At 69.2% G+C, this 56533-nt stretch carries 51 protein-coding genes, 6 tRNA genes and 1 pseudogene (2 of these 58 running past the window's edge); 30 read left to right on the forward strand and 28 right to left on the reverse strand.

What is annotated here, in order from left to right; translation table 11 throughout:
• From ACRSBM_RS08895 to ACRSBM_RS08955, 13 genes are all read right to left on the reverse strand, one after another.
• Positions 1 to 1269: the 5' portion of an ABC transporter ATP-binding protein gene (locus tag ACRSBM_RS08895; protein ID WP_434441732.1), read on the reverse strand. It extends 564 nt beyond the left edge of the window; 1269 of the gene's 1833 nt are visible here — the first part of the coding sequence; it begins with the start codon at positions 1267 to 1269; its stop codon lies off the left edge, out of view.
• A gap of 155 nt (positions 1270 to 1424) precedes the next feature.
• Entirely contained in the window at positions 1425 to 3830 is a 2406-nt protein-coding gene (locus ACRSBM_RS08900) for an AMP-binding protein (protein ID WP_434441735.1), read from the reverse strand.
• Positions 3827 to 4351, reverse strand: a complete 525-nt coding sequence (locus ACRSBM_RS08905) for a hypothetical protein (RefSeq protein ID WP_434441737.1) — start codon at positions 4349 to 4351, stop codon at positions 3827 to 3829. Before ACRSBM_RS08905 ends, ACRSBM_RS08900 begins: the two co-directional genes overlap by 4 nt.
• Entirely contained in the window at positions 4348 to 5445 is a 1098-nt protein-coding gene (locus tag ACRSBM_RS08910; RefSeq protein WP_434441739.1) for a beta-ketoacyl-[acyl-carrier-protein] synthase family protein, read from the reverse strand. The genes ACRSBM_RS08905 and ACRSBM_RS08910 overlap by 4 nt, the downstream gene beginning before the upstream one ends.
• Positions 5442 to 5732 carry a hypothetical protein gene (locus tag ACRSBM_RS08915; RefSeq protein WP_434441741.1) on the reverse strand — a complete coding sequence of 97 codons (291 nt, stop codon included), beginning with the start codon at positions 5730 to 5732 and terminating at the stop codon, positions 5442 to 5444. Before ACRSBM_RS08915 ends, ACRSBM_RS08910 begins: the two co-directional genes overlap by 4 nt.
• On the reverse strand, positions 5692 to 7059 hold the full coding sequence (locus ACRSBM_RS08920) for a class I adenylate-forming enzyme family protein (protein ID WP_434441743.1): 1368 nt from the start codon (positions 7057 to 7059) through the stop codon (positions 5692 to 5694). Before ACRSBM_RS08920 ends, ACRSBM_RS08915 begins: the two co-directional genes overlap by 41 nt.
• Positions 7043 to 8593 carry an amino acid adenylation domain-containing protein gene (locus tag ACRSBM_RS08925; protein ID WP_434441746.1) on the reverse strand — a complete coding sequence of 517 codons (1551 nt, stop codon included), beginning with the start codon at positions 8591 to 8593 and terminating at the stop codon, positions 7043 to 7045. Before ACRSBM_RS08925 ends, ACRSBM_RS08920 begins: the two co-directional genes overlap by 17 nt.
• Positions 8586 to 10685, reverse strand: a complete 2100-nt coding sequence (gene pabB, locus ACRSBM_RS08930) for an aminodeoxychorismate synthase component I (RefSeq protein ID WP_434441748.1) — start codon at positions 10683 to 10685, stop codon at positions 8586 to 8588. Before pabB ends, ACRSBM_RS08925 begins: the two co-directional genes overlap by 8 nt.
• Positions 10682 to 11689: an LLM class flavin-dependent oxidoreductase gene (locus ACRSBM_RS08935; RefSeq protein ID WP_434441751.1), complete on the reverse strand. Its 1008-nt coding sequence runs from the start codon at positions 11687 to 11689 to the stop codon at positions 10682 to 10684. The genes pabB and ACRSBM_RS08935 overlap by 4 nt, the downstream gene beginning before the upstream one ends.
• Complete coding sequence (locus tag ACRSBM_RS08940) at positions 11686 to 12624, reverse strand: hypothetical protein (RefSeq protein WP_434441753.1); 939 nt, start codon at positions 12622 to 12624, stop codon at positions 11686 to 11688. The genes ACRSBM_RS08935 and ACRSBM_RS08940 overlap by 4 nt, the downstream gene beginning before the upstream one ends.
• A complete protein-coding gene (locus ACRSBM_RS08945) occupies positions 12614 to 12895 on the reverse strand; it encodes a phosphopantetheine-binding protein (protein ID WP_434441756.1) in 282 nt (93 codons plus the stop codon). Before ACRSBM_RS08945 ends, ACRSBM_RS08940 begins: the two co-directional genes overlap by 11 nt.
• 122 nt (positions 12896 to 13017) lie before the next feature.
• Positions 13018 to 13275, reverse strand: coding sequence for a hypothetical protein (locus tag ACRSBM_RS08950; protein ID WP_434441758.1), 258 nt, complete (start codon positions 13273 to 13275; stop codon positions 13018 to 13020).
• A 20-nt stretch (positions 13276 to 13295) separates the two neighbouring features.
• Positions 13296 to 14399 carry a glycosyltransferase family 2 protein gene (locus tag ACRSBM_RS08955; RefSeq protein WP_434441760.1) on the reverse strand — a complete coding sequence of 368 codons (1104 nt, stop codon included), beginning with the start codon at positions 14397 to 14399 and terminating at the stop codon, positions 13296 to 13298.
• Positions 14400 to 15138: 739 nt separating this feature from the next.
• Between ACRSBM_RS08955 and ACRSBM_RS08960 the strand changes: the two genes are divergently transcribed.
• Positions 15139 to 15915, forward strand: coding sequence for an aminotransferase class IV (locus tag ACRSBM_RS08960; protein WP_434441762.1), 777 nt, complete (start codon positions 15139 to 15141; stop codon positions 15913 to 15915).
• Between the two features lie 132 nt (positions 15916 to 16047).
• Entirely contained in the window at positions 16048 to 18615 is a 2568-nt protein-coding gene (locus ACRSBM_RS08965) for a glycoside hydrolase family 3 protein (RefSeq protein ID WP_434453023.1), read from the forward strand.
• Between the two features lie 305 nt (positions 18616 to 18920).
• Here the strand turns inward: ACRSBM_RS08965 and ACRSBM_RS08970 are convergent, their stop codons facing one another.
• Positions 18921 to 19511, reverse strand: a complete 591-nt coding sequence (locus ACRSBM_RS08970) for a hypothetical protein (RefSeq protein WP_434441764.1) — start codon at positions 19509 to 19511, stop codon at positions 18921 to 18923.
• A 443-nt stretch (positions 19512 to 19954) separates the two neighbouring features.
• On the opposite strand from ACRSBM_RS08970, the gene ACRSBM_RS08975 reads away from it, so the two are divergent.
• Positions 19955 to 20212 carry a hypothetical protein gene (locus ACRSBM_RS08975; RefSeq protein WP_434441767.1) on the forward strand — a complete coding sequence of 86 codons (258 nt, stop codon included), beginning with the start codon at positions 19955 to 19957 and terminating at the stop codon, positions 20210 to 20212.
• Positions 20213 to 20428: 216 nt separating this feature from the next.
• Here ACRSBM_RS08975 and ACRSBM_RS08980 read toward each other — a convergent pair whose 3' ends face one another.
• A complete protein-coding gene (locus ACRSBM_RS08980) occupies positions 20429 to 21472 on the reverse strand; it encodes a DUF2330 domain-containing protein (RefSeq protein ID WP_434441770.1) in 1044 nt (347 codons plus the stop codon).
• Between the two features lie 180 nt (positions 21473 to 21652).
• Complete coding sequence (locus ACRSBM_RS08985) at positions 21653 to 22432, reverse strand: NAD(P)H-dependent oxidoreductase (protein WP_434441773.1); 780 nt, start codon at positions 22430 to 22432, stop codon at positions 21653 to 21655.
• A gap of 138 nt (positions 22433 to 22570) precedes the next feature.
• Between ACRSBM_RS08985 and ACRSBM_RS08990 the strand changes: the two genes are divergently transcribed.
• The gene (locus ACRSBM_RS08990) at positions 22571 to 23479 is read left to right on the forward strand and encodes a helix-turn-helix transcriptional regulator (protein ID WP_434441775.1); all 909 of its coding nucleotides are present in this window, start codon (positions 22571 to 22573) and stop codon (positions 23477 to 23479) included.
• Between the two features lie 1044 nt (positions 23480 to 24523).
• On the opposite strand, the gene ACRSBM_RS08995 is transcribed toward ACRSBM_RS08990, so the two are convergent.
• The 5 genes from ACRSBM_RS08995 to ACRSBM_RS09015 form a co-directional block, all read right to left on the reverse strand.
• Positions 24524 to 24718, reverse strand: a complete 195-nt coding sequence (locus ACRSBM_RS08995) for a hypothetical protein (RefSeq protein WP_434441777.1) — start codon at positions 24716 to 24718, stop codon at positions 24524 to 24526.
• Positions 24719 to 24875: 157 nt separating this feature from the next.
• Entirely contained in the window at positions 24876 to 26045 is a 1170-nt protein-coding gene (locus ACRSBM_RS09000; protein ID WP_434441779.1) for a serine hydrolase domain-containing protein, read from the reverse strand.
• A gap of 10 nt (positions 26046 to 26055) precedes the next feature.
• Complete coding sequence (dacB, locus tag ACRSBM_RS09005; RefSeq protein WP_434441784.1) at positions 26056 to 27609, reverse strand: D-alanyl-D-alanine carboxypeptidase/D-alanyl-D-alanine endopeptidase; 1554 nt, start codon at positions 27607 to 27609, stop codon at positions 26056 to 26058.
• A gap of 378 nt (positions 27610 to 27987) precedes the next feature.
• Positions 27988 to 29193, reverse strand: coding sequence for a sensor histidine kinase (locus tag ACRSBM_RS09010; RefSeq protein WP_434441786.1), 1206 nt, complete (start codon positions 29191 to 29193; stop codon positions 27988 to 27990).
• The gene (locus tag ACRSBM_RS09015; protein WP_434441789.1) at positions 29190 to 29846 is read right to left on the reverse strand and encodes a response regulator transcription factor; all 657 of its coding nucleotides are present in this window, start codon (positions 29844 to 29846) and stop codon (positions 29190 to 29192) included. The genes ACRSBM_RS09010 and ACRSBM_RS09015 overlap by 4 nt, the downstream gene beginning before the upstream one ends.
• A gap of 120 nt (positions 29847 to 29966) precedes the next feature.
• Between ACRSBM_RS09015 and ACRSBM_RS09020 the strand changes: the two genes are divergently transcribed.
• The 7 genes and pseudogenes from ACRSBM_RS09020 (at position 29967) to ACRSBM_RS09050 (ending at position 35143) form a co-directional block, all read left to right on the forward strand.
• Positions 29967 to 30497: a hypothetical protein gene (locus ACRSBM_RS09020; RefSeq protein ID WP_434441790.1), complete on the forward strand. Its 531-nt coding sequence runs from the start codon at positions 29967 to 29969 to the stop codon at positions 30495 to 30497.
• Positions 30497 to 31687, forward strand: coding sequence for a peptidoglycan-binding protein (locus tag ACRSBM_RS09025; protein WP_434441792.1), 1191 nt, complete (start codon positions 30497 to 30499; stop codon positions 31685 to 31687). The genes ACRSBM_RS09020 and ACRSBM_RS09025 overlap by 1 nt, the downstream gene beginning before the upstream one ends.
• Positions 31684 to 32364, forward strand: a complete 681-nt coding sequence (locus ACRSBM_RS09030) for an ABC transporter ATP-binding protein (RefSeq protein WP_434441795.1) — start codon at positions 31684 to 31686, stop codon at positions 32362 to 32364. Before ACRSBM_RS09025 ends, ACRSBM_RS09030 begins: the two co-directional genes overlap by 4 nt.
• A 35-nt stretch (positions 32365 to 32399) precedes the next feature.
• A complete protein-coding gene (locus ACRSBM_RS09035; RefSeq protein ID WP_434453024.1) occupies positions 32400 to 33575 on the forward strand; it encodes an ABC transporter permease in 1176 nt (391 codons plus the stop codon).
• Between the two features lie 107 nt (positions 33576 to 33682).
• Entirely contained in the window at positions 33683 to 34072 is a 390-nt protein-coding gene (locus ACRSBM_RS09040; RefSeq protein ID WP_434441798.1) for a 3'-5' exonuclease, read from the forward strand.
• Between the two features lie 240 nt (positions 34073 to 34312).
• Positions 34313 to 34699, forward strand: a pseudogene (locus ACRSBM_RS09045) (transposase); the annotation flags it as partial.
• A 120-nt stretch (positions 34700 to 34819) separates the two neighbouring features.
• Positions 34820 to 35143, forward strand: coding sequence for a hypothetical protein (locus tag ACRSBM_RS09050; protein WP_434441799.1), 324 nt, complete (start codon positions 34820 to 34822; stop codon positions 35141 to 35143).
• Positions 35144 to 35941: 798 nt separating this feature from the next.
• Here ACRSBM_RS09050 and ACRSBM_RS09055 read toward each other — a convergent pair.
• From ACRSBM_RS09055 to ACRSBM_RS09070, 4 genes are all read right to left on the reverse strand, one after another.
• Positions 35942 to 36013, reverse strand: a tRNA-Val gene (locus ACRSBM_RS09055).
• Between the two features lie 56 nt (positions 36014 to 36069).
• Positions 36070 to 36492, reverse strand: a complete 423-nt coding sequence (locus tag ACRSBM_RS09060; protein WP_434441801.1) for a TIGR02611 family protein — start codon at positions 36490 to 36492, stop codon at positions 36070 to 36072.
• 22 nt (positions 36493 to 36514) lie between these two features.
• A complete protein-coding gene (locus ACRSBM_RS09065) occupies positions 36515 to 37297 on the reverse strand; it encodes an anti-sigma factor domain-containing protein (RefSeq protein WP_434441803.1) in 783 nt (260 codons plus the stop codon).
• Positions 37294 to 37914 (reverse strand): RNA polymerase sigma factor, encoded by a 621-nt coding sequence (locus tag ACRSBM_RS09070; RefSeq protein WP_434441804.1) that lies wholly within the window; start codon positions 37912 to 37914, stop codon positions 37294 to 37296. Before ACRSBM_RS09070 ends, ACRSBM_RS09065 begins: the two co-directional genes overlap by 4 nt.
• Before the next feature lie 256 nt (positions 37915 to 38170).
• Here ACRSBM_RS09070 and ACRSBM_RS09075 point away from each other — a divergent pair, with 256 nt between their 5' ends.
• The 10 genes from ACRSBM_RS09075 to ACRSBM_RS09120 all read left to right on the forward strand — a co-directional run bounded on the left by ACRSBM_RS09075 (position 38171) and on the right by ACRSBM_RS09120 (position 45532).
• On the forward strand, positions 38171 to 38596 hold the full coding sequence (locus tag ACRSBM_RS09075) for an SsgA family sporulation/cell division regulator (protein ID WP_030477975.1): 426 nt from the start codon (positions 38171 to 38173) through the stop codon (positions 38594 to 38596).
• 106 nt (positions 38597 to 38702) lie between these two features.
• A tRNA-Gly gene (locus ACRSBM_RS09080) sits at positions 38703 to 38775 on the forward strand.
• Between the two features lie 40 nt (positions 38776 to 38815).
• Positions 38816 to 38887 (forward strand) — tRNA-Cys (locus tag ACRSBM_RS09085).
• 1 nt (position 38888) lies between these two features.
• A tRNA-Val gene (locus tag ACRSBM_RS09090) sits at positions 38889 to 38960 on the forward strand.
• Between the two features lie 340 nt (positions 38961 to 39300).
• Positions 39301 to 39373 (forward strand) — tRNA-Gly (locus ACRSBM_RS09095).
• Position 39374: 1 nt separating this feature from the next.
• A tRNA-Val gene (locus ACRSBM_RS09100) sits at positions 39375 to 39446 on the forward strand.
• Between the two features lie 165 nt (positions 39447 to 39611).
• Positions 39612 to 40202, forward strand: a complete 591-nt coding sequence (locus tag ACRSBM_RS09105) for a TIR domain-containing protein (protein ID WP_434441808.1) — start codon at positions 39612 to 39614, stop codon at positions 40200 to 40202.
• Between the two features lie 2 nt (positions 40203 to 40204).
• Positions 40205 to 41821, forward strand: coding sequence for a tyrosine-protein kinase family protein (locus ACRSBM_RS09110; protein WP_434441810.1), 1617 nt, complete (start codon positions 40205 to 40207; stop codon positions 41819 to 41821).
• Positions 41822 to 41834: 13 nt separating this feature from the next.
• On the forward strand, positions 41835 to 42434 hold the full coding sequence (locus tag ACRSBM_RS09115) for a hypothetical protein (protein ID WP_434441813.1): 600 nt from the start codon (positions 41835 to 41837) through the stop codon (positions 42432 to 42434).
• Positions 42431 to 45532 (forward strand): ATP-binding protein, encoded by a 3102-nt coding sequence (locus ACRSBM_RS09120; protein ID WP_434441815.1) that lies wholly within the window; start codon positions 42431 to 42433, stop codon positions 45530 to 45532. The genes ACRSBM_RS09115 and ACRSBM_RS09120 overlap by 4 nt, the downstream gene beginning before the upstream one ends.
• 42 nt (positions 45533 to 45574) lie before the next feature.
• Here ACRSBM_RS09120 and ACRSBM_RS09125 read toward each other — a convergent pair whose 3' ends face one another.
• On the reverse strand, positions 45575 to 46195 hold the full coding sequence (locus tag ACRSBM_RS09125) for a hypothetical protein (RefSeq protein WP_434441818.1): 621 nt from the start codon (positions 46193 to 46195) through the stop codon (positions 45575 to 45577).
• 217 nt (positions 46196 to 46412) lie between these two features.
• Here ACRSBM_RS09125 and ACRSBM_RS09130 point away from each other — a divergent pair, with 217 nt between their 5' ends.
• Both ACRSBM_RS09130 and ACRSBM_RS09135 read left to right on the forward strand, forming a co-directional pair.
• Positions 46413 to 46589, forward strand: a complete 177-nt coding sequence (locus ACRSBM_RS09130; protein ID WP_434441819.1) for a hypothetical protein — start codon at positions 46413 to 46415, stop codon at positions 46587 to 46589.
• Positions 46590 to 46691: 102 nt separating this feature from the next.
• Positions 46692 to 47894, forward strand: coding sequence for a helix-turn-helix domain-containing protein (locus tag ACRSBM_RS09135; RefSeq protein ID WP_434441820.1), 1203 nt, complete (start codon positions 46692 to 46694; stop codon positions 47892 to 47894).
• On the opposite strand, the gene ACRSBM_RS09140 is transcribed toward ACRSBM_RS09135, so the two are convergent.
• Positions 47885 to 50761, reverse strand: coding sequence for a tetratricopeptide repeat protein (locus ACRSBM_RS09140; RefSeq protein WP_434441822.1), 2877 nt, complete (start codon positions 50759 to 50761; stop codon positions 47885 to 47887). The two genes, ACRSBM_RS09135 and ACRSBM_RS09140, sit on opposite strands and share 10 nt — an antisense overlap.
• 162 nt (positions 50762 to 50923) lie before the next feature.
• Between ACRSBM_RS09140 and ACRSBM_RS09145 the strand changes: the two genes are divergently transcribed.
• Together ACRSBM_RS09145 and ACRSBM_RS09150 are read left to right on the forward strand one after the other, a co-directional pair.
• A complete protein-coding gene (locus tag ACRSBM_RS09145; RefSeq protein WP_434441823.1) occupies positions 50924 to 51496 on the forward strand; it encodes a vWA domain-containing protein in 573 nt (190 codons plus the stop codon).
• Positions 51497 to 51585: 89 nt separating this feature from the next.
• A complete protein-coding gene (locus tag ACRSBM_RS09150) occupies positions 51586 to 52515 on the forward strand; it encodes a hypothetical protein (protein WP_434441825.1) in 930 nt (309 codons plus the stop codon).
• Here the strand turns inward: ACRSBM_RS09150 and ACRSBM_RS09155 are convergent.
• The gene (locus tag ACRSBM_RS09155; RefSeq protein ID WP_434441828.1) at positions 52510 to 52911 is read right to left on the reverse strand and encodes a PPOX class F420-dependent oxidoreductase; all 402 of its coding nucleotides are present in this window, start codon (positions 52909 to 52911) and stop codon (positions 52510 to 52512) included. The genes ACRSBM_RS09150 and ACRSBM_RS09155 overlap by 6 nt on opposite strands.
• A 47-nt stretch (positions 52912 to 52958) precedes the next feature.
• Between ACRSBM_RS09155 and ACRSBM_RS09160 the strand changes: the two genes are divergently transcribed.
• The 5 genes from ACRSBM_RS09160 to ACRSBM_RS09180 all read left to right on the forward strand — a co-directional run.
• A complete protein-coding gene (locus ACRSBM_RS09160) occupies positions 52959 to 53447 on the forward strand; it encodes an HAD domain-containing protein (RefSeq protein ID WP_434441830.1) in 489 nt (162 codons plus the stop codon).
• 89 nt (positions 53448 to 53536) lie between these two features.
• Positions 53537 to 54658 carry an ABC transporter substrate-binding protein gene (locus ACRSBM_RS09165; protein WP_434441832.1) on the forward strand — a complete coding sequence of 374 codons (1122 nt, stop codon included), beginning with the start codon at positions 53537 to 53539 and terminating at the stop codon, positions 54656 to 54658.
• Positions 54655 to 55569: an ABC transporter permease gene (locus ACRSBM_RS09170; protein WP_434441834.1), complete on the forward strand. Its 915-nt coding sequence runs from the start codon at positions 54655 to 54657 to the stop codon at positions 55567 to 55569. The genes ACRSBM_RS09165 and ACRSBM_RS09170 overlap by 4 nt, the downstream gene beginning before the upstream one ends.
• Positions 55557 to 56339 carry an ABC transporter permease gene (locus ACRSBM_RS09175; RefSeq protein WP_434441837.1) on the forward strand — a complete coding sequence of 261 codons (783 nt, stop codon included), beginning with the start codon at positions 55557 to 55559 and terminating at the stop codon, positions 56337 to 56339. Before ACRSBM_RS09170 ends, ACRSBM_RS09175 begins: the two co-directional genes overlap by 13 nt.
• A 3-nt stretch (positions 56340 to 56342) precedes the next feature.
• Positions 56343 to 56533: the 5' portion of an ABC transporter ATP-binding protein gene (locus ACRSBM_RS09180; protein ID WP_434441840.1), read on the forward strand. The gene runs 841 nt beyond the window's last position; 191 of the gene's 1032 nt are visible here — the first part of the coding sequence; it begins with the start codon at positions 56343 to 56345; its stop codon lies beyond the right edge, outside the window.

The raw sequence follows: 56533 nt of genomic DNA on the forward strand, positions 1-56533 counted from the left end.
GTCGACCTCGGTGTCCCCGGCCCGCACCACGCCCGAGCCGGGCGCGTCCAGTCCGGCGAGCAACCGGGCGAGCGTCGTCTTGCCCGCGCCGTTGAGACCGACGATCGCGAGCGACTGCCCCGCCGGGATCTTGAGGTCGATGCCGTGCAGGACCTCGTCGGACGCGCCTGGGTAGCGGTAACGCAGGTCCTCGCAGGAGAACGTGTGCACGGGACTGGGCCACGGCGGCGCCGAGCCGTCGGCGCGGGGCGTGACGTCCGGGAAGGTGAACGACTCGGCCGCCGCCTTCGCGCCGAAACCCATCCGCAGGTCGTCGTCGTCCGCGCGCAGGATCTGCAGCAACGACCGGATGGCGAGACCGCCGATCGCGAGGTCACCGACGGTCGTGCCGCCGGTCGCGGCCCGGTGCGCCAGGTAGTAGAACACCGAGGCGACGGTGATGCCGGTGACGACGACGACCACCACGACGAACAGGTCGTGGTCACGCCGCCGCAGCCAGACCTCCTTCATGTTCGTGAGCCACTGCGCGTGGTAGGCGTCGCGGAAGTACGACGTCAGACCGAAAAGGCGCACCTCGCGGGCCGCACCCGGGGTCGTCGGCACGTCCCTGAGGTAGGACGTGCGGCGCAGCTTCTTCGTCTGGTTGATGCTCTCGATCACGGCGATCCGGTAGTTGCGGGCCAGCCGCACGTGGATCAGCACGAACACCGCGAACACGACCAGGCCCACGCCCCAGGTGACCTGGGTGAGCAGCGCCGCCGAGCCGATGGCGCCCACCCACAGCGAAGACCTGGTGGAGAAGCCGAACAGCGCCTCCCCCGCAGGCATGTCGATGGTGCCCGAACCCCGTGCCCGCCGGAGTCTGTCCCGGTAGGCGGAGTCCTCCAGGTGCGAGATGGTCGCCGGCTCGGACACCGCCGTCATCACGCGCTCACCGAGCCTGCCGGTGACCTGCCTGCCGAGCGCCCGGCCCAGAGCCGTGCGCGCCGACTCGGCGAGGTGGGTGAGCAGGAAGAGGCCCACGATGACCGCGACCCAGCGGTAGCAGTCCCGTGCTGCCGGGGTGTCGATGCCGTGCCCGACAGCGGTCGTGAGGCCGTCGACGAGCTCACCGATCGCGATCGTGATGCCCACGGGGGCCGCGCCCGCCAGGACGGCCGTGACCGTCGTCAGCGTGGCCACGACCGGTGCGTGGGCGAAGGCGTACCCGACGAGCGATGGGATGACCAGCCGCCTCGGGGCCGCGGGAGGGCTCACCGCCTGGTTCACGACACCCTCTCGTCGTCGCGGTTCCGGGCTGTCGAGCCTCGGACCTGAGCGTGCGACATCACTTCCTCCTGGTCGGCTTCGGGGGGCGTCGTCGTGGCCGTTCTCGGGCAATTTCCTCGTCCAGATCAACAGTGCGACTAGGGCCAGGATGGTTCTCACGTGCCGGGAACCGGGGATCCGTGTTCCTGGCGGAGTCTGCGTTTGAGCACCTTGCCGGTGACTCCGACGGGGACCGACTCCTGGTCCTGCGCCGTGATCTCGGTGAGCGGCGGCAGGCCCTGCCCGGCCAGCGCGTCGTTGGCCCGCGCCAGCATGCCGCTCGTGTCGTGGCCGCCGCGCAGGTGCACCAGCGCGACGGCGTGGACCTCGCCGTCCCGGCCCGCCGCCGTCACCACGCAGTCGGTGATCTCCGGAAGGTGGGACAGCAGGACCTCTTCCGCGAGCACCGAGTACACGGTGCCGCTCGTGGTGTGGATCGCGTCGACCGCGCGGTCCACGTGGTAGAACCGGTCTGCCTCGTCACGGAAGACCAGGTCCCCCGAGAGCCAGTAGCCCGCGAGCAGGCTGCGGTAGGTGCGGTCCGAGTCGTTCCAGTAGCCCGGTGTCACGGTCAGGCCCTTCACACCGAGCATCCCGACCTCGCCCGGTTCCGCGGGCGTGCCGTCCGGTCGCAGCACGGCGACCTCCGCGTGCGGCTGCGCGACGCCGAGGCACCGCGGCCGCGACACGACTCCGGGGATCGTGATCGACCCCAGCACCCCGCCCCAGCCCAGCTCCGACGAACCGAAACCGTCCACGAACATCGACCCCGGCAGCGGCCGCGTGCCTGCCCAGTGCCTGCCCCGGCCGACGAGCTTCGCGACGTGCGCCTGGTGCGAGGCGTCGCCCACACCGACCCAGCGTTCGACCAGGTCGAGATCGGGTACGTCCCCTTCCAGCAACGCGAGCTCGGCGAGCGTGACCGCGAAGCCGACGACGATCGTCGCCCGGTACCGGCCCGCCGCGGCGGCGACCGCCGCACCCCCGCGATCGGCCATGAGCGCCAGCGGCACCCCGGACAGCATGGCGAGCAGGGCGTAACCGATCGCTGAGCCGTGCGACTGGGGCAGTGCGGACAGGATCAACGACCGGGAGTGGTCGCGGAACCGCGTCAGGTGCGCCCTGATCCCCTCCATCATCTGCGCGTGCGCCCAGATGACCGGTTTCGGAGTGCCGGTGGTGCCCGAGGTGTGGCAGATCAGGACCGGGTCGCCGGGCGCGTGCCGGACCGCGTCCGGCACCCGCGCGCCGGCGGACGGCACGGTGTCGTCGATCGACGACACCCACGTGGTGCCGTCCGGTTCCCACTCGGCGGCGAGCCGGGCCAGCCGCACGTCGTCGGTCTGGAGACCGACGGGTGCGGTGCGGCGGAGGTAGGCCACCACGACCTCCGGTGCCATCTCGCCGTTGATCAGCACCGCGATCGCCCCGAGCCGGCACAGGGCCAGGTAGTGGATCAGGTCGTGCGCGCTGTCCCGGACATGGATCGCGACCCGGTCGCTGCGTCCCACTCCTTTCCCGGCGTACCAGGCACTCCACGCGCCCACGAGGTCGGCGACCTCGGCGAGGCTCAGGCTCGTTCGCGCCACGCCCCGCGCGTCCCGCACCGGCACCTCGCTGTGCAGGTAGGAGGCGTGCACGTCAGGGCTGATCCGCAACGCGACGTCGAACGCGTTGCCCCCGCCTGCTTCCGGGTCGGCGGCGACGGATCGGCGCACGGCGGACGGGACGAAGGTGGTCCCCACGGCGATGTCCTCCCCAATGACGTTCTCGGTGACGTTCTCGGTGGTGTCGTCCGCGTGGACCGGCACGAGCTCGAGCAGCTGGTACTCCATTCCGGGAACCAGGTCGCCCGAGGTGCGCAGGACGACCACCCGGTACCCGGCGTCCGCCGCCATCGCGCGCAACGCCTCGTGGTCACCGAGGCTGCTGAACCCGAGCAACAGCCGCCCGGACTCGGTCAGCAGGGCACCCGCACCCGAGAGATAACGTTGGTGTGCCTGGTAACCGGGGTCGAACACGGCCCGGTCCAGCAGCCCGCGCCGGTCGTCGGGCGCGGGCCGCGCGGTGTCGGCACCGGGATCGACGAACGGGGAGTTCCAGAAGATCAGGTCGAACCGCTGTCCTGCGGCGAGGCCGTCGAACACGTCACCCCGCCGCGCGTCGACCCGGCCCGCCTGTCCGTGACGGGCGGCGTTGAGCGCGGTGTTGGCCACCGCCACTTCGGTCACGTCGATCGCGGTCACGCTCTCACAGCCGTGCAGCGCGGCCATCACGGCGGTCACACCGGTACCGGAGCCGACTTCGAGGAAGGCGCCACCGGCCGGGAACGGCAGCGACTCGGTGAAGAACCGGGTCGACGCGCAGAACGTCGGCGCGAACACTCCCGGCAGCAGGTCCCAGTCCCGCTCGTGCTGGCGGAAGGTGGTCGGCTCGGTGACCCCGTCGGCGGTGCTCCGCACCAGCCAGGAGCCCCGCACGACAGCGCCTTTCACCGCGCCGCGCCGCTCGGGGGCCGTCACGTCTCGGTCCTTCCGCCGGGCGCGGACCGCACCAGGTCGGCGCGGGCGAACGCCTTCGCCGGGTCGGGGTCCAGTTCGACCGTGATGCCGAGCACGAGGTCCGCGCAGTCGTCCGCCAGCAGCACGCGGGCCGTGTCCAGCACCTCGGTGCGGGCGTCACCGGTCGCGGCGACGCAGCTGACCGGGCCGGTGATGCCGTAGGCACGCGCGAGGTGGCCCAGGATCGCCGTGGGCAGCACCTGGTAGAAGAGGATCGGACTCACCCGCCCACCGGCCACCTGGTCGACCGACAGTTCCAGGCTGGTGGTGTCGAAGCGGCACGAGCCGAGCACGATCGCCACCCGGTCACCCGCGCCGGTGAGCAGGTGCGCCGACCTGGGGTCGCCCAGGCATTCGTGCACGGCCGCCTGCACCAGCGGCGCGAAGTCCGACCCGAAGAAGCCGGCGGGTGACGGCGGCGCGGTGTCCGCGTGCACCAGTGCGGTGGCGACGACGCCGAGGTCGTCCTGTGCCGCCGTCATGACCTGGCCAGCAGGATCGCGGAGTTCACGCCGCCCACCGACGAGTTGAGGGTCATCGCGTGGGGGACGTCCACCTGTTCGGGCGCGGTGACGTGCCGCAACGGGTTGGTGGTGTCGGGACGCTCCAGCCCGGCGGTCGGAGGCAGCACCGAGGACCGCATCGCCTGCAACGTGATCACCAGTTCCAGTGCGCCACCGGCTTCCAGTGCGTGGCCCGTGGTGCTCTTCGTGCCGCTGACGAACACCTTCTCCGCCTGCGGGCCGAGCGCCAGGTGCAGGCCGGCGGCCTCGGCGGTGTCGTTGAGCGGCGTGCCGGTGCCGTGGGCGTTGACGTAGGTGAGGTCGCCGGGGGCGAGGCCGCCCCGGTGCAGTGCCTGTGTGACGGCGGCGGCCACCCCGGACCCGCGGGGATCGGGTTTGGCGACGTGGAACGCGTCGTCGGTCATCGCCCAGCCCGCCAGCCGGGCCAGCGGCCGTGCGCCGCGGGTGCGCACGCTCGTCCCCGACTCCAGCAGCAGCACCGCGCCGCCGTCGCCGAGCAGCACGCCCCGGCGGTCCTGGTCGAACGGGCGCAGCCGTCCGTCGGCGGCCAGCGCCTGGGCGGAGTCGAAGAGGCTGAACGCGTGCAGGTCCACCAGGAACGCGCCACCGACGAGCACGGCCGGTGTGACACCGGCGCGCACCATCTGGGCACCGTGGATGATCGCGTTCGCGGCGGCGCAGCACCCGTTGACGAACGTGCGCCGAGGCGTGCCGAGGCCGAGCCGGGAGGCCACCCGTTCGGTGAGTCCGCCCGGCGGCTCCGGCTCCACCGAAGGAGCACGCAGCTTCGTCGCGAGCACGAGCGGCAGCTGCTCCGGGCGGCCCCACCCGGCCATCTCGACGGCCTGCGCGGCGCAGGTGACCACGACGTCGGTGGTGTCGGCGGCCTGGCCGGAGGTGGCCGCCTGACCGGTGCCGCACCGGGAGACGTCGAAGCGCGTCACCGGGCCGAACGCGGGCGTGCCGGTGAAGACGCCCGCGGCCAGCGCGTCCGGCCCGAAGCCGAACGCGCTGAACACGCCGAAGCCGCTGACGTGGACGTCCTCGGTCATCCCCGTCCCACTCCCGGTTCGCGGTTGACGAAGGCGTGCAGCGCCCGCACGGAGTCGATGTCCGCCGTCTTGCCGCTGAGTTCGACCACGACGCCGTGTTTCTCCTCCAGCACGTGCTGGATCCAGATCGCGGTGTAGGAGTCGAGTAGCAGCAACGCGTCGTCGTCGGCGGGTTCGGGCAGTTCGACGCCTTCGCACCCGGCGAGCACGTCGCGGAGTTCGTCCAGGCTGAGTGACTGCGGCTGGTCAGAGCTGGTCGGCAGCGGAGAGGAGCTGTGCTCGGTCACGGACAACCTTTCCGGTCGGGGTCTCGGGGAGCCTGTCGTGCAGGTAGTAGCGCTTCGGGGTCTTCGTGGGGTTGAGCCGTTCCCGGCTCCACGCCGCGAGCGCCCGGTCGGTGGTGCCGTCCCTGACCGCGACGTGGGCTTCGATCACGCCGCCGAAGGTCACGACCGCGTGCGTGACACCGGGGTGTTCCAGCAGCACGTGCTCGACCTCCATCAGGTCGACCTTGATGCCGCCGATCGCGACCACCGAGTCCGCCCGGCCCAGCACGCTGACACCACCGGTCACCTCGTCGACCGACGCCCGGTCGAACGTGCGCAGCCAGCCGCCGGCGAACCGGGCCACGCCGTCGTCGACGAGGTAGGGGGTGCCGGAGAGCCGGATGTGCAGCTCGCCGTCCACCACCTTGACGGCGACGCCGGGGGCGGGCCGCCCGACCGACGGCGCGGGCAGCGCGCCCGTGAGGTCGGCGGTCACCACGCCCACCTCGGTCAGGCCGTACACCTGACCGAGGCGGCACCCGGTCGCCTGTTCGAACCGCGCCGCGACGGCCGGGGCGGTGACCATGCCCGCGCTGACCGCGACGCGCAGGCCGGGCAGCCGGGGAAGGCCCGCCGTGCCGCCCAGCAGGTCGAAGTGCGTCGTCACACCGAAGATCGCCGTCGGTTCGAGCGTCGCCACCGCGCGGGCGAGCGCCCCGCCGTGCTGCGCGGACGGCAGCAGGACGGGCAGTCCCGTCGCCAGTCCGTGCAGGACGCCGCCGATCAGGCCCCAGGTGTGCACGGGCGAGCACAACAGCAGCAGCCGGTCGCTTCGGCCGGGCATGTCCTCGATCGCCGCGTACCGGTCGAGTTCCGCGGCGAGCGAGGCGGCCGAACGTCCGACCACTTTGGACTGCCCGGTCGAGCCGGACGTGAACTGCACCAGGCTGACCGGCCCCGGAAGTTCCCGCGCGGCGCGCACGGCCTCGATCGCCGGGCCTGCCGTGGCGGTGAAGTGCGCCACGGCACCGGCACGCACGTGGAACGCCGGTGTGCACAGCCTGGTCAGCTTGGCGGTCTCGGCGTCGGTGAGCCGGTGGTCCAGCAACATCGCGGTGGCTCCGTGCCGCCAGATGGCCAGCAGCATCGAGAACAGGGTGGCGCAGGGGACGAGCCGCACCGCCACGCAGTCACCCGGCCGGACACCGGCGGCCACGAGAAGTCCGTGGCACCGGCCGACTTCCGCGTGCAACGCGGCCCGGTCGAACGTGGCCTGTTCGTCGATCCACACCGGCTCCGCCGACGGGGAACCGCAGAGGCGGTCGCTGAGTTCACGCGCGGTGGTCATGACCCGCCTTCCCGGCCAGCGCGGCCCCGACGAGCTCCGACACGGCCCGGCGGTCGATCTTCCCGTTGGTGGTGAGCGGAAGCGCGTCCACGGTGAGCACCCGCTTCGGCACCATGTAGCCGGGCAGTCGGCGGCCGAGACCGGCGCGCAGCACGGCGGGGTCGCCGTCCGGCGCGAGGCAGACGGCGTGCAGGGCCAACGCGCCGCCGCCGTCGGGTGCGGCGACGACGACGGCGTCCGTGACGCCGTCGAGCGAACGCAGCGCCGCCTCGATCTCACCGAGTTCCATCCGGTAGCCGTTGATCTTCACCTGGTGGTCGGTCCGGCCGAGGAAGACCAGTTGCCCGTCGCGCGTGGTCACCCGGTCACCGGTGCGGTACCAGTGCTCCGGTCCGACGACCGCGTCGGTGGTCTCGGGGTGGAACCGGCCGCCGTTCGCCTCCGGGTCCAGGTAACCGCTGAAGCGCAACGGTCCCCGGGCGCACAGCTCACCCTCCGCGACGGGCCGTCCCGACTCGTCGAGCACGGCGTGTTCGAGGCCGGCGTAGGGCCTGCCGATCGGGACCACGCCGGTCGGGTCGTCGGGCCACTCGCCGGGATCGTCCGGCAGCACGAAGTCGGTGCACGTGATGGTGAGCTCGGTCGGCCCGTAGAGGTTGTTCAGCGTGCTGCCGGGTGCCGCCGCCCGCCAGGCGCGGGCCTGCTGCCAGGTGAGGCGTTCGCCGCAGAACGTGCTGTGCCGCAACGTCGGCAGGCTGCCGGGTCGCAGCCGCCCGATGGCGTGGGCGTTGCTGATCAGCGACGGCACCGACGACCAGTGCGTGAGCGAGTTGTCCGCGATGAACCGCGCGGGCCGCAGCAGGTCGTCGCGGCTCGGCACCACCAGCGTGGCACCCGCCGACCAGCAGGCGAACAGGTCGAACACGGACGGGTCGAACGTCAGGTCGAAGCACTGCGAGCACCGGGAACCGGCCTCGATCCCGTACCGGCCCGACACCGCGCCCAGGTACGCGGAGACGTTGCCGTGCCGGATCGGCACTCCCTTGGGCGCGCCCGTCGAGCCGGAGGTGAACAGCAGGTACGCCTCCGCGTCGGGGTCGTCGGCCACCAGCGGCACCGGCGGGCCCGACGCGAGCAGGCAGGCGTCCATCGGCAGCACCCCGGTCTCCCCGGTCTCGGGAGGGGCCAGCGCCGGATCGGCCAGCACGAGCCCGGCACCGGAGGTCTCCACCATGTACCGCGTCCTGGCCGCCGGGAACGCCGGGTTGAGCGGCACGACCGAGCTGCCGAGGCGTTGCACGGCGAGGTAGCCGACATAGGCGAGCAGGCTGCGTCCGGCGAACAGCGCGATCCGCCGGGGAAGGGGATCGGACGCGGCCATCACCTGCCCCGCAAGCGATTCCGCCATGTCCGCGAGCTGGCGGTAGCCGTACGCCACGCCACCGACCTCGAGCGCGGTCCGGTCCGGGTGCCGCCGCGCCGAGTCGCCGAACCAGTCGTGGAGCATCACCGGGAACGTCATGGGCTCAGCCATCACTGGCCGCCTTCGCGGTTTCACGTTCCGGGAACCGCGCGCCGAGCAACGACAGCAGCGGCGTGGCCTTCACCGCCGTCTCCTCGAACTCCGCCTCCGGGTCGGACAGCGCCACGATCGCGCCGCCCACCCCGTAGCCGATCCGGCCGGGTGTCGCCACGAGCGTGCGGATCGCGATGCTCAGGTCGACGGCACCCGACAGCGAGAAGTACCCGATCGCGCCCGAGTAGATCCCGCGTGGCCCGTTCTCCAGCTGGTCGATGATCTCCATCGTCCGCACCTTCGGCGCGCCGGTCATCGAGCCGCCCGGGAACGCGGCACGCACGCAGTCGACCGCGCTGCGATCGGGCCGCAGCCGGGCCGTCACGGTGCTGGTCAGCTGGTGCACGGTCGCGAAGGTCTCGACGGCGAACAGTTCGGGCACGGCCACCGACCCGATCACCGCGACCTGTGCGAGGTCGTTGCGCAGCAGGTCGACGATCATCAGGTTCTCCGCCTGGTCCTTCTCGCTGAACGCGAGGTCGTGCCGCAGGTCCTGGTCCTCCTGCTCGGACCGGCCCCGGGGCCGGGTGCCCTTGATGGGCCGTGCCTCCACGCGCCGTTCGCCGTCCACCCGCAGGAACCGCTCCGGCGAAGTGCTCAGCACCGACACCTCGCCCAGGCGCAGCAGCGCCGCGAACGGGGCCGGGTTGTCCCGCCGCAGCGTGGTGTAGGCGGGCCACACGTCGAGCGCGCACGCCACGTCGATCATGTTGGTCAGGCAGATCTCGTAGCTCTCGCCCGCGGCGATGGCGCGCTGGCAGGACTCGATGAGGTCGAGGTAGGTGTCGCGGTCGTGGCGGGTCGACAGGTCCGCGTCGACCCGTTCCCACGGTGGCGCGGGGGAACGGGCAACGTCTGCCTGGATCCGGGACCGGGTGGTGGCGAGCCACGACCGCGCGGACTTCTCGTCCCCGGTGTGCAGCGCGAGCAGGTAGGTCGTCGACGTGGTGTGGTCGAAGACCACGCACCGGTCGACGAACAGCAACGAGGCGTCGGGGTGTTCAGAGCGGTGCCGCAGCCGCCCGCCGCACTCGGCCTTCAGTTCGTAGCCGAGGTACCCGGCCCAGCCGCAGCGGAAGTCGAACGGCAGGTCCTCGCCGCCGACGACCTCGGCGGCGCGCAGCCGTTCGTCCAGCCAGTCGAGGAACGGCCGGACCTCGGTGCGGGTGCGGTGTCCCGACCGCACGGTCACGGTGCCTTCGGCGACGTCAGCCGTCACGACCTCGGCGAGCGGCCCGTCGGCCGCACCCATGATCGAGAACCGGCCCAGCCGGGCATCGTGGCGGCTGCTGTCCAGCCAGAAGGCGTAGGGCTCGTCCCGGAACAGCGTCTCGTAGACCTGCTCCGCGTCGCACGCTGCCGGGAATTCTTTGGCTGGGATTTCCTCGGTCAGCAGCCGGTACCTCGTCGGCGGGGCGGGCCGGGGTTCGGCGGACGGCCGGGCCGGTCGCGTGCGCCGGCCGTGCCGGGTGTTCCACTCGGCGCTCATCGACGCGAAGTTCACCAGCAGCCGGTGTCCGTGCTCGGTCTCGACGGACTCGGGGTGGAACTGCACTCCCCACTGCGGACGGCGCAGGTGCCGCAGCGCCATCAGGATCCCGTCCGGGGTCCAGGCGATCGCTTCCAGGTCGTCCGAGAGCCGGTCGACTGTCCACGAGTGGTAGCGCACGACCTCCTGCGGCGAGGGGATGCCCGCGAACAACCCGGTGCCGTCGTGCAGGACCCGGGACTTGCGGCCGTGCCGGGGTTCCGGCGCGAGCGCGATGGAGCCGCCGCCGAGCATCGCGATGCCCTGGTGTCCCAGGCACACCCCGAGCAGCGGAATCCGTCCTGCCGCGATGACCTCACGGCAGATGCCGAAGTCCGCGGGCACGCCGGGCGTGCCGGGACCGGGGGAGATCACGACGTTGTCGAACTCGTCGAGGTGCTCCGCGCGCCACCCCGGCTCGTCGTTGCGGATGACCGTGGGCTCTATCCCGCTGATCTCACCGAGGTAGTGGGCGAGGTTGTGGGTGAAGGAGTCGTAGTTGTCGATGAGCAGGGTTTTCACATCGACCCCTTCGGACGGTTCCCGGCGATGTCCAGTGCGACGGCGGTGTGCTTGACGTCCTGCTCCTCCGCCGGGGTGTCGAGCACGAACGTCGTGTAGCCGAGTTCGACGTACCGCCCGACCTCCCGTCCGACCGTGGCGTAGTCGCCGACGAAGTACGGGCAGAAGGTTTTGTAGTTCTTGAAAGGCCCCATCCAGTAGGAGTTCTCCCGGTCGACGGCGTGCGAGAGTTGCTGGTGCCACTGGGAGTCCGAGCGGGACATGGCGAGCCGGTGCTTGAACTGCCCGGTCCGGTCGGGTGGGAAGCGGGTCAGCGCGACGTCCCACGCCTCGTCGGACGTCGGCCGGGCGATCACGCCGATCCGCATCCCCTGGCGCAGGCCGGGTTCGGCCCGAGCCTGCTCGTCCGGTGGCCGCGGGTACACGACCCCGGTCGCTGAGAGCGCTCTCGCGGCGGCCATCCCGGCGGGGGAGGACCCGGACATCATGAAGCCGGGACGCAGGTGCGCGGGCAGCGGGGTGTTCAGCCGCAGCCCCGCCACGGAGTAGTACTCGCCTGCGAACGTCACCGGATCGTTGGTGGAGAACAGCTTCTCCATGATCGATGCGTACTCGACGGCGCGGTCGTAGCGGGCGTCGTGGGGCAGGTTCGCGCCCAGCGCCTCCAGGTCGGCGGTGAACCCGCCCGCGACGAAGTTGAGGTGCACCCGCCGCTGGTACAGGTAGGCCAGGTCGGCGACCAGCTTCGCGGCCGTGAACGGGTGCATGTACGCGGCCTGCACCGCCACCAGCGGCGCCAGCCGGGTGGTCGCCTCGATGATGCTCTGCGCCACGAGCCACGGGTCGACCGACTTGTTGTCGGTGTAGGCCAGCACACCCTCGTAGCCCGCGTCGTCGTACCACCGTGCGACGGTTCGCAGCTGTTCCAGGTAGTCCGGGCCGTGCTCCTGCAACGAGTGCGGGCACGTGCCGAACAGCGTGAGTTCCTGCCGGAGCTCGGTCATGACAATGTCCCTTCGGCGTCGTCCAGCGGCTGCCGGCGGGTGAGCAGGGACAGCCGCGCGGGACGTCCGGCGTCCTGGACCAGGTCGACCCAGTCCCCGGCGACGCGGTGGAAGGCGTCGTTCAACGGCTGTGCGAGCGGGACCTCGCCGGGGGCCAGCACCTGCCACCGCACGAGGCTGTTGATCGTGTGCGGGTCGAACGCGGTCCAGACCCCGTCGAGGCGGACCTCGGGCCAGAAGTGCTCGGCCGAGTACGGGCTCGACAGCAGCAACCCGAAGCAGCGCCGGGCCTCCCAGCCCTCCTGCTCCGCCCGCCGTGCCACGTGCAGGCTCGCCAGGTCGCAGTTCGCGAGCGAGGTCTCCTCGAGGAACCCCAGGTCCCGGTACAGCGCGACGGGCAGGACGTGGAAGTGGAGGCGCGACACCTCGCTGAAAAGCCGCTCCAGCGCTGCCGGCACCTCTACGGCGTCCCCTGAGCCGCCGACCTCGCGCCGCAGCGTGAACCGCCCGGCCGAGACCTCCTGGCCCAGCCCCGCGGCCGGACGGAAGTCGCATCCGTGGCCGGGTTCGGTGAAGCCGCACCCGGCGGAGATCGTGACGTCGTAGCGGATCGGCCTGCTCTCCGAGCTCGATCGGAACGTCTGCGGCCAGCCCCGCATCGCGAGGTAGCGGGGCGAGGGCAGGCGCAGCGCGAGCGAGGCGTTCGTGAGGTCCAGTTCGTCGAACGACCGTTCCCCGTTCTGCCCGCGGCAGGGGAATCCGAGGTCGAGCAGCACCGACAGGACCTCGGCGCCGAGGCCGAAGACCCTGTGGGCGGTGTGGGTGTCCCGGTCGAAGACCCGGTACCGGTCCGGCACCCGGCTGACCCGGTCCACGACGGCCCGCAGGTCGGCCGTCGTCCAGGCGGTTGTCCCAGTGTTCGTCTCAGCGGTCATCGCGAGGCTCCAGGAGTCCGGCGACGACGTCCCAGAGCGCGCCCGGTGAGGAGAAGATCTCGAAGGAGATCGCTTCGTCCGGCAACGTCACCTGGAACGTCTCCTCGATGGTCACGAGCAGCCGGACGACTATGAGCGAGTCCACGCCGAACGCCGTGAGGTCGGTGTCCTCGCGCAACTGGGTCTGCGGCGTGACCAGGCCGTCCAGGCACTGCCGCAGCAGGGTCTCGAACTCGGGATCCAGTGCGGTGGCCGCGGGATGCTCAGACATCGGCACTCCTCCCGGTGCGGACCGGACGGGCGTCACCGCCGGAAACGGCATGACACTGCTCCACGTGATCTCCCCCTTGTTCGCGCGACAAGCTGGTACGTGCCGAGACTCGGACGCCGGACTCAGGTCACCGGGGCGAAGCGACCCGGGTTGATCTCGGCCAGGTGGCGGTGCACGGAACGAGCCGAGGTCCACGACTCCATGACGTCGTCGCCGGGCGGTTCGAGCTCGACGCCGAAGCGCTGCCCGAGCGTGTGCTGGAGCCAGACGAAGCTGAAGGAGTCGATGACTATCCCGGTGTCGTACCCGATCTCGGCGTCGGGCGTCTGCATCGCCATGCATTCGGCGATGAGCGCCGTCACCTGGTCTCGCGTGATCATGTGGCCTCGGACCTCTCTCGTCAGGAGCGGCTGCGGGAACGGTTCGATGCGCCGGGATCGCCGTCGGCGGGCGCGAGTCCGGTGAACACCATGCCGGGGCGGCCGAGTTCGAGTGCCGCGACGAATCCGCCGAGGTCGAACATGAGGTCGACGGCCGCACACGCGAGGCGTTCGGCGGTGGTGCGGACGGACCTGTCGTCCCCGGCCCGGTCCTGAGCACCGAGGCCACGGGTGTCCTGTCCGCGGGTGCCCTGTCCGTTGGAGCGCAATCCTCGGGCGCGCAGACCCACCACCAGTGCGAGTGCGGCGGGTGCCGCGAGCAGGCTCCTGCCCCCGGTGCGCGAGGCCAGTGCGAGTCCTGCCACCGCCGCGCCCGCCACGACGGTGCAGGCGTTCAGCGCGGGCCTGCGGTGTCGCGGATGGACCTTGCACACCCACTGTTCCGAGCGGCCGTAGCCGTAGAGCCTGCGCCCGGCGGTGACGAGGGAGTCCACAATGGCCTCGTCGTGCACGACGACCACGTCCGGATCGCACACGATCCGGTACCCGGCGTCGGACATCTTCAGCCCGAGGTCGCAGTCCTCCCCGCCGACGTGGTCGAGGCTTTCCGAAGGGAACCCACCGACCTCTTCGAACACTTCGCGGCGCACCGCGAGGTTCGTCGTCGTCGCCCAGGTCACCGTCGCGCACCGGCGCGGGCGCTCCAGGTCGTCGTTGATCAGCTTCGACCAGCGCATGATGCGGCTCGCCCGCGCATCGCCGTGTTCGACGTAGGTGGGGCCGGCGACGCCGCCGACGGAGGCGTCCGCACCGCGCAGCGTCGCGACGTGCCGTTCGAACACGTCCGGTGGCACCCGGCAGTCGGAGTCGGTGAACAAGATCAGGTCGTAGCTGGCACGCTCGACGCCCAGGTTGCGCTTCGCGCCGACGTGGCGCGGCCCCGTCACGTAGCGGGCCCCGAACTCGCGGCAGCTCGCCTCGTGGGCGGCCGCGTCATCGGGGTCCGAGTCGTCGACGACGACCACCTCGGTGGGCACCGGGCTTCGGTTCATGGCAACGCGCAGCGACGCCAGTTGCGCGCGAAGCAGCGCGACGCGGCCTTTGACCGGAATTACGACGGACATACCGCGTCGTGGTTCTGCTGTGGACACGCACCCTCCCGTCTTTCCGTCTTTCGCGGGCAGGACTTGGCCGCGTTCGATCGCGGGCGCGAGCTCGCCCCGACTCGAACGCTATTGACGTCGCCATTGACGTCCTCTTCGGCGCCGTGGGCCCGAGGTCTTTACCGGAGCGCAGTCCACCTCGAATTCCGCGCCCCTTGATCGCGGATTTCTGGAATTCCCGTGCGGAAGTCCGAAAATCCCCAAAGACCTACCATCGGATGGTCTCGGGCGGCAATCGGATTGTGCGGCCGCAGTTGAACGCGCTCGCGCTCACACGTTCGACCAGGTCGTGGGGCCAGTGCCCCGGAAACCCCTCCGACCAGCGGCAACGAGGATTCCTGCCGAACCTCGGCGCGCGTCCCGGTAAAAGTACCGGGAACCATCCCGGTAAAAACCTCGGTCAGGAACTATTCATCATCGTGGGACCCCCAGTTGTCCACAGCGCCCTGACGCACCCCCGGTACGGCGGTGTCTCGGTCCTGGCCGGGACCCATCCGGCCATCCTGTTCGGACTCGATCCAGCAACCTTACGGCACAGTACCCGAGCCATGGAATCGCGTAAACCCAGGTCTGACCTGAAACCCGTCTGGACTAATCGGAGGCAATCGGGTGTGCAATCCGTGAGGTGAGCCGCGCGACCTACGGCAACTGCGGCCACGGATGGTGCCGCGATTAGAGATGAGTGTGGTGGAATGCGATCGTGATCGAACTCGACGGGCGCCCTGCCGAAGCAGAGGACCTTGCCGGACTCGCGCTGACCAATTATGGGCACTTCACCACGATGTCGATGACCGGAGGACGCGTGCGCGGACTGCCGGCACACCTGAGAAGGCTGGCCGCCGACTGCGAGCGGTTGTTCGACGTGGATCTCGACCTCGACCGGGTCCGCACCCTCATCCGCCGGGCTCACGCGGACACGGCGCAGATGGTGCGGGTGACGGTCTACGCGCCCGATCTCGACCTCGCTCGGCCGGGTGCCGACCAGGACCCGCACGTCCTCGTCACGACCCGGCCCGCCCCGGCGCACCGCCCGCCGCCGCTGCGCCTGCGGTCCGTCGCCCATCGGCGAGACGCGCCGAGGACGAAGCACGTCGGCCTCTTCGAGACGATCAGGCAGCGCCGCCTCGTCCAGCGGGAAGGCTTCGACGACGCGCTGTTCGTGGACGAACGCTCGGGAGTTCTCGAAGGCGCGTCGTGGAACATCGGTTTCCACGACGGCGCCGGCCTGGTGTGGCCCGCAGGGGACCAGTTGCCCGGCGTCACGATGGAACTGGTGAAGGCGCTCGGCGTGGCGGTGTCGTCCGAAGCCGATGTGGACCTCGCGAAGGCGACCGGTTTCCCGGTCGCCTTCGTCACGAACGCGGCGGTCGGAGTCCGTGCCATCGCCTCACTGGACGGGACGTGCTACGACACGGCGGCTCCCGTGCTGGAGGAGTTGTCCGCGCGGTACGGCGCGTTGCGCGGTGACGAGGTGTAGGCGTCCGTCTGTCTGCAAAGGACTGGAATCGAACTGTTCGTCGTCAGTGGTGAGAGCGTTCTCATTGACGTGGAGCTGAAGGGGGTAGACATGATCGGTTTCCTGCGTTGGAGAAGCACGCTTGCCGCGGTGTTGGGGTTGACTCTGGTCTCCGGCGTGGCGGCGGCCGCCGTGGCCGCGCCGCAGGGAGGGGCCTCCGGGCAGCCGGCGATCGGGCCGCCGAACATCGAACGGGGATGCGCCCGCATCGAGAAGTCCTTGCGGGAGCTCGAGGATTGGCCGAAGGTCGAGAGCCAGGTGCACGTCAACCGTGCTGACGAGGCGCGGATCAGGAAGATCCTCGAAGGCATGACACTGGCCGAGAAGGTCGGCCAGATGACGCAGCCGGAGATCGCGGCCATCACCCCGGCCGACGTCGCCACCTACGGTTTCGGCTCCGTGCTCAACGGTGGCGGCAGTTGGCCGGGCGGCAGGAAGAACGCGACGCCGCAGGAGTGGCTGGCGCTCGCTGACTCGGTCTTCGAGGCGTCCAAGCGAAGCCGTACGGGAATCCCCGCCATTTGGGGCATCGACGCCGTACACGGCAACAGCAACGTCATGGGTACCACGGTGTTCCCGCACAACATCGGTCTCGGCGCCGCGCTGGACCCGTGCCTCGTCCGGGACATCAGCGCGGCCACGGCGGCGCAGATCCGCGCCACCGGCCAGGACTGGGCGTTCGCACCGTCGCTCGCGGTCGTGCGCGACGACCGCTGGGGCCGCACCTTCGAAGGGTACTCCGAGGATCCCCGCATCACCCGAGCCTACGGCTACGAGGCCGTGAAGGGACTGCAGGACAATGCGAGGAGCCGTATCAGCGTGGACGGTGTGATCGCGACCGCCAAGCACTTCGTCGGTGACGGCGGGACCACCGGCGGCAAGGACCAGGGTGTCGCCACCAGCTCCGAGCAGGAAATGATCAACCTGCACGGACAGGGTTACTACGGTGCACTCGCGGCGGGTGCGCAGACGGTGATGATCTCGTTCAACAGCTGGACGAACGACGTCATCAACGAAGGCAAGCTGCACGGCAGCAAGTACGCGCAGACCGGCATCCTGAAGCAGAAGATGGGCTTCGACGGCCTGCTGGTCGGCGACTACAACGGCCACGGCCAGATCCCGGGGTGCACCAACGCGTCCTGTGCCGCAGTGGTCAACGCGGGCATGGACGTCGTCATGGTGCCCGCCGACTGGAAGGCGTTCATCGCCAACACCGTCGCCCAGGTCGAATCGGGTGAGATCCCGATGGCCCGCATCGACGATGCCGTCACACGCATCCTGCGCGTCAAGCTCCGCGCCGGTGTCTTCGAGGCGAGGAAGCCGTCCGAGCGCGCACATGCCGGTCAGCAGGACTCGTTGCTGCACAGGGAGCTCGGCCGCAAGGCGGTGCGTGAGTCCGCCGTGCTGATGAAGAACGAGAAGCGCACGCTGCCGTTGCCGGGGCGCAGCAAGGTGCTCGTGGTCGGCAAGAGCGCGGACAGCCTCCAGAACCAGACCGGCGGCTGGACGTTGTCGTGGCAGGGCACCGGCAACAGCAACGCGGACTTCCCGCACGGCACCAGCATTCTCAAGGGCCTCCGTGGCGCCCTCGGCGAGGCGAACGTGACCTTCTCCGAGACGGCGGCAGGTGTGGACCCGACGGCGTTCGACGCGGTGATCGCCGTCATCGGCGAGACCCCTTACGCGGAAGGGTTCGGCGACCTCGGCAAGCGCACCCTGGAGACCGCGAAGCTCTACCCCGGTGACCTCGCCGTGCTCGACAAGGTCTCCGGCAGGGGCACCCCGGTCGTGACCGTGTACGTCGGCGGTCGTCCGCTGTACATGAACAAGGAGATCAATCGTTCCGACGCGTTCGTGGCGGCGTGGCTGCCCGGCACCGAGGGGCAGGGTGTCGCGGACCTGCTGATCAAGGGCCGCGACAACGGTTTCACGGGCAAGCTGCCGTACTCGTGGCCGCGCAGCGCCTGCCAGACGCAGCTGAACGGACCAGCGGACAACCCGTTGTTCGGGCTCGGCTACGGCCTGCGCGATTCGGAGACCGGTCACGTCGGCGAGCTCGACGAGACCTCGGTGGGCAACAGTTGCACCGGAGGTGGTGGTGGCACCGCCACCGAGGACCTTGAACTCTTCGTCGGCGGGGACAAGTCCCCCTACCGGAGCTACATCGCCTCGCCGGAGAACTGGGGCGGCACCGAGATCGGCCCCGGCGGTCAAGCCTCGCACGCCACGATCGGTGTCGTCCCCGCAGACGTCAACGGCACGCGGGACGGGCTGAAGACCACGTGGAGCGGCACAGGAATGGTTTATCTCCAGAACCCCGCGGGCGGCAGCGACCTACGTGGCTACGGAAACGCCAACGGGGCACTGGAGTTCGACCTGGTCGTGCACCAGGCGCCGGCGGCCCGCACGGTCATCAGCACACATTGCCAGCACCCGTGCGCATCGGAACTCGACGTGACCTCCGTCCTGCGTTCGCTGCCCGTGGGGCAGAAGTCGACGATGAAGGTCTCGATCGACTGCCTGGCGGGCAAGGGACTTGATCTGGAGAACGTCAACGCGCCGTTCGTCCTGTACACCGAGGGCGCGCTGTCGGCTTCGGTGGCGAACGTGAGGTGGGTGCCGGAGGCGGGCGGTGATCCGAACGTTCTGCCCTGCACCTGAGTGATGCGGTGCGCCCCAGGCTCTCCGAACCCCGGGGCGCACCGGCGTTTCCGGGCCGAGCGGACCCGTGAACGCACCGACCTCCGACGCCAGTCGGACGCCGCCGCCACCGCGATCGCGGCCCTTCACCACGACAACACCCTGCTGCGCCAAGAACTCGACGCCACCGGCACCCTGGTCACACTCGACTCTCACCGACCCTGATCGGAAGGAGAACACGGATGATCGTCTATTACCTGCTCATCAACGACGTCGTCCGCTGCGGTTGTCTCCGACGTGGCCTGGGTGTGACCCGGCGGGCGCCGCTATCGGTGTTGGTGCACCGAGCCGGGCGCGTTGAGGCTCAAGAACCCGGCGGCGTGTAGTCGCCGGGTGGCTTCGTCGTCGATGCTGGTCCTCGTGAGATCGCCGGGAGGGCCCGAACCAAACCCGCCCGATACCACGGCCGCGAGCAACAGGACGAGCAGCAGGGGGAACAGCACGATGCGCACGACCATGGCCCAGCAGGCCCCGGCGCCGATCCGTTGACCGTTCTTGACGCGGACGAGCCGGGTCCCGGTGAGCATCCCGCCGAGCACGCGGCCGTTGCCGTAGAAGAAGCCGTAGAGCACCGGCACGCCGACCAGCAGACCAAGCGCGGTCAACCCCACTGTGGAACTGGGGGTCTCGGGTTTGGCGACCGCCAACGCGACGGCGCCGCCAAACGCACAGAGCACAACGACGACGACGTCCACGAACCAGGACGACAACTTCGCCCAACCACCCGCAGAGATGTAGAAAGTCCCGTCCTTGTGCGTGTCGAGCCGTTTCGCGATCTTCGGGCCGAACTCGCGTTCGACGTGCTGCCTGGCGATCTCCAACGGAGTCGGAGGCCTGTTACGGCCGGCGACGGTCATGCTGGTGCCCCCCGAGTCTGATGGTCACGGCTGTGCGACCTGGCCCCCGACCGACGCCGCACAGACACTCATTATGCCGAGGAGTCCGAATCGGACTGACGGGATCGGGTGTTTCACACGTTCTGCCATGAGCCACGGCAGTACCTGTGCGGTACGGGCAGTGGCGTCCCTGGTGACGGCGATGGCCGCATGAGCCAACTGTTCCAGCTCCACAGGCTGGCAGCGGCAGGCTTCTTCGGCGGCGAGCCGGGCGCCACAACCTGAGTACCAGCGGCCAAGGACGACACTCTTCTCGCACTGACCCGCCGGTGTCCTGAATCCCACCCCGCCGCACCAGCCGGTCGCGTTCGCGGACACGAGTCACCGAACCGAACCGCATCGTCCCCGACTCTACAATGGACAGACGGCGCTGACGCAACCCAGGACGTTCACGGGTGACAGCTATGCTGACAGGCACCAAGAGCCGGCGACACCGCGGGTCCGGTGAGTTCGGTGGCGGCTGGCAGCAGGGCAGGGTGGTCCTCCGGGCCTCGTCGCGGGAGGCGGCGGTTCGCGTGATGGACGCGCTGTTGCGGGCGTTCGCCGCCGAGCCGCGCCTCGAACCCCTGGTGGTCGACGCCGCAGGAATACCGGAACGAGGACAGGTCGATCGTCGTCGGAGCGGGGGCGGCCGGGTTCCCGGCCGTGCCGAAGATCCGTGAGGTACGCGAGCACTACGGCATCACACCCGGCTGACACCGATGGGTTCCACTACGCACCGCCGCGATCGTGGGACTCCCGAACAGTGCGGGGCGCCGACACCGTTCCCACCGCGAGCGCCGGTTACGACGCGGGCAAGAAGACCAAGGGCCACCACGACGCCAAGTTCCGGCGTAGCGTCCCCGCGCCCCTCGGTCACCCGTGAGCTACCGGGGCCCTCACCGGCGTTGCCGACGCCGCCGAACCAGGATGACCGCCCCGACCGCGAGCCCGACACCGCCCAGCGCCACCAGTGTCACCTCGGCGGTGGACGGGCCTCGGACGTACCGCGTCTGGACCACCACCGCCCGGTACGTCTCGTCCACGGCCGCCTGGGTGAGGTGGATGTCGTCGGTGACCTCCTCCGGGTCGACCCGCGCGTCGTAGCGGGTCAGGAACCGGCGCTCGGTCACCAGCTTCGCCAGCTCCGGATGCTCGTCGAGTTCGTCGGGCGTCAGCCAGCCGGCGAAGGTCAGGTCGGGATCGCTGTCGCCGGGGGTGGGGTCGGTGACGTCCATCCTGTGGTCGGCGAGCACGTACAGCCGCAGCGGTTGGCTGCGCTTGGCGGCAGCCGACAACCGCATCGGGTAGACCGGCTCGTCGGTGGCGAAGCTGATCCGCATCGGCGGCAACCCGTCGTCGAAGGTCTTCTCCGCCGCCTCCGGCCGCAGGTGCACCGCGATGACCAGCCAGCCCTCGGCCAGGTACGGGCCGAGGTGCCTGGCGAGGTCAGGGGGCAGGGCGAAGTCCTTGGCGGTGAGCCAGTCGCTGACCGCGCGGTTGTCGGTGCCGCTTAGCTGGGCCAGCTCGTAGGGCCCGACCTCGACGTGGTCGACGACCGTGACCTCCCCGCCTGGTGCCTCGACGCCTCCGGCTCCGTTGCCGTCGATCTCCTTCTCGCGGTACTCGACCCTGGGCCGGCTCACCTCGTCCAGGTCGGTGAACAACGCAGCGTCGGCGATGGCGAACTCGGCCCGGCTCGGCACCGGCATGAGGAACGCCACCGAGTCCGACGTGGTCTCGGCGGTGATGTTCACCGTGACGTGCTCGGTCGGGCCGTCCAGCTCGACCAGCGCGGTCTCCCGCACCGGCGTCAGCTCGTCGGCGATCGCCGCTCCGCACGCACAGGCGTTCGCCACGCCCGGCCCAGCCAACACCGCCCCGAGTCCACCGAGCAGGGTGAGCAGGGTGAGCAGCCAGCGTGCCAGCACGAAGAGTCGCATGGTTGCTCAGAGTGCACCAACGTTCTCGCGGTTCACGCCGTGACCGATCCGTTGTGACAGTCAGGCGGCGAGGTGGAGTGCGTCGGGGAGGTGGGCGTGCAGGTGGCCCCCGCGACCCTCTTTGCGCATCGGGACCCGACGCCGATCCTGGGTTCGGAACTCTCGCTACGTGGCCGGCGGTCAGCCGCGCACGTGTAGCCCGAAACCCGTGCGGCCCGCGGGCTCCAGTCCCTCCTTCAGGTGCAGCGAGGGGATCTCGTAGTCACCGAAGTTCTGCCGCCGGAATGCGATCGGCTCGGTCGACTCCAGGGTGAGCAGGCGCTGCTCCCAGGCCTTGGCGACGTCCGCGTAGTCCTCGCCGGTCATCCGGTCGACGCCGTACAGCACGAACGGCGGCAGCGCCTCGATGCCGGGGTAGTAGAGGATGCCGTGATGGATCGGGAACAGCAGATCGTCGATGGGGCCGTTGATCCCGCGAGCGGCGTAATGCGACTCCGGACCACCGGCGGTCACCGACAGCAGAGCCTTCCTGCCCGCGAGGGTGCCCTCGCCGAAGCGCTCGCCGTACCTGGTGTCGCTGTGCTCGCCGACGCCGTACGCGAAGTGGTAGGTGAACACCCGGTCGACCCAGCCTTTCAGGATCGCGGGCATCGTGTACCACCACAGCGGGAACTGGAAGATGATCGTGTCGGCCCACAGCAGCTTCTGCTGCTCAGCGAGGACGTCCGGGGTGAGCGTCCCTGCGTCGAACGCCCGGCCAGAGTCCAGGGCGACCTTCAGCGGACTTGAGGCATCGGGGCCGTAGTCCGCGGCGTCCACGACCGCCTTCCAGTTCATCGCGTACAGATCGCTCACCCGCACCTCGTGCCCGGCGGTCTCCAATGTGGACACCGCGAGATCCTTCAGCGAGCCGTTGAGCGACCTCGGCTCCGGGTGGGCGTAGACGATCAGCGTCTTCATGGGAACTCCTTCGGATCGGGTGCCTTCGATCCTGGGCGCCGCGGCGCCCGGCGTTCAGGGGTGCTTCTTCCATCGGACGGGACTTCCTGGTACCGGCAGGACCACCTTCACGGGCACCACCGAGGCCATACTGGGGGGATGGACGATCTTGCGGGCTTCCTGCGGACCCGGCGTTCCCGGGTCGACCCGGCGGCCGTCGGCATTCCCGCCGACAGGCACCGCCGCGTCGAGGGGCTGCGCCGGGAAGAGGTCGCACATCTGTCCGGAGTCAGCGTTGACTACTACGTACGCTTGGAGCAGGGCCGCGCGACCCAGCCCTCCGAACAGGTCCTCGACGCGCTCGCCCGCGTCCTCGGCCTCGACGAGACCGAACGCGGGCACCTCTACCGGCTCGCCCGGCAGCGGCGCCGCAGAGCGAAGGCGCCGGGCGGGCGGGTCCGGCCGGAGCTGCTGCGCGTCCTCGACCTGGTCACCGACGCACCCGCACTGATCATGGATCACCGCTTGGACGTGCTCGCCGGGAACCGCCTCGCCGGACTCCTCTACGGCCGGCCGATACCAGGCCTGAACACCGCCAGGCACATCTTCCTCGAGGAGGCCGAGCGCGGCCTCTACGCGGACTGGGAGAACTGCACCCTCGACGTGGTCGGACACCTGCGCCTGGCCGCGGGCAAGTATCCAGAGGACCCCCGCCTGGCCTCGCTCATCGGCGAGCTGGCGATGGGCAGCGAACGCTTCCGCCGCCTCTGGGCCCGCGCGGACGTGCGCGCCAGGGCACATGGACGCAAGACGTACCGGCACCCGCTGGTCGGACTGCTGGAACTGCACCACGAGAACTTCGCGCTACCGGACGAGTCAGGTATGGAGCTGCTCGTGCTGTCCGCGGCCCCCGGCGGCCCCGCCGAGGACGGGCTGCACCTGCTCGCGAGCCTGGGCGCGCACAGCGGTGACGCTCACCCCACAATGGACGCCCAGAAGGCTTCACACGGCCTCGGACCTGTCCATCGCTCTGCGACATCTGTGGACCCAACCGGAGATCGGTTATGAACTCGCCGAGGCCGTCAGCCAACTCAGCGACGTCACCGCCCAGGCTTCCCCGAGTGCTGACGCGCCCTTCAAAGTGACCACAAGCTGCGCCACGGAACCAGACCCGCCCACATGCCGCCATCGAACTCATTCCGCGGTATCTGACCGAAATATCAGATAGCTGCGGACACCGAGGATCTTGATCGCGACGCCGCCGAGGCAGTGATTGGGTCTGCTCCTGCCGCCCTCGGCGAAGGGGTTGGTCTGACGTGCACCGACGCCGGTTTGCTACCACTTTTACCACCGAAGCCCCGAAACGAGGGGTCCGCACGTGCCCGAGAAACCCGAAAGCCCCCGACCTTCGCAGGTCAGAGGCTTTCGGGTTGTGTGGGCGATACTGGGATCGAACCAGTGACCTCTTCGGTGTGAACTATGGCCATGAGACCGCGCTGACCTGCTAAAACTGCACTCCTGCAGGTCGGCATGGTCCTGTGCAGGTTCGTTGAGAGCTGTTTGGGTGCGTTCTGCGCTCTGCGTTGCTCCCCATTTGCTCCCAGAGCCTGCTCCCATGCAGCCCAAAACTTCGTCACGGGGCACGCGCTCGAAACGTTTAACGCAACGATACAGAGGCCCGTCCGACGATCGACGCGCTCAGGTTGTCTGCTCGGAGATGTTTGTTCAAGGTCGATCATGTTGCCGAGGTGCCCGTTGTCCGTTCGTGTCCGTTTCGGGGAGCAGGTTCCGTCTCTGACAGCGCGGGGTTGCGCGTGCGAGTAACCCGCGCGGTGCGACCGCGATGTGGGTGAAGGATCGGCTGAACGGGTTATGGGCCGACGAGGACTTCCTCGACTGGTACCCGCGTGACGGGCGTCCTGAGCGCGATGCCGTTCGAGGTGTTGGCCGGTCACGACGCCCCGCGGAAGCTGAGCGAGGCGGACGTCCACCCCTCAACGAGAACAGCCGGATGCGGTCACTGGAGATCGTTTTGGTGACATCCATCTCCGGGAGTCGACGGCGGACCTGGCCGCGTAGGTCAGGTCCGCCGCCTCGCTGCCCGCGGTGTGGTCAGGTGGTCACGCTGGCGGGATTGCTGCAGGTCTGCGTCTTGACCCTGTTGTTGGGGATGTCCACCTCGCAGACCTCGAAGGTGAAGGTCCCACCTTCGTGGAAGTTCTTGTTGAGGTTGGTCATTCCCGAGTCCGTGCCGCGGTCGTTGAAGACCGCGCCCCGGCGGGACTCGCCGGGGCCCGAGTAGCCCAACCACGCCGACCGGCATGTTGTTGGCGAACTGGTCCTCCAACCACACCCAGTCGCCGGAGGGCTGGAAGCAGCCGATCGCGTCGTCGCGAATGCCGCCGGTGACGCCAGTCCGGAGGGCATGCAACGGTTGCTGAACTTCTATGGGGCCGCATGACCATCAAGCCGAGGCGACCAACTGCCGCCCCAGTGCCACGATCGGCTCGACGCTGGTGTCGTAGTTGGTGAGGACCACCACCACCCAGCCGGCGTCGGGGAACACGTCCAGGTTGGTCGCCCGGCCGGGACCGCTGCCGGAGTGGCCGACGACGCGGAGTTTCGTGGTCACCGCCTCGGCGTGACCATACCCGTAGAACTGCGTCTGGCCGTCCTCTGCCGGCCGGTCTGCGGGACTCATCGCGTATTTGCCGCCGGTGACAACCCTGGTGAACGCCGGAGTGAGCAGCTTGTTGCCGTGTAGGGCATTCGTGAAGCGGAGCAGGTCGGGCGCCGAGGCGAACGCGCCGTGGTAAGGACTTCCGATGTAGGGCAGGAAGGGAGTGGTCGTGATGTCCCTTCGCTCGCCGGAAGGTTGGCTCACGTACCCGTGGGCGATGCTTCGGTCGCTGATGACCACCGGCCTGGTGTAGAAGTCGGTGTCGGTCAGGCCTGCCCGCTCGAACACGTGTCGGCGCACGTAGTCGTAGTACGACAACCCCGATATCGCGGTTACGATCGCGCCGAGGATGAAGTAGCCGTCGTTGCTGTAGCCCCACTGGGTCCCCGGGGTGAACCGCAGCGGCAGCGTACGTAGGTAGGACAGCATGCCCTGCCAGACATCGTCTTCGCTGTCCCACTCGTGCTCACCCGGGGGTCGCTCGTTCGTCCGGCTGGGCCTACCGGCGCCCGACGTGTGGGTGAGCAGTTGGTGGATGGTGACCTTCGCGACGTCGGCGGGGAACCCGTCGAGGTAGGTACCCAGCTGTTCGTGGAAGGCGAGTTTGCCGTCCTGGACGAGTCGCGCGATTGACACACCGGTGAACTGCTTGGTCATCGACGCCAGGTCGAAGCTCGTGTTCGTGCTGTTGGCAACGCCGCGGCTCTCGTCAGCCATGCCGTAAGACCTGGTGAGCACGGGCTTGCCCTTGTTGGCCACCAGGACGGTGCCGGAGAACTCGCCTGCCGCCGCGCGTTCGGCGACGAACCGGTCGAAGCGCCCACCAGGCAGCAGGTCGCGCGGCGTGGTGCTCTGCTCGTCCGCCGCGTCCGCGGCGCCTGCCGTGACGAGCACACCGACCGGTACGGAACCGAGCAGGCCGAGTACCGACCGTCGTGATCGGACAGTGGACATGGTTGTCTCCTCAGCGGGTGAGTGATTCGTAGACGGCGTTGAGGATCTCGCCCTGCGCTGTCTCGACCTCGGGGTAGAGCGCCATCGCCTCGCCGTTCGAGCTGACGGGCTTGGTCATGAACTGGGCGAAAACCACCAGCCTGCCGTCGGGCAGCATGAGGTAGCCGGCGAGTGCCTTGTTGAGGCCCGTGGGCTGGATGGTCGTGCCCGTCTTCGCGAAGACCCGGCCTGCGGCGGGCGAGTCCGGCAGAACGTGGCCGATCGTCCCGTCCCGGCCCATGATCGGGAGGGCGTTGCGGTATGAGGTGAAGTACCGCTGCCGGGACATGTAGGTGAGGAACTGGACGAAGAAGTCCGACGTGTACCGATCGTCCGCTCCCTCGTCGGGGTCGACGCCGGCGCGCTCGAAGATCTCCCGCTGGTAGCGGTCGCCGGTGGCCTTCGGCGTCTCACGGTCGTGTCCGGCGATCGCGCCGACCAGGTAAGGCCAGTAGGCGGTGTGCGGGTTGGAGCTGACCTTGAGCATGACCTTTGCCTGCTCGGTCAGCGGCGGGGAGACGTACTCGGCCACCGGTGCCCGGCCACCGTTGCCCGAGGTGCGCCGCCGCACCGACACGTCGACGCCGGCCTCGCGCAGTGCGTGGTTGAAGGCGATCTCGGCGAAGCGCACCGGGTCGGGCAGGTGGTACGGGGCCACGACCGGCCGGCCACCGAGCCCCACGTCACCGGTGAGTCGCACCGTTCGTGTGCCGTCCTGCGCCATGGCGACCTCGGTGAACCTGAACCGCCGCACGGGATCGGCGACCGTCGTGGTCTCGTTGAGGATGGCCAGGTATGCGATGTCCGGTGAGATCCGCAGTCCGCCGGGGGTGCCTGCCTGGGTAGCAGGGGTCACCACCACGTCGATGATGTTGTCGTTGATCACCATGGGCGAGACGGGAATCACGATACCCCCGGTCGCGATCTGGGCGCTGCCCTGACGGAACAGCGATGCGTCGACGAGCACTTGGCCCTCGACGCGCCGGATCCCGCGACGGGCCACCTGCCGGGCCAGGTATCGCAACTGCTGGAGCGGGTCCCCCGGCACCAGTTCGGTCGCGCTGCCATAGGTGTGGTCCGGCGCGGGCAGCGCCAGCGTGCCATCCGGCCGGATCCGCGGTCCCAGCAACAGGTCTCCGCCCGCCACCAGCACCAGATCCCCGGTGAGGACGCCACGGACCACCGGACCCGTGCGGTGAACAGTCGTGCGGAACCGGTGGTCCGGGCCGAGCGCGGAGAAGGCGGAGCCCGCGATGAACACCTTGAACGCCGAGCCCGCGACGAACTGCTGCGTCGAGTTCAGCGCGTAAACAGGATCGCCTCCGACCGGCTGGAATCGCATGCCCCATCGGGAGCCGCTGAACGGGGTCCGGCCGGTGATCTCGGCGATCCTGTCCGCTAGTGACGGGTCGGCCGAAACAGGGGAGTCGGCCCGCGCCGCAGTGCCTGCCGACAACATGCCCGCGACGGCGGCGGGGGCGGCACCCAAGAGCCCGAGCACGGTGCGCCGTGAGTGATTGGTCATGATCACAGGAGTACGCACCGCATGGTTGCGTGGCTGTTACCGAGTGGCGTAACGAGGAAGAAACGCCCTATGCGGGATGCTGGAGGGAGGCGCGTCCTTGGTCTGGACCGCCGCACCAGCGAGGTCAGCGACGCGGTCTTCGCGGTGAGACGTGGGACGCCGGGCTGAGGTGGACGAGGCGGCGATCGGGCGCCGGCATCGGGTGGGTCGCCGCAGGACCACGGGTTCATGCGCGTACGCGCATGAACCCGCCTCGACGGCCACCACTGGGAGCCGGCCACCTTCGCCTTCGCGGAGCAGCGGTTGAGGCAGGCGGCGGGCCCGTCGAGGCCGATAGGGCGGGCATGCCGCCGGTAAGGTCCTGCTCCTCCCGTGGCATCAGGTGGCAGGCAGTGACACGGTGACCATCAGGCCGCCGCCTCGGCGGGCACGGGCGGTGGCGGTACCGCCGTGGGCACTGGCGACGGAGCGGACGATCGACAGGCCGAGGCCGACACCCTTCGCCGTGACGAGGCGGTCGGTGGCGTGCCGGCGGAACGGCTCGAACAGGGCCGGGACCGCGTCGGCCGGTATCGCGGGTCCGGTGTTCTCGACGACCAGCTCGGCCCGGCCGCCCACGGTGCGACTGGTCACCTGGACCCAACCGCCCTGGCCCGTGTTGTACCGGACGGCGTTCTCGACGAGGTTGTGCACCAGCCGTTCGAGCAGCAACGCGTCGCCGGAGACCGGTGCCTCCCCTGCGTCCTCGTGCACCGTGACTCCCGCAGCCGCCGCCTCGGCCGCGGTCTGCTCGACGACGTGGCCGACCAGGTCGGCGAGGTCGACCGGGAAGCGCGCATCGAGTTCGTGGTCGGACTTCGCGAGCAGCAGCAGCCCGCTGATCAGCTGCTCGTGCCGGGAGTTGATCTCCAGCAGTCGCGCCCCGAGTGCCTTGACGTCCGGGGATGCCGACCTGCGGTGCATGGCGACCTCGACCAGCGACCGGCCCAGCGTGAGCGGGGTGCGCAGCTCGTGCGAGGCGTTGGCGACGAACCTGCGCTGGCCGTGGAAGGACTGGTCGAGCCGCGCCACCATCGTGTCGAAGGTGTCGGCGAGTTCCTTGACCTCGTCGTCCGGGCCGCGCAGGCTGATGCGTTCCGCCAGGCCGGGGTTGGTGCCGGGTGCGGCCGCGATCCGCCGGGCGGTGTCAGTGACCCGGCGCAGCGGCGCGAGGACCCGGCCGGTGACCAGCCAGCCGAGACCGGCAGCCACCGTGACGACTGCGCCGAGCGCGATGGCGCCCTGGGTGAGCATCGAGGTGGTGGTCGCGTCCCTCAGCGCGGCCGACTGCTCGTCCACCCACCGCTCGGCGTCGGCGCCGGAGAGCCGGTCGCCGCCGGCGGTGATGACGAACACCTGTCTGGGGCCGGACCCGCCTGCCTCGGCCTGCCGGGTGCGACCGGGGTCGCTGGTCAGGGTCTTGGGACTGGTGCGGTCGATCTGCTGCCCCAGCAGCAAGTAGGTGACCGCGAGCAGCGCCACTCCGGCGACCAGGAACAGGCCACCGTAGATGAGGGTCAGCCGGGTCCGCAGCGTGATCCTCACGGGATGCGGTAACCGACGCCGGTGACGGTCTCCACCACCGGCGGGTCGCCGAGCTTGCGGCGCAGCTTCAGCACCGTCAGCCGGACGACCCCGGTGAACGGGTCGATGTGCTCGTCCCACGCCTTCTCCAGAAGAAACTCGGTGGAGACCGCAGCACCGTCCGCGCGCAGCAACTCGTTGAGGACCGCGAACTCCTTCTTCGACAGCGGGACGTACCGCCCGTCCCGGAACACCTGGCGACGTGCGGGGTCGAGCGTGATGCCGGAGCGGCGCAGCAGCGGCGGGGCGGCGGGCCTGCAGCGCCTGCCGAGCGAGTGGATCCGGGCGGCAAGTTCCGGGAACGCGAACGGTTTGGTGAGGTAATCGTCCGCGCCGAGCCGCAGCCCGTCGACCCGGTCGGTGATCTCAGCGGCCGCGGTGAGCATCAGCACCCTGGTCGACCCTGGCGAATCGACCAGCGAGCGGCACACGTCGTCGCCGTGCACCAGCGGCAAGTCCCGGTCGAGCACCACGACGTCGTAGTCGTGGACAGCCAGCCGTTCCAGAGCCGCCGCCCCGTCCAGCGCGACGTCGACCGCGTGCGCCTCCTCGCGCAGCCATTCCGCGATCGCCTCGGCGAGCATCGGCTCGTCCTCGACCACCAGCACCCGCATACCCGCATGATGGCCGACCACCGTGTTTCCTCCCGGTTAGCGCGGGCGCAAACAGCCGGGAAACCACCCATCGCGTTGCATCGCCTCCCGTTCCGGCACGACGAACGAGGAGAAGCACCCGTGCGACTACCAACCCGCTCGACCCTGGTGGCGCTGCCGCTGTTGTGCGCGCTCGCCCTGACCGGCTGCACCGCCGACGAGCAGCCCGTCAGCGATGTCGCCTCCGCGGGCGGCACCAGCTCGGCCGCCCAGGAGGACGAGGAGGGCAGCCGGCAGGAGCGCGACGAGATGGGCCTGAAGTTCGCGCAGTGCATGCGCGAGAACGGCGTCCCCATGGACGACCCGGAACCAGGCAAGGGCATCCAGCTGAAGATCGGACCGGGAACCTCGCAGGAGACCGTTCAGACCGCGATGGAGGCCTGCCGCGAGTACAACCCGCAGAAGAACGGCACCGGCCAGGCGGATCCGCAGCGGGAGGCGGCGGTCCGTGAGTTCGCGCAGTGCATGCGGGACAACGGCGTGGAAGCGTTCCCCGACCCCGAGCCGGGCAACCCCGGGATCAAGATCACCAGAGACGTGGGCCAGGACCCCGACTTCCAGACCGCCCAGCAGGCCTGCCAGGACAAGCTCGCGTCCGCCGGGGGCAGGTGATGACCGATCACAGGGTCGGGCACACCCCGAGCGAAAGTCCTCTTCATGTACCCGGGGGTCCGCCGAATTCCACGCTGCTGGCGGGTACCGACGACACCGGTGCGGTCAGGGCCGCGCCGGCGACCGACCGGCGACGGCGCCGCCTGGCCGCCGGCGTCCTCGTCATCGTGCTCGCCGCGGGTGCCGTGGCGGCGTTCGTCCTGGTCGGCAGGCCGCGGACGAGCACGGCCGATGACAAAGCCCCCGACCTGCCACCCGGCCGGGCCACGGTGACCCGGCAGACCCTCCACGACCGCCAGACCGCAGACGGCGAACTGGGCTACGGCACGGACACCACCGCGGTGAGCCGCCTGTCCGGCACGCTCACGTCGGTGCCAGACGGCGGCACCGTCGTGGCCCGCGGCAAGGCCCTGTACGCGGTGGACGGCCTGCCGGTGGTGCTCATGCACGGGGCGATGCCCGCGTACCGGCCCCTTTCGGTGGGCACCGAGGGCACGGACGTCCGGCAGCTGGAGGAGAACCTCGCCGCACTCGGCCACACCGGGTTCACCGTGGACGAGCAGTTCACCGCGTCGACCGGCGCCGCCGTCGGGCAGTGGCAGGCCGGCCTCGGGCTGGCGGCGACCGGCGTGGTCGAGCTCGGGCGGGTCGTGTTCGCGCCAGGTGACGTGCGCGTCGGCAGCGTCGCGGCGGGCGCGAGCCGCCCGGTGCGGCCGGGTGACACCGTGCTGACCTACTCGGGGACGGCGAAGGCGGTGACCGTCGAACTGGAGGCCGCCGACCAGCGGGTCGCGGCGAAGGACGCGGCGGTCGAGATCACGCTGCCCGACGGCACCACCACCGCCGGAAAGGTCGAACGCGTGTCCACGATGATCGCGCCGGCCACCGCGCAGGGCCAGGAACCCACCACCAAGGTCGAGGTGGTCGTGGGGCTCGCCGACCAGAAGGCGGTCGCGGCCTACGCGCTGGCCTCGGTGGACGTCACGTTCACCGCCGAGGAACGCGCGGACGTGCTGGTCGTACCCGTGGCCGCGCTGCTCGCTCTGCGGGAGGGCGGCTACGGCGTCGAGGTGGTGGAGGGGAACCGCAGCCGATACGTGCCGGTCGAGACCGGCCTGTTCGCCGACGGGCTGGTGGAGATCTCCGGTGCGGGGATCGAGGAGGGCATGACCGTGGGGGTGGCGAAGTGATCGTGCTCGAGGACGTCACCAGGGTCTACGCCGACGTGGTCGCGCTCGGCGGGGTGTCCCTGCGCATCGACCGCGGTGAGCTGGTCGCGATCGTCGGCCCGTCCGGCTCCGGCAAGTCAACCATGCTCAACGTGCTCGGCACGCTCGACCGCCCGTCGTCCGGCCGGGTGTCGATCGACGGGCACGACGTGTCCCGGCTGTCCGACTCCCAGCTGTCCGCGCTGCGCGCGAGCCGGATCGGGTTCGTGTTCCAGCAGTTCCACCTCGCCGCGGGCGTGCCGGCGCTGGACAACGTCGCTGACGGTCTGCTGTACAGCGGGATGCGGATCGGCGAGCGGCGCAGGCGCGCCGCCACCGCCCTGGAGCGGGTCGGACTCGGCCACCGCATGGTCCACCGACCGCACGAGCTGTCCGGCGGAGAACGCCAGCGGGTGGCGATCGCCAGGGCCGTCGCGGGCGAGCCGCCGCTGCTGCTGGCCGACGAGCCGACCGGCGCGCTCGACTCCGCGTCGGGCGCGGGTGTGATGGCGCTGATGCGGGACCTCCACGCCGCGGGCACGACCGTCGTGATCATCACTCACGACCGGGACATCGCCGCGTCGCTGCCCCGCCAGGTGTCGATGCGCGACGGCCGCGTGGTCGCGGACACCTCCACCAGGGCGGGGGTGCCGGCGTGACGCGGGCTGTGCCGAGGACGCTGAAACCGGCGCGGATGCGGCTCGGCGACGTGGTCAAGGTCGGGGCGGTCGGCCTGCGGACCCGGCCGTTGCGGGCGTTCCTGTCGGCACTCGGCATCGCGATCGGGATCGCCGCGATGGTGTCGGTGGTCGGGATATCCTCCTCCAGCCGCGCCGAACTGGACCGGACACTCGCCGCGCTGGGCACGAACCTGCTGACCGTGTCACCGGGTTCCACGTTCACCGGCGAGGCCGCGCGCCTCCCGGAGACGGCTGAGGCGATGGTGGCGCGGATAGGTCCCGTCGAGTCCGTGTCGGCCGTCGGGCGGATCGGGAACGCGAAGGTGTACCGCACCGACCGGATCCCCCAGGCGCAGACCAACGGCATCGCTGCCTACGCCGCCCGCGTCGACCTGCCGGACACCACAGGTGCCCGGCTGCACAGCGGTACCTGGCTCAACGAGGCGACGAACCGCTACCCGGCGACCGTCCTCGGCGCGACCGCGGCGGAACGCCTCGGGATCGGGCACCTCGGCTTGGACACCCAGGTGCTGGTCGGCGACCGGTGGTTCACCGTGATCGGCGTCTTGGCCCCCGCGCCGCTCGCACCCGAGCTGGACAACGCGGCACTGGTCGGCTGGCCGGTCGCGGAGACCTCCCTCGGCTTCGACGGCCGCCCCACCTCGATCTACACCCGCTCGGCGGAGTCCGCTGTCGAGTCGGTGAGCAGCGTCCTCGGTGCGACCGCCAACCCCGAGGCGCCCAACGAGGTCGAGGTGTCCCGCCCCTCCGACGCTCTGGCCGCACAGCAGGCCGCGGATGAGGCGTTCACCGGGCTGCTACTCGGTCTCGGCGCGGTGGCGTTGCTCGTCGGCGGCGTCGGCGTGGCGAACACCATGGTGATCTCGGTGCTCGAACGGCGCGCGGAGATCGGGCTGCGCCGCTCCCTCGGTGCCACCCGCGGACAGGTGCGCACCCAGTTCCTGGCGGAGTCGCTGCTGTTGTCCGCACTGGGGGGCACCGGCGGCGCGGTGCTGGGCGCGGGCGTCACCGCGGTCTACGCGGCCTACCGCACCTGGCCGACGGTCATCCCACTGTGGGCGGTCGTGGGCGGTGCGGCGGCCACACTGGTGATCGGCGGCCTCGCCGGGCTGTACCCCGCGGTCCGCGCCGCACGCCTCTCCCCGACAGAGGCGCTCGCCACGCCATGAGAACCGGGTGCAAGGGGGTGCGGGAGTCTCGCCGACATCGGTACCGGGTTCGGCGTCTCGGCACGCACGACTGGATCTACGCGTTCCTGGAGCTGGTCTCGCGCCTTGTGCTGACCGCGCTGTCGTCCGGCTACCAGCGCAGCCACCAGCTCGACGAGGCGTTCGAGAAAGCGCTCGACGCGTTCGGCGAGGAAGTCGCATTCGATGGTGACCCGATCAAGTCCCTCAAACGCCTGTCCGAGCTCGATGCCGTGCGGATCCTCACGATCCACAAACGCAAGGGGATGGAGTTCGAAAAGGTCGTGGTGCTCGCCGCCGAAGAGCAGTTCTTCCGGGGCGAGGCCGCGCTGTCCGAGTTCTTCGTGGCCATCTTCCGGGCCAAGAACGAACTCGTCCTCACTCACCACCAGGGAGATCGCCGAGCACGTCGACCCGACGAGGGCGCCGACTGGATCGGCCTGGAGACGGCGCTGACCGATCCTGAGTGGCATACCTAAGAATCCAAGAATCTACCTCCAGATAACCCGGGCATACCAAACCCTCCGAGTTATCGGGGGAACCTCAGCCGGCAACCTCGCACGAGTCAGGTTTCTCATCCGTGCTCGCGACGGCAAATACCCCGCACTGATCGACGAGATCCTCGGCGGTGCCGGGATCGCGACGATCCTGACCGGCGTCCGGGTGCCCTGCATGAACGCGATCATGGAACGCTGGGTCAAGACGCTGCGCCGCGAACCCGTCACGCCAGCCGCCTCCTGCTCACCAAACCTGAGAACCTGCGCTCGAAGGACACGACCCTGCTGGAGAAAATCACCGCAGCCTGTTTAGAGATGACCGCACTCGCCAGTCTGATACGCGGCTTCGCCGTACTGCTGACACCGGCCGAGGGCGACGACGTGAAGCTCACCGAGTGGATCGCGCAGGCTCGCGCCGTCGATCTGCCACATCTACACGATCTCACCAACGGCATCGAGATCGACCGGTCCGCTGTGGACAGTGCCGTCACCCTGCCCTACCACAACGGCCGCACCGAAGGCGTCAACACCCGCACCAAGAGAATCATGAGACAGATGCACGGACGCGCCGGATTCAACCTTCTCCGCCACCGCATCCTTCTGCCCTGACGGCCGGCCACTCCACGTCACCACCGACTACGAGCCAGAGCCGCTCGTGTGTTTTCAGTCCCGCCTATCCTGTCAGAGCGTTCTTGTTCGGCGTGAGCGGTAGACCTATCGAGGTGAAAAGTGCAAGATTCGGAGCTAGAGAAATTCCTCAGCTCGCATGGCTGGGAGGCGGCTGGTTTTCGCCGTGAGACGGATACCATCGTGGCTTATCTGGAGCGTGTCGGCTTCGCCTGTCATGAGGAGGCGAGGAAGTACTTAGGTGAATATCTCGGCCTAAGGATCGACCATCTTCCAGCCCTCGTTATCGCGGGGGAGCGGATATCGAGTTGGACGAATTTGATCCGTCCGCAGTCGGCACCGCCCGTGATGCAGACGTGGCTCGCCGATGCGCAGAGGTGGCTGACATCCCCCTATTCCCGGTCGGCGTGGACAGCTTTCATCTGACCGTGTACTCGGGAAGCGATGGAAGGTTCTATGCAGGGTTCGATTCATCGGTCTATCGATATGGGGAAGATCGCAATGCGATGTTCTCGATGATGAAGGCTGGGATCCGCCCAATTTCATTGGGCGAGTGGACGCTTCAGTGAGAAGGATGCGTGGCAGTCTTGATGAACTAGGGTTCGTTGGAAAAAACACCATCTCGGCTGAGGATTCAGAACGCGGAAAACTGTGCACGAGCCCTCATCGACAGTGATGTCGATGAGGGCTCTGTGGTGTTTGACGGCAACGCTTATGGCATCGTCAGCGGACGACGGCTGTGGCTGGTGGGTCGTCAGGATCGTCGTCGTGGGCGCCGAGGGCGTTACCAAGGCATCGATAGCTTGGCGTTGTAGGCGGAGTCAAATGTGGGCGTTGACGCCGATGTGAGCGTAGTCCAACAGCCGAACCCCAGTCCGGTCGAACGCTCGGTCATGATCGATGCCACCGTATTGAGGGAGTCATCACGATACGGCCAGGCTGCTTGAGCTGCATGGACGTAACTCCGGCGCGTATGGCGCTGCGGATGCTGCGTAGCCGTGGACCATGGAAGGCAGAGACAAGGTGTGGTGAACACTTATGTGGTGGCGAAGTGGTCACTGGCGGTTCAATCGACCGCAGTTCGCTGACCTGCGATTTCGCGGAACTGGTCACAAGCCTTCTAGCAGATCTCACGAGTTGCGGGAGGACTTTTGCTCCCACGCAACGCACCGGGCTGGCAGACAAAGATCGTCTGCCAGCCCGGTGACCTGATAAAACACACTGTGGGCGATACTGGGATCGAACCAGTGACCTCTTCGGTGTGAACGAAGCGCTCTCCCGCTGAGCTAAACGCCCGTGTTCTGTTGTGGTGCTGTCCCGCTCTCGCGGTGTGGCCATAGCCTACAACATCATCAACGAGAACCAAAAATCGGGCTCCGCAACCAGCTCCACTCGATGCCGAACCAGCCGCCGACCAGCGCGAACACGTTGAGGAAGTAGCAGGTGACGAGCACGATGGCGCAGACGCCGGCCATTACGAGGCCGCGGACCCAGTACGGCTGGCGCCTGAGCCACTCGACCCAGCGGTCGTAGTAGCGCTTGGCGAACCTCAGGGCTCGGCCCGCCCACTCGAACTCCGTGGCGAGGATCGCCAGGCCCGCGAAGACCACCACCCAGCCTGGGCCGGGGTACGGGATCATGACGATGCCCGCGATCAGCACGAGGCCGCCGATCACGCCCACACCGATGCGGTAGGCCATGTTCAGCGCCGGGTTGCGGTGGAACCAGTGGCGCCAGCCCTTGTGCACTTCGGGCTTCACGTCGGGCTTCGTCATGTGCCGATCATCCTGTTGAGACTCAGGCGGGTGCAACCTCACCGCCCGCCAGCACCTCCGAGGGGTTCGGCGGCGCTTGGCGGCCTGGTTCCAGCGACACCGCGAAGGTCGTGTGTTTGTGCGCGTCAGCGGACCAGGCCAGCAGTTGCGGGTCGGTCGAGCCTGCGCGCACGTCGAACACCGCCAACGGTACCGGCGCTTTCGTGCTCGCACCCCAGACTACGTAAATATGGCCCGAGTCGTTCGGTTTCAGGTTCGTCGGCAGCACTGCCGCGGAGTTCGGGTTGGACAGGACGATGGCCACCTCGTCGCCCGAACCGGTGCGCAGGACCGCCCTGTTCGTGCTCGGGTCGGCGGCCAGGGACAGGGCCTTGTTCAGCTCGTCGGTGCGCGTTTGTGCTGCCGTCACCTCGTCGGAGAGCTGGTTCACGCGCACGCCGAGGTAGCCGGCGCCGGCCAGGACTGCCGCTGCCGCCGCGGCGGCCAGCAGGATGCGGCCGGTGCGGCGGCGGTTGCTTGGGCGCAGCGGGGTCGGGGCCTCGTGGCGCGGGGCTTGCGGGGGTGATGCTTCCTGCGGGGTGTGTTCGATCTGGTCCATCAGCTTCGCGCGCAGGCGGGGCGGTGGCTGTTCCTGGCGGACGGCGCCGCCGATGCCCGCGAGCACCTCCTGCGTCGACCGCACCGTGCGCTGGCACGCGGGGCAGGTCGGCAGGTGGTCGCGGACCAGTGCTTCCTCGTCCGGCTCCAAGGAGTGCATCGCCCAGCCGACGGCGAGCTCCTCGTTAGCGCACAGGTCGCCGTTCACCGGTGAGCTCCTGTCGTTTCGCCGGTCTCGCCGGCCCACAAGTTCCCCAACGTCCCTCTTAGACGTCTTATTGCCGCGAAGGTGCGTGATTTCACAGTCCCGAGCGGGACGCCTGTCAGCTTGGCCACTTCGCACTGCGTGTAGCCGCCGAGATAGGCGAGCGCGATGACTTGGCGCTGTTCTTCGGGCAGCGTGTGCAGGGCTGCTCTGACCTCGGCGCTCACCACGCTGACCAACGCTGCGTGATCGGAGCCTTCGGCCGGAGGTGAGACATCGTCGGTCAGGGGAACAGTCCGACGACGTTGAGTGTTCCCCTTACGTACGGCATCCACCGCGCGGTGGTGCACCAAAGTCATCAACCAGGTGCCGAAACTTCCGCGGGTGGGGTCGAACCTGGCGGGATGCCGCCAGAGTGCGAGGAAGGCTTCCTGGACGACGTCCTCGGCCAGCTCCGGATCAACGCAGATGCGCCTGGCCAGCGAATATGCCGGTGTGCCGTACCTGTCGTACAGCTCACCGAACGCCGACCGGTCGCCCTGTGCGAGCCTTTGCACGAGGTCGTAATCGGTCGGCCGGCCGTCGCGTGACGCGACGGGTGGGCCGGGCGAGTCAGCCACCAGAGATGTCCTCACGTCCAACATTCGCGCAACAGCCGGTACCGGGTTCAGGTTAGACCCAGCAAGATGGGAGTCGCTGGACGCGGGCTAACGAGCGAGGAGGACACGGAGCGCGTGCAAACGGTCGCCGTGCGCAATCGAGCTGACCCGTTGGGGTGATCTGGGCCCGATTCGCGAGCGTTCCTCGCCACATGCACGTCACAACTAAGGTGCTCGGTCGTTTGATTGACCGGGAAGGGAGAAGAGGGTAACGACGATGCGCAACGATCACGTGACGCTCCGCTCGACAGCGGTCTTCGACCTGCTGGCGCCGAGGACCCCCGCGGTCCCGGTTCAGGTGGAGCTGCGATACGACACAAAGGACCCATACGCGGTCGTCGCCGCGTTCCGCACCGGCCGCGCCGGTTGGGTCGAGTGGGTGTACGCCCGCGACCTGCTCGCAGACGGTCTCATCGCCGACGCCGGCGACGGTGACGTCCGGATCCGCCCCGCCGCCGACGACCCCGAGGTCGTCGTGATCGAGCTGAGCTCGCCGTCCGGCCACGCCATGTTCGAGGCGTCCGCCCAGGAACTCGCCGACTTCCTCGACCGGACCTACGACGTCGTCGTGCCCGGCAACGAGCACCTCTGGGTCAACGTCGACGAGGCGCTCACGCACCTCATCTCGAACGACCTGAGCTGAAAAACCGGAGGTAGGGGGCCCGCGATGGCGAAGCGGGCACCCCCGGTGAAACCGGCTTGACCCCCTCGTATAAGGTTGTTTCAACATCACGAACGCGGTGATGTACGCGGATGTAGCGCAGTTGGTAGCGCATCACCTTGCCAAGGTGAGGGTCGCGAGTTCGAGTCTCGTCATCCGCTCTGTGGTTCCTCGGCGTTCTCGCCGTGGATCCATGCTCCTGGCGGAGTGGCCGAGTGGCTTAGGCAAGGGCCTGCAAAGCCCTGTACACGGGTTCGATTCCCGTCTCCGCCTCGGACGATTAGCTCAGCGGGAGAGCACTACCTTGACACGGTAGGGGTCACTGGTTCAATCCCAGTATCGTCCACGTCGCTCGGGGCGAGTTGTGTTCGCGGAATGCGCGAACCTGCTCGCTCCGTTGTGTTTTCTGGGGGTGCAACCCCCAGACCCCGCCCGGCGGGCTCCGCCCCCGGACCCCCGTTGGCGGGCTTCGCCGCCCCGGATCCCGGCTGGCTTCGCTCCGGAACCCTCGCTCGGGGGCTTCACCCCCGGGAGTCCTCGATGGGCTTCGCTCAGGACTCCCCGTGCGCTTCGTCGAGGTCCTGGGGTGGCCCTCGGCGGCTTGCGGGGGCGAGATCTGCCGATTTGGAACTTCGGGGGACCGTCGGATAAAGTTCCTCTCGCGCCGCGGGAAACCGGGGCGCGACGCGGATGTAGCGCAGTTGGTAGCGCATCACCTTGCCAAGGTGAGGGTCGCGAGTTCGAGTCTCGTCATCCGCTCGGACGATTAGCTCAGCGGGAGAGCACTACCTTGACACGGTAGGGGTCACTGGTTCAATCCCAGTATCGTCCACTCGCTCCAGGAAGCCCTCGATCGACCATGATCGAGGGCTTCCTGCTGTTCCGGGTGTGAACGCGCCGGCCGCCCTGTTTTTGTCCATTTAATGGTCGGAACGGCCGAAAATGCCCACTTTTTTGTCTTTTATCGACGTGGGTGCCGCCTCTACCGTTGTGCGTTGTGTCCGGCTACAAGTACGACTTCTTCATCAGCTACTGCCGATATGGCAGCGTGCAGAGATGGCTGCTGAACCACTTCCTCGACAAGCTCAAGGAATGTTTGGCTGACCAATACGCGCCCACTCCGACGGTGTACGTCGACCGGTCGATGGAGCGCGGTGTGCACTGGCCGTCGAACCTGCGGGACGCGCTGCGCCACAGCAAGATCATGATCCAGCTGCTGACCCCGCAGTACTACGGGTCGCGCTGGTGCATGGCCGAGCAGAAGAGCATGCGGGCCAGGGAGGACGCGCTGGGCCTCGCCAGCCGGGAAGTCTCCCAGGGGTTGATCTACCCCATCCTCTACTCCGACTCCGACAACTTTCCTCCCGAGGAAAAGGAACGATCGTGGGTGAATTTCAAGGATGTCGCCCACCCGGACCCGGTGTACCAGCAGAGCAGGAAATACCTCCGATTCCACACGCGGGTCAACGAACTGGCGGCCGATCTCGTCGAGCTCGCCAAGCAGGCGCCTCCGTGGCGGCCGGACTGGCCTGACGTCGATCCGCCGGAACCTCCGCTCATGCCGCCACCGCAGATACCGAGGTTCTGACCATGGCTGGGCCCGTCATCACCTTCTACTCGTACAAGGGCGGCGTCGGACGCAGTTTCACCATGGCCAGCATCGCGGTGCTGCTCGCCCGATGGGGTTATCGGGTGCTGACGATCGACTGGGACCTCGAAGCTCCCGGCCTGCACCACTACTTCGCGCCGGTTCTGCCGGAAGCGCCACAAGGTGGCGTGATCGATCTCGCGCACGACTTCCTCGCGGGCGCGAAGCGACCTGACCCGCACATTCTGAAGGTCGACGTCGAAGGCAACGGCTCGCTCGCGTTGCTGGCCGCGGGGAAGATGGACCGCGGCTACATGGGCCGGATGCAGTCGATCGACTGGGAGGACCTGTACGAGCGGGGGTTCGCGACCTTCCTCGAGGTGTGCCGCGAGATCTGGACCGCCGAACACGACTTCGTCCTGATCGACAGCAGGACGGGCATCTCCGACATCGCGAGCATCTGCACGGCTCATCTGCCGGACCGCCTGGTCGTCGTCTTCACCGCGAACGACCAGAACCTCGACGAGGTCGTGGACATCGCCCGGCGCGCCGACGACGCGAGAGACCGGATGCCCTACGACCGGCCCCGGCACGTCGTGCTGCCCGTGCTGTCGCGACTGGACAACCGGGTGGAGTACGAGCGCGCGGAGCGGTGGCAGCGCAAGTGCGCGCGGGCGGTCGCCCCGCTGTTCGAGAACTGGTTGGTCAAAAGCGTTCCTGAAGACCTGATGCTGCGGCACCTCACGGTGCCGTACGTGTCCTACTGGAGTTTCGGCGAACAGCTGCCGGTGCTGGACGAGCTCGTCCCTTCGCCCGACCAGATCTCGTACGCGCTGGAGACCATCGCGGCCGTGATCGCGCAGGGGTTCGACCGGACAGATGTGCTGCAGGACAACCGTGACGCCTACGTCGCCGCCGCGCGCAACCACCACCGGGACTTCGACCTCGACCTGCTGGTCTCCAGCCCCCGGACGTTGTTGAGGGCCACGGAACACCTCATCGCCGAACTGAACGCGCTCGGCGTGCGGGCCGAACGGTCGGTCTCCGGTGACCCGATGATGCTGGAACAGGCGGGGGAACCGGCGGAACACCTGTGCCTCCTGGTGGACGGGGAAGTGAGCCGGTGGCAGATCACCGAGGCGGAGCGCTTCCTGCGGCACGCGATCGGGCCGGAAGGTGGCCAGCGGCAGTTGTTCTGCGTGCTGTCCAGGAACACCGACAGGGACCAGCTTCCCGGCTTCCTGCGCAACCTCCGGCACCTGGAGCTGGGCGAGCGCCCCGAACTCGTCGCACGGCAGCTCCAAGCCCTCATCCACGGAACTTCCGACCACGAACCGAACCAGGAAGCGTTGATGGCCGCCGCGGCCGCGTTGCGCGGTCTGCCGGAGGAGATGCCGTACGCCGGCCGGTTCGTGCTCGCCCAGGAGACCGTGCGCGGCATGACGGCGGCGCTCGACGGCGGCGACATGTTGCTGCTGCACGACCACTCGGCTGATCTCGCGCTCATCAGCAAGGCGCACGGCGACGGCGCCCAGGCAGCGATGCCGGCCGAACTGCGAGCTGCTGTGGGTGAGCTGCTCGCCCGGATCGATCGACGACTGAACGCGTTCACCGACTGAGAGAGGCGGCGTGATGCCGGAGAAGTTGGGTGCCCCTGAGCTCGCGGCACTGATGGTGTTGATGCTCGAGAACCGCAAGATGCTCAACACTGAGCTGAACGACCAGGTGAGGCTCACGAAGCCCAGCCGTGGCAGGTTGAACAGGGCCGGCTTGATCCGGACGGACGAAGCCGTCAAGCCGATGGTGCACGAGATCACCGACGAGGGCATCGCCCGGTGCCTGAAGGACCTTTCGCAGGGGGAGCTGCCACCGAGGACGCCTTCGCACGCACGCGCCGGCTTCGCGCTGCTGAGGAAGTTCATCCTCCACCACGAGGCCAACGGCACGCTCGTCCAGGTGATCCGGTCACGGGACCTGGAGTCGTTGATCCGGTCCGTCTACGAGGAGCTGGCCGTCGAGCCGCAGGACTGGATCCGGCTGGCGCGCATCCGGCCCCGGCTCAACGGCGCGGAGAAGGGCCAGGTCGACGACGTGCTGGTGAAGATGATGAAGACCGGGACCGTTCACCTGGCGCCCGAGTCCAACACGAAGGTGCTCACCGCCGAGGACCGCGCCGCGGCGTTGCGGGTCGGTAGTGAGGATCTGCACCTCGTGGCGATGGAGGAGTCATGACCGCGCAGCTGCGGGAGGCGCTGGCCGCGTTGCGCTTCAACTCCGCCGAGACACCGGACGACGTCTGGCGCAGGTCGCCTTCGCACGTCGACGGGTTGCACACCAGGGCGGAGCACCGCATCCGGACCGCGATCGCGGACGCCAGGGACAGCAGGGGGTCCAACCCCATCGGGCTGGTCCTGCAGGGGCGCAAGGGCGTCGGGAAGACGCACCTGCTCGGCACCGTGCGCAGCATGGTGCAGGAGACCGGTGGCTACTTCTTCCTGATCGAGGTCACCTCGGCGGTGATGTTCTGGGAGGACGTCGCCGACGCCATGCGCAGCGAGCTGCTCAGGGCCGACGACAGCGGTGAGCTCCAGCTGATCGTGTTGCTGCGGCAGCTGTGCCGGGGTGCCGACGTGTCCGATGAGGACACTCGGGCGATCCTGAACGAAGCCGAGCTCACGCCGGCGCACCTGCGTTCGCTCGTCGCCGGGTTGCGGAAGGTGGACGCACGCATCGCGAGTGAGTGCGAGGACGTGATCCGGGCGTTGGTGTTGTACGCGTCGAGTCACACGGCGATCGGCCGGACCTACCTCGAAGGGCTCGACGACGGGGCGGAGGAGCGCCGGGAGTGGGGCCTGTCGGCGAGGTCGAAGCCGGCACAGCACCTCGTGCGGGACATCTCCCGCGTCCTCGCGCTGACGGGGCCGTGCGTGGTCGCGATCGACCAGCTCGACACCGTGGTCAACAAGACCCAGGACCTCATCGAGGACGAGATCAGCCAGGAGGAGGCGCGGGAGCTCGCGCTGATCTCGGACGGGTTGATGCAGCTGCGCGAGATCACCCGGCGGACGCTGACGATCGTGGCCTGCCTGCCCACCACGTGGAAGAAGCTGGGCATGGCCGCGAGCGACACCGTCGGCGACCGGTTCACCACCACGCCGATCCTCGGCGCGATCATGGACCCCGCGATCGCCAGGACGCTGGTCGAGAAGTGGCTCGCGGTGATCTACGGCAGCCACGGGATCACGCCTCCCCATCCGACGTGGCCGGTGGCGGCGGAGGCGTTCGGCGACGACTGGCAGGCGGAGACGCCGCGCACGCTGCTCAAGCGGGTCCACTCCCACGCGGAAGCCTGCCTGCACGGCGAGATCCGGGAGCTCCGCTCGTTCCAGGAGTCGCAGGAGCAGGAGACGTCGGCACCCGCACGGCAGGCGGGGCCGGAGGAGGACTACCTCTCCGAGCTCGACGCCAGGTTCGCGCGGTTGCGGGAGAAGGCCGCGCTCGCCGCCGCGGACGTCCGGCCGCACAACGAGGACGACGTGATGCCGGCGTTGCTGCTGGCCGGGCTGAGGTCGTGGGTCACGGAGATCGGCAACGACGACCTCGCGTGGCACCCCGAGCCGCAGTCCGAGGACAAGAGCCTGCACGCGAGCCTGCGGCACACCGTGGACGAGGAACGCGACGTCGAGGAGCGCTGGGTCTTCCGGCTCATCGCGAGCAGCCACGGCAACCGGGTGCTGCGCAGGCTGCGGGACGCGCGGGCGGCGGCGGAGGACGGGCGCGGCCGGCACCTCGTGCTGATCCGCAACGGTTCCAAGGGCTGGACCGGCGCGAAGACCAGGGGTGAGGTCGCGGAGTTCGAGAAGCGCGGCGGCAGGAGCATCGACGTGTCCGACGACGACCTGCGCACCTTCACCGCGCTCAAGGAGATGTGGTCGTCGCAGTCGCACCAGCTGCTCGCGTGGCTCGTGGCGCGGAAACCGGCCAGCAGCACCACGTTCCTGCAGGTGATCCTGCCGGATCCGGCGCGGAGTGGCACGAGGAGCGGGCACCAGGAGACGCGGCCGCCGCCGAAGCCGAAGCAGGAGAAGGCGCAGCCGAAGCCGGAGAAGGCGCACAGCGGTGAGATCGTGCTCGGGATGGACGGGGAGATCCGGATCGAGCTGGAGTCGTTGCGCAAGCACGCGATCGTGTTCGCCGGATCCGGTAGCGGGAAGACCGTCCTGTTGCGCCGGATCGTGGAGGAATGCGCGTTGCACGGGGTTTCGTCGATCGTGCTGGACCCCAACAACGACCTGGCGCGGCTCGGCGATGCCTGGCCGGAACCGCCGGGGGAGTGGCGGGCGGGCGACGAGGCCAGGGCCGCCGAGTACCTGGCGCACACCGAAGTCGTCGTGTGGACGCCGGGGCGGGCCAGTGGACGGCCGTTGAGCTTCCACCCGTTGCCGGACTTCGCGTCGGTGCGCGGGGACGAGGACGAGTTCGGGGCCGCGATCGAAGCCGCCGTCGCCCGGTTGCTGCCACACGCGCGGATCGCGAACGGCACGAAGTTCGCCGTGAGGGGACGGGCCGTGCTCAAGGAGGCGCTGAGGTACTACGCGCGCAACGACAGGCGGGACCTGACCGGGTTCGTGGACCTGCTGGCGGAGTTGCCGGACGGGGTGAGCGCGCTCCAGTCCGCGGCGGCCACGGCGGCTGATCTGGCGGAGACGTTGAGGGCCGCGATGGTCAACGACCCGTTGCTCGCGGGCCAGGGCGAACCGACGGATCCGGGGATGTTGCTCAGGCCCGCCGAGGGCAGGAGGGCACGGATCTCGGTGATCAGCTTCGTGGGACTGCCGTCCGACGAGCAACGGCAGGGGTTCATCAGCCAGTTGCAGCTGGAGGTGTTCGCCTGGATCAAGCAGAACCCGGCCGTCGACCGGCCGCTCGGCGGGCTGATGGTCATGGACGAGGCGCAGACGATCGCGCCGTCCGGCCAGGCGACGGCCAGCACGCAGACCACGATCCTGCTGGCGTCGCAGGCGCGCAAGTACGGGTTGGGGTTGTTGCTGGCCACGCAGGCGCCGAAGGGTGTGCACAACCAGGTCACCGGCAACGCCACCACGCAGTTCTTCGGGCGGTTGAACAGTCCGGCGCAGATCGCGGCGGCGACGGACATGGCGCGGGCCAAGGGAAGCACGATCGCGGACATCTCCCGGTTGGAGCGCGGGCAGTTCTACGCCACCGGGGACACGTTCGGGTTCCGGCGGATGCGGGCGCCGCTGTGCCTGAGTCATCACCCGCCGAGCCCGTTGCGGCTCGAGGAAGTCATCGAGCGGGCCAGGAGATGAGCAAGGCCGGTGTCCCCGGACGGGGACACCGGCCTTGTCGCATCAAAGCGTGGTGAGCATGTCCTCGATTCGTTGCCACAGCGTGGAGAACTGCTCGGTGGAGCCGCCGAGGACGACGAAGTTCACCGTCTCGTCGTCGCCGTTGCGGACTTCCAGCGCGTACACCGCGTCGCCCTCCCGTTCGACGCGCACGGCGATCGTGCTGTCTCCCCGGTGCACGGTGCCGGCGAGACCGCGTCTGGCGAGCGCGGGCGGGGCGGCGGCGAACTGCTCGGCCAGCTGACGCAGAGCGTTGCCCGCGGGTTCCGGTTGCTTGAGCACGGCCGCCAGGCCGGCCACCGGAACCCGTTCGCGGCCGGCGGTCTCGGCGGCCTCGACGCGGGACACCAGGGTGTCGACGAGGTGCTCGTCCGCCCGCAGGTACGTGCCGTTCGACGACGGCGGCGCGTCACCGGTCAGCACCGGCAGCACGTGCTCGCCGGTCGCCGAGTCGTCCACCGTGGACAGGAACGGCACCAGGAAGCGCACCTGTGCGTGTGGCAGGTCGTTTCCGTCCAGCACGGTCAGGCCGCGCTGCCGGCACGCCTCGACGACCTCGTCGACCAGGGCGCGCTGTTGCTCGGCGAACGACACGGCGATGTCGTAGGTCGCGGATTCGGTCACTCCAACCTCCAAGCTCTCGGCCGGCCGGCGGCCGGGCGCGCGCAGCATCCACGCCGGGTGTTGACCAGAAGTGGATGAGGAGTGGACGTGTTGACCACCTCGGTGGGCAACGGGAAACACCTGGTTCCACGCTTTTCCAGGACGAATTCTTGAAGGGAGCCCGCAGAGAGCGGGCGAATTCCGGAAATCAGTTCCGACTCCCTTCGGAGGATTCGCCATGCCCAGAATCGTGTCCACTTTCGCCGCCGGTGCGGCCACGCTGCTGACCGCGCTCGCCGTCGCCGCCTCCGTTTCCGGTGGCGTCGCGGCCAACGCCGACGACACCCCGCCGCCGCCTCCCACCACGACCACCACGGAAACGCAGGACGGTGGCGGGAACGTGTGGCACGGCTGAGGTAAGCCGCAAATGCGCCCCGGCCGTTTTGTCATGGCCGGGGCGATTGCGTCGACCAGGTTCGGATGATGTACTCGGAACACGCCGGAGCGGGAGGCAGTCGTGGCCGGAACTTTTGGTGAGCTGCTGCGCGAACATCGCATCGCCGCGGGGATGTCGATGGGCCAGCTGGCCAAGCTGATCCATTACAGCAAGGGCTATCTCAGCAAGATCGAGAACGATCTCAAACCGCCGACCCCGACGGTGGCACGGCTGTGTGACGGCGCCCTGAACCTCGGCGGCAGGCTGGTCGAGGCGGCGCTGCGGCCCGTGCCCGCGCTCGGCCGGCGTCAGGTGCTGGTCGCCGGGACGATGCTCGGTGCGGGAACGATGCTCGGCGTCGGGCCGCTCGCGGGTGGCGGAGCGCGGCCGGTGCCGGACGAGACGGTGCTCGCGGGAATGCGCGTCTCGTTCGAGAACCTGAAGAGCCTCGGGCTGAGCACGAGTCCGATGGCACTCGTCGAGTCACTGAAAGCCTTGCAGCACACGGTGCACGGCATGGCGCGCGAGAACACCGGACCGGTCGGCACGCGGCTGTTGCGGCTCGCCGCGCGCATCGCCGAGTACACCGGCTGGATGTGCCAGGAGGCGGGCGACGAGCCGGGCGCGCTGTGGTGGACCCGGCACGCTTCGGAACTCTCCCGTGCAGCAGGCGATCCGGACATCGCGAGCTACGCGTTCGTGCGCGAGGCGGGGCTCGCCCTGTACCGGCAGGACGCGGCCGCGACGATCAGTCTCGCCCAGCAGGCGCAGTGGATCGGACGGGCCGGCTCACGCGTTCTCGCGCTGGCCGCTCGCCGGGAAGCGCAGGGACACGCGCTCGCCGGTGACCGGTACGCCGCGGAGAGCGCCTTCGACCGCGCCGCGGGGCTGATGGGCGTCGCCGAGCCGGACAGTCCTTACCCGGCACTGGGTTCGAGCGCGCCCGATCCGCTGGAGCTGGCGAGGGGATGGTCGTTGTCCGACCTCGGGCTCAACGCCCAGGCCGCGGCTCTGCTCGAACGCCAGCTCATGCTGGTACCCGCCACGTCCCGCCGTACCAGGGCGCGGTTCGGCACGCGCCGGTCGCTCGCGTACGCGTTGTCAGGCGAGGTCGACGAAAGCTGCCGCACGCTCACCCACGTGCTGGACGATGTGGCGCACGTCGACTCGGCGACGGTGCGGACCGACCTGCGGCAGCTCGGGAGGACCCTGGGCCGGTGGCACAACCACGGCGCGGTCCGGGAGGTCTACCCGGACCTGAAGCGCCTGCTCGCTCACCGCTGACCGCACGCGCACGCCAGCGTCGCCCGTTCAGCCCGCACCTCCTCGGCTTCGGGCTGGTCGAGCTCGCGGAACACCGCTTCGGCGGCGTCCCAGTGCGGGACAGCCTCGTCGTGCCGGTCAAGGGCGTGCAGCGTGCGTGCCACGCCGATCTCGCCGTGTGACTGGTTGGTCCGGTTGCCGGTGCCGATGGCGATGTCCAGCAACGACAGGTAAAGGCGCAACGCCTCGAGCAGGTTGCCGCCGTCGCGCGCCGTGGCGGCCCGGTCGCGGTGCAGCCGCGCGGTCAGGTCGGGATCGGCCAGCTCGGCGGCCGCCTTGGCCGCGAGATCGTGGTGGTGCAACGCGAGTTCCAGCCGGCCCGCCAGCCGATGCGCGTCGGCGATGTTGGTCAACGCGAAGGCGGCCACGCACGCGTCACCGAGCTCGACGGCGATCTCGTGCGCTTCGAAGTGCGTAGGGATCGCGTCTTCGAGCCTGCCGAGGTGTTGCTGGATCGCGCCGAGGTTGTTGAGCGCGTGGGCGAGTCCTTGCCGGTGCTGGATGTCCCGGAGGATCTTGATGGCCTCCTCTTGTTGCTCCAGCGCGATGTCGTAGCGGTGGTGCTGTTCGTTCAGGTAGCCGAGCATGCTCAGGGCGTGGGCACGGCCGCGCAGGTCTCCGCACTGCTCGTACTTCGCTTGTGCGGCTTCGAAGTGCTTCATCGCCTCGTCGTGGTCACCGAGCTGCAGTGACGAGATGGCGAGCGCGCCGAGGGCCGCCGCCTCGCCCGCCACGTCGCCGAGCCGGGTCCATCGCTCCAGCGCCTGCCGGGCGAGGTCCAGCGCGTCGCGGTGCCGGCCGCACCTGTCGTGTGCGGTGGAAAGTCGTTGCAGCACATGGGCTTGGCTGTGGTCGTCGTCCGTGCGCACGGACTCGACGGCGCCGATCCAGTCCTCGAACCGGTTCGCCGTGTTGAAGTGCCGCCAGATCAACGCGACCAGCCGCCACGCGTGGTCAGGGCCGGAGTACGTGATCGCGGCCATCAGGTTGTCGCGTTCGGCGGTGATCCACGCCAACGCCTTGTCCGCCACCGGGAACCGCACACCGAGCGGGCTTTCGCGGTCCACGTCAGGCAAAGCGAGGCGGTCGAACGGATAGGCGACGCTCACCGCGCCGGCCAGCGTCACGAGGTAGAAGTCGAGCAGGCGCGCCAGGGCGTCGGCCGGCGGTTCTCCGGCGGTGGCGGCGAACTCCTTGATGGAGTCCATCATCTGGTAGCGGTGCGGCGCGACCTCTTCCAGCAGGCAGACCTCGTGCAGGTCGTGGAGCAGCTTGCGGGTGGCGGCGACGTCGCGACCGGCCAGCGCCGCGGCGCCGACGAGGTCGACATCGGGGCCGGGCAGGTGCCCGAACAGCCGGAAGAGTTGCTGCTGCTGCTCGTCGAGCTGCTGGTAGGACGCGTGGATGGCGGCGGCACCTTCCCGCCATGCCCCGCTGTCGTCCATCAGGCCGAGCAGGTGGTCCAGCGACCACCTGTCGTGCTTGCGCAGCAACGCCGCCGCGACCGTGATCGACACAGGCAGGTACCCGCAACGTTTCACCAGGCTCGCCACGTCCGACGACTTGCCGCGCACCCGTGGCCCGATCAACGTCAGGAACAACGCCTCCGCGTCGGCGCGCGGCATCGGCGCGAGCCGGACGTGCTCGCTGATGTCGGGTTCGCCCATCCTGCGGCTGGTGACGACGGCGAAGCAGTCGCGCGCTTCGGGCAGCAACGGCCGGATCTGCTCGGGCGACACCGCGTTGTCCAGCACCACCAGCGTTTTCGTGCCGTAGAGCTGGGTCTGGTAGAGCGTTGCCTTGCGCCCCACCGTGTCCGGGATCTGCTCGGCGGGCACGCCCAGCTCGGTCAGCAGCTGGGTCAGCGCCTCCGAGATCGACATCGGTGCCACACCGGGCGTGAAACCGTTGAGCCGTACCAGGAGCTGGCCGTCGGGGAACCGGTGGCGCAGGCGGTGCACGGACTCGACGGCTAGAGCGGTCTTGCCGACGCCGGGCGCACCGCTGATCCACACCGCGCGCCGCTCGTCCGACCCCGCCGCGGCCGCCTCGATCGTCTCCAGCTCCCCGGACCGGCCGGTGAACCCACCGGGGCGGGACGGCAGCGAGCTCACCGGTTCACCCCGCCGGGCGCGTTCCGCGAGGTTGCGCAACACGGTTCCCGGTTCGAGCCCGAGCTCGGCGAGCGCACCGGACGCGGCGCCGAAGGCCCTGATCGCGCCGACCCGGTCGCCACCGGCGATCAGCGCGCGCATCAGCAGTTCCGCGTACTTCTGGTTGTCCGGGGCGGTGCGGACGGCGCGGCGCATCCGGTCGCGGGCCGAGCGGTGGTCGCCGGTGAGGAGCTCCAGTTCGGCCAGGTCACCGAGCGCGTCGAGGTGAGCCTCGTTCGGCGGGATCACCTCGACGCCGCCGATCCGGTCGATGTCGATGTCCTCCAGGAACTCGCCGCGCCACAGTGCCACCGCCTCGCGCAGCAGCTCGACAGCCCGGCGCTGGTCGTTGTCCTGCAGGGCCTGGGCGGCTTCGGCACGCAGCCGATCGAAGCGGACGGCGTCGATCTGGTCCTCGTCGACGCGCAGCACGTACCCGGTGGCCGTCCGCTCGATCTCCGCGTCGGTCCCGTCGAACGCCTTGCGCAGCTTGTTGATGTACCCGCGCACCAGCGTCCTGCGCTCCGGTTGGTCGGGCCACACGACCTCGGTGATCCGTTCGGGTGACACGGGCTTGTTCACGTGCAACAGGAGTACAACGAGGATGAAGCGTTGTTGCTGGTCCCCCAACGGTACGGCGATGCGGTCGTGCCACGCCTCCAGCGGACCCAGCATCCGAAACTCCACGCCGTCCTCCCGGTGTCCGAGCATCCGTCCGGGTGGAATGTCGCGCAAGGGCCCCTTGGCGTGTCAGCGAATCAGCTTTTTGTCCACCTTTGATCAACGCGATTCGGTAACGGTGCGCGCATCGCGCTCGGTGGTTGAGGGGGAGAACCGATGGTGCCCGATGTGTTGCCGTGCTATCTGGTGTGCGACGTCTCGTTCTCGGTGAGCGACCACATCGACGAGGTCAACGCCGGACTGCGGGAGTTCCGCGGTGTGGTGCACGCGGATCGGCGCGCCGCCGCCCAGATCCGGCTCTGCGTCGTCGCTTTCGCGCAAAGCCCGCTGGTCGTGCGGCCTTTGCTGCCCGCACTCGAACCGGCGGAGGTGATCAGGCCGCGTCAGGAGTCCGGTTCCGACTTCGGATCCGCGTTCACCCTCGTGCGCACCACCCTCGAACGTGACGTGCGCGGTCTCAAAGCACAGCGGATCCGGGTACGCCGCCCGGTGCTGTTCTTCGCCTCCGACGGCAGGCCGACCGATCCGGTGTGGCCCGCCGCGCTGGCACGGCTCACCGCCACGGCGTCGTGCCCGGAGATGATCGCGTTCGGGTTCGGTGCCGCCGACCAGCCGACCCTGGACCGCATCGGCACCTCGCGGGTCTTCCTCGGCCGCGACGGCGTGCGCCTGGGCCTCGCGCTGGCCACCTCGGTGGCACGCACGGCCCGGCGGCCACAGTACGTATGAGCGATCCACGGCGTGTCCACTTCTCGTCCACACGCCCGCCGCAACCTGCCTTCGCCACACGGGAGAGCGCAAGGGGAGGAGAGCGGGAGATGACGGCGAACCTGGTCCGGGAACTGAAGACCCTTCGCAAGGGACGGGGCGTGCACGCGGGGCGGATCGTGGACAAGGTCGGCACCGCGCTGGCCGCCGCGTGCGGCATCACCAGGGCCGACGGGCCGGTGGCCGCCAAGCAGAAGCTCGTCACCAGGCTGACCGAGCTGGTCGAGCAGCTCCCGGAGGACCTCCAGCTCGCGGCGCGGGCGGCGTTCGGTCTCATCCCGGAGGTCCGGCACCCGCTGTACCAGGAACGCGTCGGCTGGGTGGCGACGGTGATCGACCGCGACTCCCGCACCGTCCGCCGCCGTGTCGACGAGGCCGTCGAGCAGCTGGCCGAGCTCGCGGCGACGACCTCGCGGCGCGTCGACGGCGGCTGGCACACCGCGGAGCTCAGCGTCGCCGTCGTGCTGGACCAGGCGCAGCCGGAGGTGCTGGAGCGCTACCAGGTCGTCGTCGACCGGGACGGGGTGGACTTCTTCGAGTTCGCCCCGGCGTTCCCGATGCGCAGACGGGACGTGGACGTGCACCTGCTGTACGGCGGCACCCTGCAGAACCGCGGCGGTCTGGACCGTCCGGGCTTCACGCTCGTGCCGGCTGGACCGCTCATGCGCGGCGGGACGCACGAGTTCGCGATCCGCTACCGGCTGTCTCACCGCGACGCGATGCACCCGTGCGTGCTGTACGTGCCGAACCGGCCGTGCGAGGTGTTCGACCTGCGTGTGCGGTTCGAGCACGACCGCAAGCGGTTCGTGCGGGCGTTCGACGGGGTGCTGCAGCGCTCCGACGCCGAGCCGGCCGGGTTGCAGCAGGCGGTGGACCGGGCCGGGGAGATCCACCTGCGGTACCGGCGGCTGCTGCCCGGACTGCTGTACGGCGTGCGGTGGGGCGGCGCGGCGGTGTGCTCGGCGCGGCGGGCCTCATGACCGGCGGGGCTCGTACCAGGTCTCACCGGCCGGTTCGCCCGCCATGTTCCACGACCAGGCCCTCGTCGGCGTGATCCGGCAGTAGACGCCGGGGCCGACGAGGCCGACGCGGTCGGCCGGGTCGTCCGCGACGCCGTAGACGCGGATGGCCCTGGCGACGAACGGGCTGACCGAGACCAGGTCGTCGACCACCAGCGACACCTGGCGGCGGCCTGCGGTGATGTTGCGGAACTTGCGGGTGCGCAGGACCTGCTCGCCCACGCCGCCGACCCAGAAATGCGTGCCGTCGTACTCGAACGAGACCGGCACCACGTCCGGCCAGCCGTCGGAGTTCACGGTCGCGAGGCGGGCGAGGGGCTGTTCGCGCAGGTAGGCGATCTCTTCGTCGGTGAACATGCCGTCTATACGAACAGGGCCGAGCGTTTTCGACTACTTGTGGACGTATGCGCCCGCTGATCCTGATCGACGTCGACGGCCCGCTCAACCCGTGGGCCGCCAACCCCAAGCCGGACAACTACCGGCCGTTCGACCTCAGCGTCGGCTGGCGGCGCAAGCTCCGCATCTGGCTCGACCCCGGCCACGGTGACCAACTGAGACAGCTGGCGGAGGAAACCGGCGCCGAACTCGCGTGGGCCACGACGTGGCTGCACCGGGCGAACACCGAGATAGGACCACGTCTGGGCCTGCCGCCGCTCAAGGTCGTCGAGTTCCACGACGAGCACGGCTGGAAGTACCCGGCGGTGGCGCGCTACGCGTGGGAACGGCCGCTGGTCTGGTTCGACGACGACTTCGGGCTGCACACCGCGCGCCGGGAGGAGTTCGTCCACAAACGACGGCACCTGACCACCGCACTCGTCCACGTCGATCCCGGTACCGGGATCTCGGCACGACACCTCGGCGAAGCCCGGGAAGCATTCGGTCGCAACCCCTAGGGCGCCAAGAATTCACGGTTGGAGTCGAGAAGGTCTCAACCGGCGCGGCTCGCTTGACAACGAAAGCATCCCGCGCGAATCCTCCGCCTGTGCTGAAGCGAGGGAACGTCACCGCGAAACTCATTGGTGCCGGCGCGTTGGTGCTGGCGGTGGCAGCCTGTGGCGCCCCGCCCGCCACCCAGACGCAGACCGGCGCCGCCGGGACGGCCAAGTCGGCCAGCGAGTTCGGCGGCATGGACAAACTGGTCGAGGCCGCCAAGAAGGAGGGCAAGCTCAACGTCATCGCGCTGCCCCCGGACTGGGCGAACTACGGCGAGATCATCAAGGCGTTCGAGGCCAAGTACGGCATCAAGGTCGACTCGGCGCAGCCCGACGCGTCCAGTCAGGAAGAGATCAACGCCGCCAAGCAGCTCAAGGGCAACGACCGCGCGCCCGACGTGTTCGACCTCGGCCTGAACGTGGCGCTGGCCAACAAGGACATGTTCGCCCCATACAAGGTCAGCACCTGGGACGACATCGCCGCGGAGCTCAAGGACGCGGACGGCGCGTACTACGGCGACTACGGCGGCTTCATGTCGATCGGCTACGACGCCGCGAAGGTCCCGGCGCCGACGAGCGTGAAGGACCTGCTCAAGCCCGAGTACAAGGGCAAGGTCGCGCTCAACGGCGACCCGACGCAGGCCGGTGCCGCGTTCTCCGGTGTCGTGATGGCGGCGCTCGGCAACGGTGGCTCCGCCGACGACATCGCTCCCGGTGTCGAGTTCTTCAAGCAGCTCAAGCAGGCCGGCAACTTCCAGCCGGTCGACCCGTCGCCCGCGACGATCGAGTCCGGCCAGACGCCGGTCGTCATCGACTGGGACTACACCAACGCCGCCCAGACCGAGAAGCTCAAGGGCAAGCTCGACTGGAAGGTCGTCGTCCCGGCCGAGGCCCAGATCGGCGGCTACTACAACCAGGCCATCAACAAGGACGCCCCGCACCCCGCGGCCGCGCGCCTGTGGCAGGAGTTCCTCTACTCCGACGAGGGCCAGAACCTGTACCTGAAGGGCATGTCCCGCCCGGTGCGCCTGGAGAAGATGGGCGACAAGGCGGACCAGGCGGCGAAGGACAAGCTGCCGAAGACCGACGGCAAGCAGGTGTTCCAGACGCAGGCCCAGGCCGACAAGGCCAAGGCCGTCCTGACCGCGACCTGGGCGCAGGCCATCGGATGACCTCAGTCGCTCCGGTAGCGGCAGCCCCCGGCGGTTCCACTCGCAGGAGTGGGGCCGCCGGTCGGCCATCTGCGGCCGCCTGGCTCGTCGCGGTGCCGTTCCTCGCGTTCGTCGGCACCTTCCTCGTCTACCCCACGGTCCTCGTGCTGATCGGTGCCTTCCAGGACACCAACGGCGCGTTCACGCTCGCCAACCTCACGAACCTGTTCAAGGGCGTCTACTTCGACGCTTTCGTGCGCAGCATCGAACTGTCCGCGCTCACCGCGGTCATCGGCGCGGTCTTCGGCGCGCTGCTGACGTGGGCGATCGCGGTCGGCAACCCGGACGGGATGCTGCGCCGGACCGTCGTCGCCGGAAGCGGTGTGCTCGCCCAGTTCGGTGGCGTGCCGCTGGCGTTCGCGTTCCTCGCCACGGTCGGCTTCGAAGGCCTCGTCACGAAGTACCTGCGGGACAACGCGGGCATCGACCTGTTCGCCGGGAGCGCGTGGCTGTTCGACCTGCCCGGCCTGACGCTCGTCTACACGTTCTTCCAGATCCCGTTGATGGTCATCGTCTTCCTGCCCGCACTGGACGGGCTGCGGCAGCAGTGGCGCGAGGCGAACGCGAGCCTCGGCGGCACGAGCTGGACCTACTGGCGCCACGTCGGCGGCCCGATCCTGACGCCGCCGTTCCTCGGCGCGCTGCTCCTGTTGTTCGCCAACGCCTTCAGCGCCTACGCCACGGCCGCCGCGCTCGTCTCGCAGGGCAGCCCGATCGTGCCGCTGCAGATCCGCGGTTTCCTCACCGGTGAGGTCGTGCTGGGCCAGGAGAACCTCGGCAAGGCGCTCGGCCTCGGCATGGTGATCGTCGTCAGCATCGCGATGGGCGTGAACGTGCTGCTGCAGAAGAGGGTGGCCAAGTGGGTTCGCTAGTGAAGCGGCGCGTCCTGCGCACGATCATCCTGCTGGTCCTCGGCGTCTACTTCATCCTGCCGCTGGTCGCGATGGCGGAGTTCTCCACGCGCGGCAGGGGCGGCAGCCGCAGCCTGGAGTCGTGGACGTCCATCGTCGACGACGAGGGCCTGATGGAGGCGCTGCTCAACTCGGTGCTGCTGTCGGTCACTTCGGCGGTGCTCATGCTGGTGCTGCTCGTCCCGACGATGGCGTGGATCCGGCTGAGGCTTCCCCAGTTGCAGCGGCTCGTGGAGTTCCTGTGCCTGCTGCCGCTCGCGATCCCGGCCATCGTGCTGGTGGTCGGCATGGCGCCGCTGTACGCGTGGGTGAACTACTTCCTCGGTGACTCGGCGCTGACGCTGACGTTCGCGTACACGATCCTGGTGCTGCCGTTCGCCTACCGCGCGATCGACGCCGGACTCGCCGCGATCGACCTGAAGACGCTGGCCGAGGCCGCGCGCAGTCTCGGCGCGTCGTGGCTCACCGTGCTGTGGAAGGTCGTCGTGCCGAACATCCGCGTCGCACTGATCGGTGCGTCGCTGCTGTCGGTCGCCTTGGTGCTCGGCGAGTTCACCATCGCGTCGCTGCTCAACTTCGACACGCTGCAGGTGCAGGTCAACCTGCTCGGCAAGCGCAACACGGGTGTGTCCATCGCGGTGTCGTTGCTGAGCCTGATCTTCGCGTTCGTCCTTCTGTTCGCACTTTCCTACGTCGGCCAACGGCGCCGTCAGACCGTGGTCGAGGAGTAAGACATGGGTCATCTGGAACTCAAGGGACTGCGCAAGTCCTTCGGCGGCAACGTCGCGCTGGACGGCCTCGACCTGGAACTGGCCGAGGGCGAGCTGGTGTCGTTGCTGGGCCCGTCGGGCTGCGGCAAGACGACGGCGCTGCGCATCGTCGCGGGCTTCGAGACCGCCGACTCCGGCACGGTCACCGTGGGCGG

It is taken from the genome of Lentzea xerophila, assembly GCF_051094245.1.
GTDB classification, from domain to species: domain Bacteria; phylum Actinomycetota; class Actinomycetes; order Mycobacteriales; family Pseudonocardiaceae; genus Lentzea; species Lentzea xerophila.

Excerpts from the sequence above, each read along its gene's own strand:
- ACRSBM_RS08955 (WP_434441760.1), bottom strand. The coding sequence starts at position 14,399 with ATGTCCGTCGTAATTCCGGTCAAAGGCCGCGTCGCGCTGCTTCGCGCG.
- ACRSBM_RS08975 (WP_434441767.1), top strand. The coding sequence starts at position 19,955 with ATGCTGACAGGCACCAAGAGCCGGCGACACCGCGGGTCCGGTGAGTTC.
- ACRSBM_RS08935 (WP_434441751.1), bottom strand. The coding sequence starts at position 11,689 with ATGACCGAGCTCCGGCAGGAACTCACGCTGTTCGGCACGTGCCCGCAC.
- ACRSBM_RS08940 (WP_434441753.1), bottom strand. The coding sequence starts at position 12,624 with ATGACCGCTGAGACGAACACTGGGACAACCGCCTGGACGACGGCCGAC.
- ACRSBM_RS08985 (WP_434441773.1), bottom strand. The coding sequence starts at position 22,432 with ATGAAGACGCTGATCGTCTACGCCCACCCGGAGCCGAGGTCGCTCAAC.
- ACRSBM_RS09110 (WP_434441810.1), top strand. The coding sequence starts at position 40,205 with ATGGCTGGGCCCGTCATCACCTTCTACTCGTACAAGGGCGGCGTCGGA.
- ACRSBM_RS08905 (WP_434441737.1), bottom strand. The coding sequence starts at position 4,351 with ATGACGGCGGCACAGGACGACCTCGGCGTCGTCGCCACCGCACTGGTG.
- ACRSBM_RS09115 (WP_434441813.1), top strand. The coding sequence starts at position 41,835 with ATGCCGGAGAAGTTGGGTGCCCCTGAGCTCGCGGCACTGATGGTGTTG.
- ACRSBM_RS09120 (WP_434441815.1), top strand. The coding sequence starts at position 42,431 with ATGACCGCGCAGCTGCGGGAGGCGCTGGCCGCGTTGCGCTTCAACTCC.
- ACRSBM_RS09025 (WP_434441792.1), top strand. The coding sequence starts at position 30,497 with ATGACCGATCACAGGGTCGGGCACACCCCGAGCGAAAGTCCTCTTCAT.
- ACRSBM_RS09000 (WP_434441779.1), bottom strand. The coding sequence starts at position 26,045 with ATGTCCACTGTCCGATCACGACGGTCGGTACTCGGCCTGCTCGGTTCC.
- ACRSBM_RS08925 (WP_434441746.1), bottom strand. The coding sequence starts at position 8,593 with ATGGCTGAGCCCATGACGTTCCCGGTGATGCTCCACGACTGGTTCGGC.
- ACRSBM_RS09170 (WP_434441834.1), top strand. The coding sequence starts at position 54,655 with ATGACCTCAGTCGCTCCGGTAGCGGCAGCCCCCGGCGGTTCCACTCGC.
- ACRSBM_RS09140 (WP_434441822.1), bottom strand. The coding sequence starts at position 50,761 with ATGCTGGGTCCGCTGGAGGCGTGGCACGACCGCATCGCCGTACCGTTG.
- ACRSBM_RS09075 (WP_030477975.1), top strand. The coding sequence starts at position 38,171 with ATGCGCAACGATCACGTGACGCTCCGCTCGACAGCGGTCTTCGACCTG.
- ACRSBM_RS09150 (WP_434441825.1), top strand. The coding sequence starts at position 51,586 with ATGACGGCGAACCTGGTCCGGGAACTGAAGACCCTTCGCAAGGGACGG.
- ACRSBM_RS08990 (WP_434441775.1), top strand. The coding sequence starts at position 22,571 with ATGGACGATCTTGCGGGCTTCCTGCGGACCCGGCGTTCCCGGGTCGAC.
- ACRSBM_RS09015 (WP_434441789.1), bottom strand. The coding sequence starts at position 29,846 with ATGCGGGTGCTGGTGGTCGAGGACGAGCCGATGCTCGCCGAGGCGATC.
- ACRSBM_RS08950 (WP_434441758.1), bottom strand. The coding sequence starts at position 13,275 with ATGATCACGCGAGACCAGGTGACGGCGCTCATCGCCGAATGCATGGCG.
- ACRSBM_RS08910 (WP_434441739.1), bottom strand. The coding sequence starts at position 5,445 with ATGACCGAGGACGTCCACGTCAGCGGCTTCGGCGTGTTCAGCGCGTTC.
- ACRSBM_RS09160 (WP_434441830.1), top strand. The coding sequence starts at position 52,959 with ATGCGCCCGCTGATCCTGATCGACGTCGACGGCCCGCTCAACCCGTGG.
- ACRSBM_RS09130 (WP_434441819.1), top strand. The coding sequence starts at position 46,413 with ATGCCCAGAATCGTGTCCACTTTCGCCGCCGGTGCGGCCACGCTGCTG.
- ACRSBM_RS08970 (WP_434441764.1), bottom strand. The coding sequence starts at position 19,511 with ATGACCGTCGCCGGCCGTAACAGGCCTCCGACTCCGTTGGAGATCGCC.
- ACRSBM_RS08945 (WP_434441756.1), bottom strand. The coding sequence starts at position 12,895 with ATGTCTGAGCATCCCGCGGCCACCGCACTGGATCCCGAGTTCGAGACC.
- ACRSBM_RS09035 (WP_434453024.1), top strand. The coding sequence starts at position 32,400 with ATGCGGCTCGGCGACGTGGTCAAGGTCGGGGCGGTCGGCCTGCGGACC.
- ACRSBM_RS09155 (WP_434441828.1), bottom strand. The coding sequence starts at position 52,911 with ATGTTCACCGACGAAGAGATCGCCTACCTGCGCGAACAGCCCCTCGCC.
- dacB (WP_434441784.1), bottom strand. The coding sequence starts at position 27,609 with ATGACCAATCACTCACGGCGCACCGTGCTCGGGCTCTTGGGTGCCGCC.
- ACRSBM_RS08920 (WP_434441743.1), bottom strand. The coding sequence starts at position 7,059 with ATGACCACCGCGCGTGAACTCAGCGACCGCCTCTGCGGTTCCCCGTCG.
- ACRSBM_RS09145 (WP_434441823.1), top strand. The coding sequence starts at position 50,924 with ATGGTGCCCGATGTGTTGCCGTGCTATCTGGTGTGCGACGTCTCGTTC.
- ACRSBM_RS09060 (WP_434441801.1), bottom strand. The coding sequence starts at position 36,492 with ATGACGAAGCCCGACGTGAAGCCCGAAGTGCACAAGGGCTGGCGCCAC.
- ACRSBM_RS08980 (WP_434441770.1), bottom strand. The coding sequence starts at position 21,472 with ATGCGACTCTTCGTGCTGGCACGCTGGCTGCTCACCCTGCTCACCCTG.